Source organism: Paenibacillus anaericanus (genome assembly GCF_003994475.1).
Taxonomy (GTDB): domain Bacteria; phylum Bacillota; class Bacilli; order Paenibacillales; family Paenibacillaceae; genus Fontibacillus; species Fontibacillus anaericanus.
The window spans coordinates 1-57671 of record NZ_RZNY01000024.1 but is presented as its reverse complement, the minus strand read 5'-3'; the positions used below and the strand labels follow the sequence as shown (position 1 = coordinate 57671).

Below are 57671 nucleotides of genomic sequence, written 5' to 3'. Positions count from 1 at the left end.
CGACAAATATGTAATCATTTCTCTACGAGACTCATCACTAGAGAATAAATTCAAATGACTCTGCCCAAACAACAAAGATTGCATTGCTACAAGTCTTATTCCTTTTGATGCCCAATCAGTTTTCACTTTCTCTGCCTCTAATATTGTGTAATCTAGAGGTCGTTCCCAAATTTTCGTAGGAGCGATTTCAATACCTTGAATACCTAATCCACTAAGAAGCAATCTAATCGCATTATCTTCTTCAACGTTCCAAGCAATGTTAGATATAGATAGGTTCATTAACAACCCCTCTTCTCTTCCTCGATAAATGCAGTAATTTCTTGAAGTATAACATCTTTGGACTTCAAATATCCGTCTTCACCATCAAGATTAAATAAATTGGCATGCTTACTTCTCATGTTATAAAATACAGGGTTCTTTTCCGTTTCGTTCAAAAAAGTCGTTCCTAAAGAATATTTTGCAACTTCGAAAGGACTGACCGGTTCAGTAGCAAAATTCACTAGTGAAACTGAGTTATTTAGAGAGGTCTGTATATCGTTCCATAAACTACTCATATTATAAAATTGGAACTTTGATTGGTGATGCGTTAAATGCATTGCATTTGAATGAATTAAATCATAAATAAAGTTCTTCTTTAATCCTTTCCCAAATAAACCAGGAAGTCTAATAATTAGATAATTAGTGAAGTTCTCTTTTACAAACTGCTCCAAGTAGTATCTATGACGACCATAAGGTTCTGCAGTTTCAGGGTCAATATATGAGTCCTCATTCACATCAATAGGATTCATATACACATCAACAGTAGAAATCAGAATAAATCTTTCAGTTCTCACCTTTTTCAAAGAAGTTATTAATCTATTTATATTATCAAGATCTTCTTGAGGAGCCTGATTGGCCTTCCATTTTACTGCAGGTGCTGCTGCACAGACAATAAGTCCATATTCTTTATTTTGTATCGATTCAATATTTGAAGAGTTATATAAATCATCAAAGTCTGTCTGAGTAAGCAACGTAGTACCAACATAACCTGTGTAGCCTACAAGACAACGATTATTCATTAAAATTCCCCCTATTTTATTGATTGGAAGCACTTTCACTGTCTTTAACTAATTCCAACCGCGTTTTTTTTTCTTTGTACATTTCCACCGATTTTGTACTATAAAAAGGACGATTTTGAATTTCAATTAAAATTCGAGATGTATACTCTCCTATGATACCACCTATAAAGAAAAGCCCTGCAAAACCAAGAGAAATTAAAATCATTAAGGTTGTCCATCCTGCAACTACAGACTGATTAAAGAAATAGTTATACAACGCATAGCCACCCATGAACAATGAGAATATAAAAAATACAACAGTGAGTAAATGTGCTGCTCTTAACCCGAAGTGTGAGAATGAGACCAATGCATCCATTGCAAGGGTTATATTCTCACGATTCACCTTTCTTTCTCTTGCCTTATTCACAGCCTCATACTGAATTAAAGTCTTGGAATATCCAGTAAGTTCATAAAGAGCCTTACGATACCTTACCTTCTCCTTAAGATTCTGCATTGCATTCAGTGCACGACGTGTTACTAATCGAACTGTTTCAGTAGAAAGCGACAAGTTCAGATAAGATACTCTATTTAATAGATGATAGAACATCCTAGACTTCCAACCAGCTTGGCCCGATGAAGCTACAACAATATCAAAACCTTTACTAGTTGATGTTTTAAACATTTGGTATAACAGTTCTACATCAAAATCGATTGTAAGTGACTCAATCTCAAACACAAAATCTCCCATGGACTTATTCAATCCCGCCATCATAGCATGCTCGACGCCATGTTTTCTTGATAAGTTGATGATAGTAGTGTCACCATAAATGTTCTTAATGGCACTATGAGCCTTTTCCAAAGTTCCATCCTGACTAAAATCATTTACCAATATAATTTCATAATTTTTAAAATGAATCATCATCGTCTTATCAAGTTGAACTAACCCCTGTTCAATTTCCCGCTCGTTATTATGCGCGTAAAGAACTATCGAAACAAATACCTGTTCTTTCATAGCACTTCCTCCAAATCATAAATTGTATTAAACTTCCCTGAGAAAACAGACAAGAATCGGGGGCTCTCTGAAAACTCTTTAATAACAGTAGGACGGGAATCGTCAAGTTCAGACGCACTGATTAGAGCCTTTACTGCATACAATGAATGTTTCTGAGTAACCTGAATTTCAGGAATCAAATACTTTTTCGCAAGTTGATGCATTCGGCTCCAAGCAGAACCAGGCTTTGCAGAACAAAAGTTGCAATTTGATAATTGCTTAGGAGTACATTCGTTGTTATACTTCTGGCAAGAAAACTCCGGTAGTGCATTGAAAGAAGACTCATGTGGGGTGTGTCCGACAGAAGTTAAGGAATGATAGCCACTTTCACCAAAAGGCATTAAAGAAAAAAATGGACCATCCATTACTGTAATACCAACATCCTTAATATTATTAGTCACTTCGGTCATAATCACTTCGCAAATTTCATATTTGGTTGTAAACAATTCATAATCAAACTTACGAAGAATTTGATTTATACTAGCATAGGTAGCATTTAATATATTTGAGGCATTATTAATCGTTCCATCAGAAAAGTTAAGAATAAATTGATTATTGGACTCACTAACCTTATCTACCACTTTGTTAAAATGAATTTCCACATTGCTGCATTTCCCCAACTCTTCTATATACCAATTACGTATTAAATTTGCATCATAGCTATATTCTAATGTCTCAAATGTTGCCTCAACAGCCCCAGGATTAAAATATGCTCTACTATTGATCTCGATCGCGGGGATGTCAACATAATTACAAAAGTTCAAAAATTGTTCAGCATTAGTTAAAGAGTCATTAGCAGAAATAGCATATATCTTCTTAAATCTATCATTTATAGCAAAAGAAAAATCACGGACAAATCTCTCGTAATAATGGGCTGATTTCGTTGCAGTAGATACGCTTCGAGGATAATGGTATCCATTATGAACTCTTGCTTGGTTGATATAACTTGCCCTTTGTAGAGGTTTATCGTCTATCTCAATTACTGCAACTTTCAAATCTCTCTTTGCTAGTAAATGAGCAGCATATAGACCATAGATCCCTGCGCCGAAGATAACATAATCGTAATTCAAAAAGGTCAATTCCTTTCAAAAAATACAAGAATTATTATATCAATAAAAAATAATGATCGTCCCTACTATCAAAAATATCACACCTACTACTTTAAAAATGGTAAGTTGCTCCTGAAATACCAGGATGGAAACTGTCACAATTCCTAATGTTGTTAATGCTTGTGAGACTGGAGATACTCTGCCTAATTCACCTTTAGTTAAGGCGAAAATATAAAAAATAAAACTGACTCCATACATAACTGCTCCAGACCAAAGAAATGGAGAAGAAATCATTTTGTACACTGTTTGAAGACTCAACCCATCCATACTAATAAGATTTATCCCATGTTTTAATGCAATTTGTGCGATGATGTTAAAAACCATGGCTAGTAGTAGTAATAAAATTAGCATCTAAGTCCCCTAAAGTTCGACATTTGATTTCATCTTAGCACGGTTAAAAGTAAATTGCATTATGCATTCCTTCAATTAAATTGGTCTTAGTAAATCAATCTAAACACTATATCATCAGTTCTAACATTACCGTTCAAAGTGAACTCTCCCTCTAAATAAATGTCTGGCTCACTAATTTGAATAGTAATAGGTGTTTCAACCTCAGTAACCATAGGCATTATTTTAAAGGAATATTTTTGATCTTTAGAACCTTCAATTTCATTAAAGAAAACATCATAAAAATGATTATCCCCAAATCCGTCCATACTTAGAGTAACTTCCCTTATGACTTTTCCATTCTCACTAAACAAAACAAATTGATAAGGGGTTGTAATTTCTTGTCCAAAGGTGGAAAGAAACACCCGAACGCCCTTCAGATTATCTTTTACAGATAAGAAAGATTGACGAATTTCAGTGTCATGTTGAATACCACCAGGTATATAAGTATTATTATAAACCTCTAAGATTTCATAATCAGGACCAAAATGATAATACCTTACAATAATCCGATAGCTAGAAATCAGTAGAATTAAACAAATAATGAAAATCAACAATGATCTTTTTATTTTAATCAAAAAAGGAACCATTAGGTAAATTGAGTAAAAAAAGGAGAGTGAAATCGGTATAAAATATCTGCCTTGAACACCACTAACGGTTCCTGGAGTAGTTTGTGGCCAGTTCAAAAACAACGAAATCTGTATTAATAAAGTACATAGTAACACCGGCAGCAAAGAAATTACAGCTGATAAGAAAGTGTATTTATTTCTCTCATAAGAGTTTTTTCTTCCCTCGTAAAATACGATAAGAAATAACATGACATAATATGCAATTCCCAGTAATAATGGCGACGGAGTATCTAGCCAACCAAATACTCCAAAAAATTGCATGAAAAGATCATCATTATTTGGTGTACTGAGAAGCATCAATTTGATAAATGATAAAGGGTTATCTGAAATCCCCCTCAACTGGACAATAGGGTCGACAGGAAAAGTCATAGTGACAGTTCTTGTTAAAGCTAACCAAATCACAGCCATTAATAAACTTCCAAAGAAAACAATTGAGTTGGTATATATCCAGTGTTTCTTTGATTTATACATTCCTAATGGTATTAATAAAGTTAATATAGCTAATGGAAAATAGGTTATTTTCAGCAACCCAATTGTACATGCTAGAAAAAACAATACACCTATGTTTTTCTTTGTAATGGTTTTATCATTTTGATATTTTATTTTCAGAATATAACAAACAAAATAAACACATATTGATATAGTTATAACATCTGGGCTTAACGAAATGCTTTGTTGTAACGTCATAGGCATAACGAGCAATAAAAGAAGCAGCCCTTTTAACTTTGGTAACGACTTGATTGAACAATAACCAATTAAAATGAATGTCATAAAGTTCAATAATCTTCCTAAGTAAAACATTATAATAAATGGTGCATCAAACAATTTACCTGCTAAAATTCCCATCGTTTGAGAAATATACGGCACTGGACTGTATACACAACTATTTACGTATTCCACCAATACTTTTTCGTCACTAGGATATAATTCTGAGGATCTAATAACATCATGAATATCCTGTTTTGCTAAGTAATTAAATCTAATACTGTCAGCTTTAATTGTCTTAATGAATTCCACTATATTCAAAGGCAAATATGAACCAGCATTACTATTATTAGCATTAATACACATTAGCGATCCTTCTGATATCCCATATGATCTATAAAAGTGTGCATCTTCATCCGGAGTTTGAAACGGGGGTATTATTATCAACCATAGTATTCCGAAGATAATTGCAATAACAAGAAATATATTCTCTTTCTTCCCAAAAAAATTCACCTTGTCCCCTCATTTTCTAAATAATCTGTACTGACACCGAGCTTCTATAGTAATCAAGTTACTAATCCATCATAAATATAACATTCTAGCTAATAGCGCCTTCTTGGTGTTAACATCTTCATAAATAAAAATGCTAAGAGTCCTAATAGTGTACTAGAAAAATGCACAAAGCTATTGTTCATTCATACTCCAATTTAACTTATATTGGGAACCCTCGAACTATAAGATGTTCATCAGTTTCTTTGTTTAATATATTAATTTCTACCGATCAGATTTGTTGCTAACAAGTTAGATCTAGAAGATTCAAATTAGAAATCTATGTCCATCTTTTTTCAAGAAAGCACCGATATTTTTCTATCTCCATAATCCCGATCTAATACATCAGAATCCAGAAATTCTACAGTAGTTACCTTTAAATTATCGTGTCTTGAATATAAGACAAAAATTCGTTCTATTGCATGTGCCAAACTTCCATCTTGCAAGCCGTTTTCTTCTTCAAAATCATTAATGCTTAAATTCAACTTTTTTATATATTTTAATATTTTTGGATTAAACCAAAACATAGTTCCTGCAAAAAAACCTAGTTTAATACTCTTCTCGTCAATTCCAACTTCTAAGGATAACTTTCTTACCCTTTCCCTATTAGCACCCCAAAATTCATCATTGGTCAAATATGAATATTCCGGACCTATTATCCCAACATCCGACTTATTTTCAAAGGTCTCTATTATCGACAAGACTCTACTGGTTGAACCAAGTAGTTCATTATATATACCCTGCCTCCAATTGGCTCCTTGGTTACTATACAAACTCTTCTTTGAATGTATTTTGCATACACAAATGTAATCATCTAATGCCCCAGTATTAACCAACGAAACAAAGGGACCCACATCTCTACCCCGATTTTGCACACAATAAATGTGACTATTTACATTTGTAAAGTGCTCTAATCTTTTTTCCACTTGAATTGCAGCGGATAAACTAACTACTGAAATATACAGATCAAATTTATTTGGTATGTTTTTCAGGCAGGAAATAATTTCATCAAGCAACTCAACGTAGAATAAATGAACTATTACAGCGATATCACTATTTTGTTTCTTTGTTTTCTGTATGTATTCTAACGAAAATTTTGATGCTACTTGATTGTTATCTACTATTAAGTTATCATCTATCCTTTTTTCTGTATAAAATGAGGCCTTTGTAGCTAAATAATTCTCCATCTCCACAATCTCTTCTTTGTTCCCATTTCTTTTAATAAAGTTACTTACCTCAGGATACATCCGCACTACTTCCCACTTACAAATTGCAAATTCATTATATATTTCCTTATATAATATATGACTAGCATTTCCTTCCCTTAAATAATTAAAATTAAAAAAACTAAGAAATAGTAAATTTAGTCTTCCTTTTTTTATACAGTTTAATAATGCACTGAAATAACTTTTAGGCTTCCATTGAAAACAAGCCCCTACCATTAAGGAATGGCTTATCGCGCTTTGCGTCAAACCAATCTCATAGTTAAAAATTATGTCTATCTTAGTATCTAGGATCGTGACATTTTCCCAGAAGTTATTAAACCACACACTCAATAAAGCTTCCTTTTTAAAGACAACAAAAAATGTCTGTACATGATAATGAAATTGATAAGAATCAATAAGTCCACATATTTCGTAGACACTTTTGTCTACACGGTCTAATATATCTGTAATATTAAATTGGGTAGCAACAAAAAAGCTATCATTCAGTAAGATTAACTCGTCATAACTGTACATATTTTTGATTTTACCAATGCCATATTTATAACTATAAAAGTCATATCCTACATTCTCTCTAATAAAACACTCAACTTTCGAAGGCAGCAAATCCATCTCATCTTTATTAAGATTAGTGGAGACCATGATAATCCGTTCACATACCTTTTCAAGATGTCCCAATATGTTTAATGTATTATTGGATAATTCCCCATCTTTATCATAATGTGCAAATACAGCAATTCTTTTCAAGTCATTTCCCCCGAACCTTTAAATAAATAGCCCTGGTAAGTTTGTACATTTTAGGGTAGTTTTTAAGCTTTTCCTTGATACTATTTTTCACAAAATAAGCTCTAGACGTTTTATCATGTAGCTTCAAATTTAAATTTCTATTTTCTTGAGCATATAATACTGATAAAGAAATCGCTTTGTTATACTCTTCTACAAATATCTTCATTTCACTATTTGTCAAGGCAGTATAACTTATGAATTCATTTAGATCAAAATCGAGCTTTTGCAATGCCTTAGCAGTTGCCTCAAGATATGCATTCCCATTTTTCAAATCCGGTTCAAGGTGACAACCCTCTCCCCACTCATTCCAAGCATTAATGAAAACGAACCTGTTTTCCTCCAAATAAGCGTCTTCTGAATATTGAACGATATATCTTAGCCAAAAACGGTATAAGTTTGGAGAAGAATTAATAATTAGATGAGGATTATCTTGTCTTCTTGCAGTATTATCCCACGATGGAACTATTCCCCTATACCAAATATAATCTTTGGACCTTGCCTGAAGTGCTTGTGACACAACTTTAGGATAATCTACTATCCCACCAGAAAAATTAGGATTTGCAATTTGAGGCATATTAACAGGCTTATTCTCGGGATTTATAAATTTATGAGGTGGAAATTCTATTGCTGCATCAAATCCCCATTGGGTAGGATCATCAATTCCATAAAATTGAACTGCACATAAATGAATATCCTCAAATCCCGCCTTTTTAGCCTCCTCTCTCCATATTTTTACGGTCTGTTTTATATCAGGAAACAAGTCAACCCTATAGACTACAAACATTGGTTTACCGTCAACTTTAATGTACCTATCGTCTTTAAAGATTGGAATCAGGTATCTAATTAAATTTAAATCATCTTCCGGATTATGATTTTGCTTCAATAGTATTTCTTTATCCAACCCATCCCAAGTTCGGGTCCAATTTTCATTGGCCCAACAAAAGCAAAATGGAAAATCTATGTTTGATTGAATATAATTATTAAGTGGTGTTTCTAATATTCTTCTCCCATTAAACCAGTAAAAATAAAAACAAAACCCATATAACCCATACAACTCTGCCATTTTCGCTTGTTCTCTCATAACCTCAACATTACTAAGATCATAAAACCCCAAGTCTTTAGGAACATGAGGTTGGTAATGTTCCCAAAAGTTCGGCTTCGCTCTTGCTACATTTGTCCATTCAGTAAACCCCTTACCCCACCACAAAGAATTTTCTTCTACTTGATGGTATTGCGGCAAATAAAAAGCGACCGGCTTTACAGTTTTATTCATTACGTCCTCCGTATTTAAACTTTCTTATTTTTTATTTTCTATTACTATCCTTTTGTCTTTACACTTCAAAATATCGCTTGAATTTATCGAGACAAATATCAAAGGAAAACTCTAGAACTTTAATATCTATATATATTTTTAGGTTTTCCCTTTCTTCTTGAATAACATAATCAAGAATTATCTGAGGATCATTGGACATTGAGACAAAATTAAAAGAATCATCTTCGTCGTTTAAACGAACTATACCTTCAGTATTTAATATTTTGATTTCTTGTAAAGTCGCCCCATTATTATCCTTGAGGATCATTTCCTTTTTAAGCTGTATGATTGCTGGTCTATTACCTATATCCACCCTTAACCTTCCAAAAGTATCTTTCGGAAGTGATATACCTAACGTTTGAAATTCATTTGAGTACTTATAAGCTGCATTCACTGAGTTATACTCAATAAATTCCTTATTGTTATCCCAATAAATTTGCAAATAATCTCCATCCAAAATCGTTTTATTTTCTAGTTCATCCTTCTTTTCGAATAAAGAATTGAGTACATATTTATCCGGAATATCCGTATTAGAACACACCGCTATTATATATTTCCCATATTTATCTGAATCTCCACTATTAATTAGTTTGATATTATCCTTCAATCGTTTGTCATAATTCACAATTAACCCATAATTATCAATAGTTTGATTAAAGAATTCAATATTTTCAAAATTTCTTTTAAGATATTTTTCGAATTCGTTAAAGTAGAATTCCTTTACATGAAACGGATTGATATGGTTTGGTAAATCTGAGTGCAAGTACTTATCTGGAGTTGAAATCACTAAGATCCCATCTGTCTTCAGTACACGAGCAACCTCTTTCAAAAATTGTTCCTGCACAAGTTCATCGACATGTTCTATAGTTTCAAATGAGACTACTATATCGAAATAGTTATCCTCAAACTCTAGTTTTTCTATTGATCCCTGTTTATAGTTTAAGTTGTATCTATGATAATTCTTTTTTGCATAGGATATTGCTTCATCGCTGATGTCAATTCCCCAAACACTTTTAGCTTTCGTTGCTAATAAAGCAGCTCCAAAGCCTTCCCCACACGCAGCATCAAGAATTGTTTTACCGGCCGACATCTCTAATAGGGAATGATATCTATGAAGATGTTCAGTTTCAATCCCTCCACCAGCTTTCCCCAAAATAAACCTTTCACCAGTGAATTCCATAAAGCACCTCCATAATTAATCTAGAATCACAAATTCCTTATCAAATTTATTTAAATTAACGCTAGCTTCCAGTTCAATAAGCGAGAGGTTATAATGCATATTAATCACATGCACCTTTTCAATATTAGATAACCATGTAAGCATAGCATGTTGATCTTGAATCCCTTGTGCTATTGCAGGACTCAGCAAATATTCACCCTTCATTATTTTAGGAAGCTGAAATTTAAATACAATTTCAACTAAATCTCCTTTTAGAACATTAAAATTAGTCTGGTTCATTATATAAGTATTTAAAGCAAATAACGAAACCCCTTTATTATTCTCCCAAACAAATCCCGCTATTAAATTATTCAAATCTGTTTTAATTTCCGCAACTATATGGCAACTATACCAGTTTCCTACCTCTAGTTCTGTGGTTATATTATTATTTGAGTCTGCAAGAAAAAAGGAAACGATCTCCACATCATCCGAAAGCAAGTTATTATCCCCTACTGAAGAAATTTTAGGGAACTTCTTCAATCTATCATTGGAAGTTTTTATTTCGATATTTTCACAATCTAAATCCTTAACTACATTTTGGTTAATGGTGTTATTTTCAATAAATCTCTTGTTTAGATATTGAGAACATACCACCTCTTTATCATCATACATAATTTGTTGAGAGGAATCTAACCATAGGACTCTACTACACATTTGTCTTATACTTCCAATATCATGAGACACAAAGAGTATTGTAGTATTCTTTTCCCTTAACTCGTCAAATTTTTTAAAACATTTATTTTGAAAAAAGATATCACCAACACTTAGTGCTTCATCTACAATTAATATATCTGGTTCAACGTTAATTGCGACTGCAAATGCCAATCGAGCAAACATCCCACTTGAATAGGTTTTCACAGGTTGATGAATAAAATCTCCTATGTCCGCAAATTCAGTTATAGCATCGACTTTACTATCCATCTCTTGTTGAGAATACCCCATCATTGTTCCGTTTAAATAAATATTCTGAATACCTGTAAATTCAAGGTTAAAGCCCGCTCCTAATTCTAATAATGCTGATATCCTCCCATTAACCGTAACTTCACCGTTTGTAGGTGATAAAACACCAGTAATAATTTTCAAAAGCGTGGATTTACCTGATCCATTCTTTCCAATTATACCTACAGTTTCCCCCTTATTTACAGAGAAAGAAACATCGGTTAAAGCATGAAACTCCCTATGATATTGCTTCTTCGATAAATTTAATGATTCCTTCAGTCTATCCATAGGTTTGTTATATAGCTTATATGTCTTATTTAGATATTGAATGTTTATTGCGATATTATCCATATTTCCGCCCCTCACAACACGTCTGAAAAATGTGGCTTCAACTTTTTAAAAATAACAAAACCAACAATAAAATAAATTAATGTTATATCCCAAAACCAAAGAGCTTCATTCCACTTTTCCCAAAACCATACTTGATTAAACATTGCATCTCTAAAACCTTCGACAATATAATACACCGGGTTTATTTTGAATACCCAATGCCAATTATCTGGCAACATCTTATAATTCCACATTATGGGAGTGAACCACATGCCAAATTGCATTGCAATTCCAATAATTTGACCAAGATCTTTCATAAATACAACAATTGATGAAGTTATATAACTAAAAGCAACAGTTATTATTATTAAGCAAACTATATAATAAATCAGTTGCAATGTATAAATAGTCGGATATACTCCATAAAGCGCAAAAACTAATAACATTACTCCAACAAAGAATATATGAACGAAGAATGAAGATATTATTTTAATTAATGGTAAAATGCTAATCTTAAAAAGCACTTTTTTTACTAGATAACTATATTCAAAAAAACAATTTGTTGCACTTGTCAAAGCCTCTGAGAAAAAAAACCAAGGTATTAACCCCGACATAAACCATAAAATAAACGGCACTTTTTCTACTGCTCCAGATCGAAAACCCACCTGAAATACAAACCAATAAACAAGAATAGTAGTTATTGGCTGGATAAACGCCCAAATTATACCCAAATAAGATCCTGCATATTTCATTTTAAAGTCATTTAGAGCCAAAGAGGTAATCAGTTTCCTATTGTTATACATATCCCCACAAAATCCCTTAATCCCTGACATAACTATTCACCTATACTTTCTTTAGACCAATATAAACCCCTTGATTGTCCATTCTTAATATATATACCAATTTGATAATTCCCCTTTTTGATATCGTCTCTACTAATTTTAAAAACAAACCCACTGTGGTCTAAATCTACTTTTCCACCAAAATACTTTGTCACATCATGTCTTATTTGCGACTGTGTGTCATAAATTAAAGTTTCATTATTCCCTTTTAATACGATACTTATTTCATTTCCTTGAGAAGATATACCTTCGAGATATCCCCAGCCCTTAATTTTAATAACTCCATTCTCATTAGATATTTCCTCTATACTAGCTTTTATATTTTCGTTTGCTTTCTCAATTTTAGTACTTTGTTGTTTGTTCATACTTTCTTTAAATGTAATTTCATTGTCAATTTTATTAACTATAATATTTGAAAGAGTTAATTCTCTTTGATTCTTATTTTCAATGAAATAACCAATACGATATGAACCAGACTTCACATTAGTCATATCAATTAATGATGAGAATCCAGCACTCTCCAAATGGTCGTCGGTATTATTGAGCGCAGCAGGCAAATCATTTCGGATCACCTTATTAGTTCCGAAAATATATTGATTACTTTCTGAATATAACACTATATATTTTCTTTGTTCATCTGCATTATAGTTATTAATATAGGCCCAGCCATCTAATTGTATCAATTCTCTAAATTTAATTTTTCTTACCTGCGATTTATCTATTCCGGCATTAATGTTTGACCCATATTTCGGTAATTCGAACTTATACTGATTGGAAGCTCCATATATATGGATCATCTCATAACTTATTAACAATAATAAGCCAACTAGCAGCATCGATAACAGCGATCGAATAATAATTTTGTTTTTCTTCATATTTATTCTTCTCTCTTCTTAAAGTTTAGTATTTAATGACGCAGTTTAAAAGCGTTCAAGCCCTTGTTGAAAAAACAATGTGATTACACAACCCTAGATAGACCAGCATTTTTTAAAACAACTCAACAACAATAACACGTGATCATACTGTGTAGCACGGCAATCCTTTACAAACTTATAAAACAAAATAGAGTTTATGATAAATAATTGACTTAAGCACCAAAGGCCTATTCCTCGTCGTCATTCTTATTTTCATTCTATTATATTGTTAACTAACTTGTTATTTTTTCACCAACTGTTCTCTGTTCTCACATTATGCTAAAATAATTCAAGTATCTACAAGAAAAGGAGATTAAAAACCTTGTCGAATCCAGTATACGGGAAAAAAGCCATAGCGTCGAGAAATGGGCAAAAGTTACCTATCGCTTTATGGTTGTTAATTATCGGATTAATCATTTTCATGGTGTGGGCACCCTTTCAAGCAGGGCTATTTAATGGACTTGTCTCGACCTTTGAAAAGCCTATTTATTGGGCGGTCATTCTCGGGAGCTTATTGCTCTTAGTTGGGATATTCGCCTTCTTCAACAAATTTAAATTGGAAGATCAGCGAGATTGGACTGCGATCGCTGTACTATTGCTTCCTATTACTTATGTTCTTGCTTTGATCACAGCAGCTTCACATTTTTACGCGACCAACGCAGTACTGATTCAATGTCTTTACGCCTTTATCTTTATTATAGGACTCTATTTGCTACAAAATAAACAAGCTAATTCTATCATTGAGACCTCAATGATTACCGTGGGCTATCTCACTATCTTGTTTGGACTATTAAATTGGTTGGGACAAGGGAGGCTGGCTTCAAGCATAGTTGGATGGTTCACACCTACAGTCATTAATGGACAATATAATCAGGCAGTCTGGATTGATTCCAATGGTCCGCGGCTAGCTTCGGTCTTCCAGTATCCGAATACATATGCTGCGTTCTTGATGGCTTTCTTCTTCGTTGCGATATTTGCTATTACTCGCTCGAAGAAATGGTATGGACAAGCCATACACGCTTTTGCGCTTGTGCCAATCGTACTATCGATTCTATTAACATTGTCACGCGGTGGACTAATGTTTCTACCCGTCGTATTTATCGTACTATTATTGTTCCTTAAACCTGCCAAACAAGTTCTGTGGATTCTCTATTGCCTAATTGCGGGAGTAGGAACACTACTAATTGCTAAGCCGGTTACAGAACTTGGACAACAATTTCACCTTGGACAAATCGGTGATCCTGCCAAGGGTTGGTTTTATGTATTAGGCGCATCGCTGATAACAGCCGTATTAGCCTGCTTGATCCAACGTTATGTAGCACCTCGTTTAGAGAGCAGCATGAGTAAGTTGACCGAGAAAAAATTCTCAAATCTGTGGCTGCCCATCGGGTCTGTTGTTGCGGTAGGTTTGCTGATCGCGTTGTTCCTTGGAACAAACCTCAAGCACATTTTACCCGGGAATATCGGTGAACGTCTCGAAAATATCAATTTACAACAACACAGTGTTCTGGAACGTCTGACATTCTATAAAGATGCAGCGAAAGTTGTAAAGGATTATCCTATCATTGGTGCTGGGGGCGGAGCCTGGGCTTCCATATACGAAAAATATCAGAACAATCCGTACACGAGCCGACAGGCACATAGTTTTTTCATGCAGTATCTAGTAGAAGTTGGACTTCTAGGCTTTATCATATTCATGGCCTTCATACTCTTTATTTTCTATAAATACATCCGTGGGTATATGCGATCAGAAGAACACGAGAGAGACTCCTATTTTGTTTATTTCATAGTTGTGTTCTCGATTCTGATCCACAGTATGATGGACTTTAATATGAGCTACGTCTTCATAGGCATACTGGTCTTTCTTGGACTTGGCGGCATGGTTGCCGCAATGGATAATCAACCAGTCAAACGTTTTGCCCTAAAGCCTGGGAATGTACGAGTTATATATAGTGGGGTACTTGTCGTTACCTCGGTAGTTTTGATCTTCACTTCAATCCGGTATATTCAAGCAAATGATGCCGTAATCAAGGGTAGAGAATTAATGACAACCAGTAACGATTTCAATGAAATTAAGGCACCGCTAGATCAGGCACTAGATAAACGCAGCGACCTACCAGACGCTGTACTCAATATGAATGCTCTACTGCAAGCTGGTTATGAGCAAACCCAGGATGAATCGTTCTTCACTGTTGATTACGACCTCCTGATATCAGCTCTAAAGAAGGAACCCTACGATAAGAACTTATACAATCAGCTCATTATTTTGCATCAGAAAAAAGGTTCGAACAACCAAGCATACGAGGTATTGAAGGACAATGCAGATCGATACGCCTGGGATATGGGGTGGTACGAGAAACTGATTGCCCAGTCCTTTGAACTTGGTTATCAATCCCTCGGTGAGCAAGATGCAGAGAAGAAAGTATATTACTTTAAGTCAGGAATGGATGCCTATCAACATGTCGTAGATGGTGTCGAGCATTTGAAAACACTACCAGCGGGTCAGTTTCAAGGGAATCCTTTTTATATCACCACTTCAATGACTCTAAATGCCGGAAAAATACAGTTCATGCTGAATAATCCAGCTGAAGCTGCTGAGATTCTCAAACAAGGGATCACAGAGGATTTATCCGAAGCAACAAACCAAGAAATAATTCGCTGGTATCTGGCTGCCTTACAGAAAACAGGAACTAACGATCAACCGCTTTACGATCAATATATTCAAATAGACCCTACGGCCAAAGATGCGATCGATCAATTAGCACAGATGACATTCTGATAATCAGTATGATAAACATAAGAAAACGACCTCTCAATGAGAGGTCGTTTTCTTATGTCCTGCATTTTCTATAATCTGTGTCATGTAATCTAGTAATTGTTCCCTAAGTTCGATATTCTGCAACGCATAATGAATGCTTGTCTGGATGAATCCAAGCTTCTCTCCGACATCGTGCCGAATACCTGAAAAATTATAGGCAATAACACGCTCAGTCTCCCGCAGGCGGGATATCGCATCCGTTAGTTGGATCTCGCCATTTACGCCTGCATGTTGTTCGCCCAGTATATCGAAAATAGCTGGTGTTAGAATATATCTACCCATAATCGCTAGGTTAGATGGTGCTTTATTCGTCTCAGGTTTCTCTACCAATTGATTAGCTAAATATACCCGGTCTCTAATCTCGGTTCCGTCTACAATACCATAGCGAGAAACTTCATTCCAAGGCACCGGTTGAACACCTACAACTGACGCTTGCTGTTCATCATACACATCAATCATTTGCTTCAGACATGGGTCCTCAGATTCCACGATATCATCACCCAATAAAACGGCAAATGGTTCATCTCCAATAAACTTCCGGGCGCACCAGATCGCATGTCCAAGACCTTTAGGTTCTTTCTGCCGGATATAATGGATATCCGCCATTTCAGATGACTTGCGGACCTCCTCCAGCAGCTTCCACTTGCCCTTCTCGTTGAGGTTATGTTCCAACTCGAAGGAATTATCGAAGTGATCCTCAATCGCACGTTTACCTTTACCAGTGACAATAATAATGTCTTCAATACCTGCAGCTACGGCTTCTTCCACGATATATTGAATGGTTGGCTTGTCCACAATGGGCAGCATTTCCTTCGGCATCGCTTTAGTTGCTGGCAAGAAACGCGTACCTAACCCTGCAGCCGGAATAATGGCTTTACGAATTTTCATATGTACAACTCCTTGTCCTATATACAATCTTAGATATTTACACTATATCATAGTTATTTAGAAGATTAGTAATAAGAAAAAAGGCTCCTCTCTCCGAAATAAATGATTTCGGGAAAGTCGCCTTTTGATTTACTATTGCTGTTGAATCACTAGTTCGTTAACTCCAAAATCTGCGAAACGAGAATCGTTGAGGTGGTTCCTCTTTGCGAATACGGTTGCCTGGTTCAGGTGTATGCAAGAAACGTTCCGTACCGTATTCGAGTTTATGATACGCCTGATCGCCTCCAATTTCTAGCCGTCCTTGAACCCGAGAAACTACCGATTGCATTTCGAGGAATCCTTCAAACATCTCATCCAGCCTCCTAAAAGTTTTGTGAAGCAGAGCCTCCATGTGGTTCTTCGTAACAAAACTACTTCGTAAGCATAATACATTTTGTTGAGCAAATGATTTCTTGTAGAACTTCCTAAGCACATCCGTTTTGTGAAATACAGCCTTCCATCTGATCTTCCACAAACAAATCTACTTCATAAACCTAAACGCTTTTTCGAGCAAGCAATGACTTCTTGTAGAGCTTCGTAACAAAACTTACTTCATTAGCATAATCCGTTTTGCGAATCATCCTTTCCTTTCGATTTTCGTAAAAAAATCACTTGGAAAACTTAATTCACGTTGTAGAACTCTGCCTCCATTTATATTTTGGTTACGCTTTCATTTTATCATATAAACAATTTTTTAGCACTGATAAACTTCTATTATCAATGGAAAATATCCCCTTGTCACAGAAACTTAATAAAGAGATCAGCAGTTTAAAGCGTTGCACCAAACCATTGATACATCTACGATTATGAGAAATCCGGGCTCAAAATTCCCGCTGCACTAAGCACAACTAATATCTAACAAAAAAACAGACTACTCATATTCATATCATGAGTAGCCCGCGAATTTCTTGCTCGGTTAGGGAGCTCGAAGTCCCTTCTCCTGATTCCGATGAAATGACTTCCTCGATCAGATCTCTTTTACGTTCCTGAAGCTCCAGAATCTTCTCTTCAATAGTTCCTTTGGATACTAAACGTATTACCTGCACAACCTGCTTCTGTCCCATCCGGTGAGCTCTGCCCGTTGCCTGCTCCTCTACAGCCGGATTCCACCACAGATCATACAAAATAACTGTATCCGCTCCAGTTAAATTAAGTCCGGTTCCTCCCGCTTTGAGCGAGATAAGAAAGATCTGATTCTCTCCCTCGTTAAAACGGCGGCACAGGTCTACACGCTCTCTTGAAGGTGTGAAGCCATCGAGATAGAATAAATCCACCTCTCGCTGCACGAGCTCCGAACGGATCAAACTTAGTATGCCGGTAAATTGTGAAAAGATAAGCATCCGCTTCCCACTGTCCAGTGCTTCTTCAACCAGCTCTAGTAACTGCTCCAGCTTACCTGAAGAGCCTGTATACGAATCTATGAATAAAGTAGGGTGACAGCACAATTGACGTAGTCTAGTAATGCCCGCTAGTATTTTGATCCGACTTTTCTGAAAGTTACCTTCCTCCAAATCCTTTGCGGTATCCTCCTGCAATTTGGCCAAATAAGCGCTATAGAGTTGTTTCTGCTCCACATGTAGTTCGGACTGCAGTACGGTCTCGATTTTGTCAGGAAGCTCCCTTAATACGTCCTTCTTAAGCCGCCGCAGAATGAAAGGACGCACCTTCTTCGCAATTCGATCCCGTGGCATTTCTATAAACGTCTTGCGTCCACCGAACAGACCTGGGAATACTGCGTCAAAAATCGACCATAACTCCTCTAGCGAATTCTCGATTGGAGTGCCTGTAAGAGCGAAATGGTGGGCTGCAGAAATCTCTTTCACAGCCTGTGCTGTCTGCGACTCCGGGTTCTTAATATACTGCGCCTCATCGATGATCAACGTATCAAATGTGATCTCCCGGTACCACTCCAAATCACGACGCAGTGATGGATAAGTCGTCACGATTACGTCGACCTTTTCAACCTCACTAAGAACTTCGCTACGTTCCTGCTTATCTCCGGCAGCCACTTTAACATGAAGCTGCGGAGCAAACTTGTGGAACTCACTTTCCCAGTTATAGACTAGCGATGCTGGCGCAACAATCAGTACCGGCTTTCGCTCAACGCCTGTGGCGCTGCTCTTTTCATGCTCAGAGACAATATAAGCGATACTCTGCAACGTTTTACCAAGTCCCATATCATCGGCAAGAATACCTCCAAAACGATAATGAGCTAACATCTTCATCCATCTGAAGCCTGTCACTTGATAATCCCGCAGTATAGGGGCAAGTGAGAATGGGACTTCGAAGTCCATGGCCTCCGGGTCCTTTAGATGGTCTAGTAGTCGGCGCAGAGACCTGCCCCACTGAACGCCTTGTAAACCCTCCTCATTCCGGTCCTGAAACTGTAATCCCCGTGCCACCGGAAGTGAAATCAAGCCACCTTTGATATCGTTTGTCTTCATTCCCAGATCACTATACAACCGATTGAACACCTGAAACTCTTCATTCTCCAGGGAAAGAAACGCTCCTTCAGGCAGTCGGTAATATTTCTTCTTCTCTACGATGCTAAGCAATATTCCCCTAAGCTCATCCTCATTCATCGCATCCATTTCAAAAGAAACCTCAAGCCAATTCAGCGAGCTATCCGTATCTATTTTCACCTTAGGGGGACGATTGCTGCTATGGATCATTCGTTTAACAGATGGCGTTGCATATATCTCGGCCACATGCTCAAGTTCCGGGAGCAAATTGAATAACACGTCGTAAAGTTCATCCTCTGCCTCCGCTATCAATCCACCTTCATTGATTCGAAAAGCCGATCTATCAATCATTTCCAAGACAAGTGATTCCCGCTGCGTATCCCGAATTAAGATAACATCGCCGAGTATTGGGGATCCGATAGAATCTACGTCCCAGCCTCCGCTCCCATCCTCACTCTCATTCCTATTCCCCAAAGACAGTGGGTGCAGTTTAATCCCATCATAATGAAATTCCAACGTACCCCGTAATACCTCACCATCCTGCTCCAAGAACAACTTAGCGCGTAACTGCGTTTCAACAAGCCGATCAGCGATTTGTTGCTCCATACTCACATTCCCAAGTCGGCGCAGGCCGGGCACCACATGTTCCATGAAAGAATCTATTTGAATAGGGGGAATGTGCAGCTGATTGCTCTCCTTGTGATACAACAGTTTCCACAATTCACTTGCGATCCGGGTATCTGATTCCTCAAGCAAAATGACTCGCCCTTCCGCCACAACACACCCGTAACGAGGCATTAATGTACATTCCTGCAAACCTTCTATATCCATCAGGTAATTCTCGGTCTCTGGCTCTTTACGCATTTTAAAAGAAACCGGTAGCCTGTCCTCTTCTGCCACAAATGAACGCGTAGCGCCATTATCTTGCTCCATGAGCACGTTCAGACCAGGTTGCATCATGAGTTGGACTAGCGACTTCCAAGCAAGCGGAGGTATGATCAACTGCCGTTTGTCTCCTTTGGAACGGGTACTGGAGTACCTAGGAGAAAGGTGAGTAGCCTCTTTATAGGCATATTCACTATTATGAATATCAATCAACCTCATGATAAGTTCGCGGTCCTCTGGGCTGAACTCATGCAGACTGGGATCATAAGTGAATAACTTGGTAAAAGGATATCGCTCGGCGGCTTCAACGCATCCAAGAAACTCGCCGAGATCATTAACGATATAGAGCCGTTTTTCTCCAACCTTCAGCTCCATAACAAACTTATATTCATCCCTCAAACTATGCACTCTTTTTACCGTAAACTCTACATTCAACAATTCTTTGCGCCCATTTATCGGAATTTTAGTGGCTAGTTCGCTACCATGTTTCCTAGTTACACCGGATTTACGCTGAAAAAGGGAAATAAGACTGCTTGATACTATGTCGTCCCCTTCGTATGCGACTGTGGCATTAGGCTGTGAATCCTGAGGATGTTCATCATGTCCAGTACCAACTGATTCAGCACTCTCAAAAAGTGGAGACAAGGGAACTACCAGTCCACTTCGGATTCCCGGTTCACTATGCACTTGATGTATCGTGATCAGCACTGCAGCAATGTGTTTACAATAACCATAGTAAGGTGTATAGGCCGGGCAATTGCACAGCGCTTTGAGCGTGCCCGATCTGTTCACATCTACCTTCACATCATAAGGCTGCTCCCCGCGAACCTTGGCTTCAAAATGACCTACCCCATCGCTATTCAGCTCAGCCACCAGGCCCTCTTTAACAAGTTGCTCTCCTCGCTTATATGAGATTCTACCGCACAGCGACCTAACTTCACCCAATGTAAAAGGAACCATGCTTCTATCCATTCCCCTCGGTTTTAATCTTTTATCTACAAAATAAGGCTCAAAACCAAATACAGCGGCTGACAGCCCCTATAGTGGGAAGCAGCGTTGCGTTTTGTCATCCACTGATTTTCAGATTGAGCCCAAAATATGGTCTATTCATTCCATTTTCAAAGCTATAATCTGCACACACCTCTACTATAGCAAGCACTCATGATTTGGAGGCATTAATTTATGCCGATCTAGAAGCTGCCAGTACTCGATGGAGTATGAATACCTGGAATTCCTCCTCCTAATTACGATCGCATACAACGAGTGAGCAACTCAACTGGAATTTCTCCATCTAATTCGGCGCTTATAACCAGTTATGACCGATTATCGGTTGATTAACTGGAGTTATTCCAGTTACTAGTGGAAAGATGTGTAATCTCAGCAACTTAACTTGAGTAATTCCCTTTAAATAAAGCCTGGAAGCTGGTCTCCTGCCCAATGTATGTACCAAATCCTCCCTAGTAAAACATTGGTTACAGCGTAGAGCCTATAAAAACACACCTTTTTCGAAAAAAGACTGCCCTCCGTAAATCACACGGAGAAGCAGTCCTATGAACATGATCGAGCGACGCCGATTGGCGCACCCTTGTTATTTCACTAATTGCCCACGCGTAACGCCAAGTTGGTTGGTCGCTTTAAGTGACTTCCATACCTGTGTTCCGCTAATCTCACCGCGTAGCGCACGAGTATACAGATCAATGACCTCATGTACCTGCTCTGGTGTCTCTTCCAGGAATTCTACCCGATATTTTGGCACACCAAGCTCAAGGAAGTGATTCAGATATTCTGCACCTGATTGCTCAATCGCGTTATACACGGTATTGCGACACCCTTCGTCTACTCGAACCGGATGAGACATTCCAATACGATCCTGCAGGGATACGCTGTGATCTTCACATGGACGTCCACAGTTTGTAAAGTCTGTTCCTTCACTAAGGAAGGTACAGTACACACAATGCTCCGTATGGAACATCGGTAAATGCTGATGGATAACGATCTCCACTGCAGAAGTCTGACTCTGACCCAGCAGATCAACCATCTGCTGAATATTGAGGTCATATGACGGTGTGATGAGATCACAGCCCGCTTCTAGGAACAACTCTGCCGCCTTGTGATTGGCGATGTTAAGCGAGAAGTCTCCGATAATTTGCGGATGCTTAGCATCTGGGTTCTCTTGGCGGTGCCGTAGATAGAAGTACAAGGCACCTGTGTTGCGTACTAGCACTGCGTCGGGTTCAAGACGCAGGATGTTGTTATGGTAGCCGTTCTCGCCTGGCATATGAATGCGCGGCGTCGCTAGCGCAATGGACTTGCCAGCTGCCCGTACGGCTTCCACCGCTGCCGGGAACTGCTTAATGAATTCGAAGTCGGCGTAGATCATTTCTACGCCAGCTTCGAGTGCAGCCTGCACCTGCGGCAGGCTGCGGCAGAGCGCGGTGAGCTTCGCCTCACCGCGAGCCACGGGCACGCGGCGCGGCATAGCATCCGCGCCGTCGCCCGCAGGCGCCCCGCTATGCGCGAGGGCGCCATCAAGCCCCTCCGCCCGTTTCACGTAAACGGGCGGTTTAGGCCGCTCGCCCGCCAGCAGTTCCACTGCGCGGCGGCGAATGCCGTTCAGCTCTCGCATCGGTAGGATTACGTCGCCATGCAGCTCCACATCCAGCTTCTCGAGCTGGAACACCGTACCGCCTAGACGGCCAAACTGCTCTTCGAGCAGGGCGTAGTCCATCGGCCGTTTCTGTGCGACTTCGAGCTCAAGCTCCGAGTCGACGCGTACCGTCGTTCCTTTCTGGGCATCAGTCCAGAAAGTCGAGAGCAGCCCACCTGCATGTCCAATTACCCGGACATGCACAGGGAACACCCGGTAAGGCTTGTCAATCTCATACGACTGACGAAGCCGCTTATCCAAAGCAGGGTCATTCGTCTTCCAGATACGATCGCCTACTTGAACACGGCGTAGATCAACATCATTGCGACCTGGCACAATGTCCACGATCCAACTCTCAGCCGCTTCGCCTTCCAGCTTCACACCCTTGCGCCGTAAATCGTAGATGCGGCCCCCTTCTTCCTTCTTCGTCGGGTCCCCCGCATCGAACACAATACCGTCGCCACGCTTCACTGGCGCCTCAATCTTACAGACAACACCATCACGAAGCACCTGTTCTACCACACCTAGATATACTCCACGGCTTTTGGGGAATGTTCCCTCCACCAATTGCTTATTGTTCGTTCCTTCAAGGAATCCGTGCGTAAAACCACGCGAGAAGCTCTGTTGAAGCTCACGAATTTCTTCCTTTGATGGCCGGACTCCATCTCCTTCGAAATAATTATCAATTGCCTTCCGATACTTACTCACGACATTAGCAACATATTCCGGGGTCTTCATCCGTCCTTCGATCTTGAAAGACGTTACTCCCGCTTCAATCAATTCAGGCATAATATCAATAGCGGCGAGGTCTTTAGGAGACAACAGATAAGCTATATCGCCCATCGGCTTCTGCACTCCATCCACCATGAGGTCATATGGAAGACGGCATGCCTGTGCGCATTCGCCGCGGTTCGCCGAACGTCCACCCCACATTTCCGATGTTAGACATTGACCGGAATAAGATACGCATAGAGCACCATGTACGAATACCTCCATCGGCAGCTTCGCCTGCGCTCCAATCTTCTCGATTTGCTTCAGGTTATTTTCACGTCCAAGTACAACCCGCTCCATCCCCCACGGCTTAGTAAACTCAACCGCTTCCGGCGAAGTAATCGTCATTTGCGTCGAACCATGAATCGGAAAGTCTGGTGACAGTTCTCTGATCAGCTTAACCAGACCTAAATCCTGTACAATCACCGCATCTACACCTGCATCGATACATGCTTCAATTAACTCTCCTGCATCTCGTAACTCATTCTCAAAAACGAGAATATTAAAGGTCAAAAACCCTTTCACTCCATAGCTGTGTAAAAAGGCCATAATCTCTGGCAACTCGTCCATCCGGAAATTGTTCGCCCGTGCACGAGCATTAAACTTCTCCACTCCAAAAAATACCGCATCTGCTCCATTGGCTACCGCAGCCCGCATACAATCCCAATCACCTGCGGGTGCAAGCAGTTCCACGTCTTGTCTTGTTAATGCTGTCTTACTCATTTATATCCTCCTAGATAAATCACTTGGATTCATCATTAAATTCTGTATTCATCTCTCTTAGAACTAACAACATCTAAAATCTGAGATTCCTATAACTTATCTATTTTATCAGACATCGGCCTCACACTCTAGCTTTATTCCCACGTATCCAGCGGAAAATATAAGCAAACATGGAATACCACAAAGTTACTCATTACCTTCATACATCTATATACTCTAGAGTTACTTAACAACTTCCATCCACCGCTACACTATTTAGTCACTCAGCAACTTCCAAACCACACATAGTTGTATAAAATACACCAAATTGGCTTCATCGATGAATTCGCTCACTTTAGTTGTACAACATACAGCTATTTCAAGCCAAACTGGAGACTTACTCGAACATGGGAAGTTTAAGTGTACTATTTGCAACTAATACTCGTGCAGCGTAGATTGAACCCATATTAAGTGTAACTAATGCAACTAAATAATTTTGGACACTATCCGGTGCTATCCAATGTACAGTTTCAGTTAGGTTATAAGTTAAACTGTGATCCTAAATACAAAATGGCAGGCCAATTACTTGGGCTGCCACCTTTTTGTTGCGAAATATAATTAATCATTAGTTGTGGCCATCAGATGATTTAACTGAACCAAGCCTTGATCATGATGACATCCGAGACCAAAAAAATGACCAAGCAAAGCATGCCGAATCCGATAGCAAACAGATTCTTCTTGGGACGCTCCATCAGTAGACGTACCACACCAATAAAAATAATCAGCGTAAACAATAACATAAAGATATCAAAGCCGTTATAGGTCGTTGTAGTCTCACCAGCTCCAGCGAGTAACCACATATCGAAGCCCCCTCTTTAATCAGCGGTTTATCACATCTTCTTCCATGTTATCTTCCTTCTGGATCGGATGCAATAGCAAGGACGAAAAAATATTGAAAATGTTGCCATATTGACGATAATTTCATTGTTTTTCTTCTCGAACAGTAATTTTTATCCTTGACATTGTCCAAGTCCATTCTTATCCGTGCTGATATTTGCTAACATTAGAGTGTCGTCGCTATTAAGCCACCGCCGTCTTATTCTTGTTTCTTCGAACTACAATTTCAGACCCAATCCACAATATCATCGGGATAATCACCTGAAAAGGGAAGGCATAGACTTTATAAATATGAAAGGCGAAGTACTGCATCCCCATAATATCTTTGAATATAAATACCGACAAATACACCATGATCAACCCCATCTGTAGGACAACGGAACGATAACTCTTTAGGTTAAATACTTTGGCAATTCCAATGCTGGCTACATATAAACACAAACTAACCTTGATGACCAGCGCTGTTACAAACGCTATCGCCGAGGAGCCTTCGATTCTTGTGAGAAAATCCCCTATATTGATCCGGCTCGTCGCCACATAAGATGGGAAGTACAAAGAGGTTATGATCTCAGGTCCCAGTACTAACATATTACGTAGGTAAACTAGAATAATAACTCCCCCTGAAATCAACACCCCACTTAGCATTACCCGATAGGCTGAGGCTCGATCCGGTAGGGAGTGAAAAGCGCCCAACAGCAATACAGTCTCAGCTAAAGGAAATGAGAATGAACTCATGGCATCGCTCAGTACGGCATTCCAACCGTTATCTAGCAACGGTAATAGATGATGATATTCAAAAAGGGGGAGCGAAAATATTTGTATGATAAAGAGCTCAAATAGCACAAACAGAACTAAGAACTTCGCACTTCTTCCGATCACTTCAATCCCTGCTCTTACTGCCCAAACACAGAGTAGCCCAATGCATAGCATAGGCACAATCATCGGCGTTGCAGTTAACGGGACCGTTTTACTGAATTCGCCAAAATTACGCAGCACAAGGGCTCCTAAATGTAGGGAATACCATATATATGAACAGGCTACTACTCTACCTGCTACCTTGCCAAAAACTGCAATCAACATATCGAAAATATTTTTACCAGGAAACAGAGCATGCAGTCTTGCGTAGATGCACACAAGCGGCACTGCCATTGTAATCGCAAGCAACAAAGAAACCCAAATGCTGTTGCCGGATAGACCTGCACCTCCCATGAACAATGAACTGCTGATCATAAACATGATCGTTATGCTAGTGTACTGGCCACCCGTAATCGTCTCTTTACTCATGAAAGGTCACCTTCTTTCTTGGTATTCATTCATTCTAGTGAAGTTGCTTGACCCAGCCTTCAATTAATGGGGTAGGACTGGGAATATCCCACTTCATCGTCAGTGAAAAGGCGATCACAAACGAAAGCAAGCACAGGGCAGAACATACATAAAAGTCACGTTTCAATCCCTGTTTCAGCAGACCATACGGATCAATCAAAACAATGAAAGCATAAAGAAACACAATTAATACAGCCATTTTTAATCACCTATTCTAATTGATCTTGAAGTTCTAGCGCTGTTATCAATCATAACCTTCGATTGAACCGTAAACTTTAACTTGCTAAATTCATTTTCCCATGTGTCATCCATCTCTTTCCACGTTTTAGGCAACTGTTCATGAATAATCTCTCCAAACCCAAAAATATCGCTACGATACTCCTGCTGTACTTTATAAATTACCTTCAAGATATTTTTTTCGAGTTCTTCCTCAGCACGTTGTTCAATTGCCTTCTGGCTCTGGAAATCTGACAATCCGTTTGAAGACATGACCTCATCCAGACCCGTATGAGTCACGGTGTTAATCTGAATCTGGATCCCCTCATTAGTCAATAAAGGCTTTATTTTAGTCTCATTCGATATAATTTCTAATGAGAAAGTTGGTATACCCGTCTCATCATTCACAGGTAGTACACCTCCCTTTATATCATTTTTGGCAAACAGCATATATTTGCTTTCTTCCTCGCTGAGAGTGCCCACCATTCGATCTTTACTAAAAACAGCGGTTCCGTTGACTCGCTCACTGCTAGTCGTATCATTTTGGTGAATATAAACTAGCGGTGCTATTGCGCACTTCCCACGAGACTCCAACTTATCGATAAAATCCCATATCTCCACAGTCGGAGCTGAGCTAACATACTTCTCATCCCGCATCATTTGCGCCAACTCAAAGGAAGTGATTGACTCCATTGTGCTTTGAAGATCAAGAATCTCCCGGGCTGTTTTCTCCTTGGATACAAAAATAAATACATCAGCTCTCGTTTCCGTATCTCTCGTGTACCAATCAATAAATCTAATCACCCCGTCACTCCGGGCAACCTCCTCGCTGATAATAATCACTTTGGCATGACTCCAGAATAATTTCTTGCCTGTCATTGATATCATGTTTCTGACAATCTCAAACATCGTGTCTCCTGTAAGGCTAATCGTCTTGTAGCCTGCCTGCGTCTGCTTTGTCCCCCCTTTTGTGTCAATCAGTTCTACTGTTAATAACAATTTTCCATCTGCCGGGTTCTTATCAATTGCCACACCTGCCACAATGGACAAATCATCAACTTCAACGTAATTCCAGCAACCTGAAATCGCAACTAGCGAAAACAGTACTATTAGTATCTGCAGCAAACGTTTCACCTGTATCATCGATGATGTCCCTTGTTCTTAGATGACTTTCTCTTCATATTCCTCGCCCCTATGACCACCGGACGCAAGTACATGTCCCACCACGGAACCCGGATCACTGTATCCTTTATATCCTGAGGACGAATCGAACCTACGCCAATCATATAAGACACCCCAAATGAACGAAGACTCATCAAATGAACTACCAAACCAAGCAGCCCTAAGAAATACCCATATATGCCTAATAGAAAGGCCAGTATCAGTAATAAAACCCTGATTATTATTAAAGGACCCGTAATTTTGGGGTTTAGTAGTGTTGTTATCCCCGTAAGACCGACTACAATAACCATAGGAGCACTGACGATTCGAGCATCCACGGCCGCCTGTCCTAGAACTAAAGCACCCACAATACTGACAGCCTGTCCTACGTTGCTTGGTATTCTGGAACCCGCCTCCCGCAGGATCTCGAATACGGTCAACATCAGCAGCGCTTCTACTATTGTTGGAAATGGTACGTCCATCCTCGCCTTCGCAATGCTGAGCAGGAGCTGTGTGGGTACCATTTCCGACTGTAAGTAACCAATGCAACATATACAGCTGGGATACTAAAGGACAAGAATGCCCCAAAGATCCTTAACAACCGGTTAAAAGAGGCAAAATAATAGTTCATGTAATAGTCTTCGCTGGTTTGAAAATTCTCCACAAACACATAAGGGAGAGTTAGGGCAAAAGGACTCCCCTCGATAAGTAGCGCAATTCTACCCTCCATGAGCTTACCAACCACCGTATCAGGGCGCTCTGTGCTTCCAATCGTTTCGAAGGGGGAGTAGGGCTCATCCCGAATTAATTCCGAAATATAACCCGTATCCAGAATATGATCAATTTCAACCCGCTTCAGCCGACCTTGCAGTTCCTTAAGAATATCTGGCGAGGCCAAGCTTTCCATATAGCAGAGGCAGGTTTGTGTTTTACTGCGAGTTCCTACCTCAAGGAATATAAACTTCAAGTCAGAATCATGTATTCTCCGCCTTATAAGCGTCAGGTTAACTTGCATTGATTCGGTAAACCCTTCACGAGATCCCCTGTTCGCTTTTTCCGTCATCGGATCGGTTATAGCCCTAATCTCCCAGCCTTGTGCACTAATGTTAAGTGCGCCGGAATAGCCGTCCAGTAGAAATACGGTTTTCCCCGATATAATCGCAGCGATTATTTCTTCCAGATCCGTAGAGTCAGCTACATCACTAACATTCAAAACTTGCTTTCTGATTTTATCCATCAGCTCAGCTGTACCACTTCGTTCCGATTCATCAAACTGATAGCTAGTTATAGGTTTTATAACACCCTCACTAATCTGGTTCCTATCAATCATTCCGTCAATATAAATTAGGCCACAGCGAATACTGCTACACTGTGCATTCTCAATTATTCTTATTCTAAGTGTGCCATCATTGCTGAATATTTGCCGAAACAGGGCTAACATTTCGTCCAAAGAACTACTAAGAGAATAAGTAGATAATGAGGTCTCGTTGGCCGGACTGGTTCCACCGCTTTCAGTCTCCTGGTTTTTCACTGTGGTCACTCCTACCTAATAGCTTTTGATGAGAGTATCCCCCGTCTCTCTTTCTCCTATTCGCCAAAATTATACTTTGAAGGAAGACTAACTCTGTTGCCCTGTTTAGATTAAATTATCCGCTACATTATTTTCACCTACACAAAAAAAAACGCCCAATGCTGCTTGCTCGCAACATCAGACGTTCATGTTTAATTTAACTGTGTTTCTTCTGTTCTTGGCCAATTAACCTCTAGTCACTTTGACCTTCTAGTCTTCCGTTTCTCTAACCGAGTACCTTCATTTCTTCGGTACGTTTCGTATCCCGCTCCAGAACCGGCGCCAAGTATTGCCCAGTGTACGACTCTGCCACCTTCACAATGTCCTCTGGCGTCCCCGTTGCAAGGATCGTTCCGCCTCTGCTTCCGCCTTCCGGACCCAGATCAATAAGATAATCCGCTGTCTTGATGACATCCAAATTATGCTCGATAACCAGTACCGTTTCGCCAGAATCCACCAAGCGATGTAATACTTTGAGTAGTCTGTCGATATCATCGACATGTAGCCCTGTTGTTGGTTCATCTAGAATATAAATCGTCTTGCCCGTACTGCGACGATACAACTCAGAAGCTAGTTTCACACGCTGTGCTTCCCCGCCAGATAACGTCGTAGCTGGCTGTCCGAGATTAATATAACCAAGCCCTACATCCAATAACGTTTCAAGTTTGCGGTGAATCTTCGGAATGTTCTGGAAGAACTCAGTCGCTGCCTCTACAGTCATCTCTAACACATCGGCGATACTCTTATTCTTATATTTAACCTCTAACGTTTCTCTGTTATATCGTTTACCTTTACAAATTTCACATGGTACGTAGACATCCGGTAGGAAGTGCATCTCAATCTTGAGAATACCATCGCCACGGCAAGCCTCACAACGGCCTCCCTTAATGTTAAAACTGAACCGCCCTTTCTTATAACCACGCACCTTTGCCTCATTTGTATTGGAGAATAGATCACGGATATCATCAAATACTCCAGTATACGTTGCTGGGTTAGAACGTGGTGTACGACCGATCGGCGACTGATCAATATCAACGACCTTCTCGATATGTTCCAAACCTTTGATCTCCCGATATTGTCCTGGACGAACCTTAGCTCGGTTAAGGTCACGTGCTAATGTTTTATATAAAATTTCATTCACTAATGTCGATTTACCTGAGCCAGACACACCTGTTACGGCAGTAAAGACACCAATTGGGAACTTAACGTTGATGTTCTTAAGATTATTCTCCTTGGCTCCCTTGACCTCCAACCAGCGATCATCAGGTTTACGCCGAACATCGCTAACCGGAATGAACTTCTTCCCGCTTAAATATTGTCCAGTTAACGAGTTTGGATTATCCATGACTTCTTGCGGTGTGCCCTGTGCAACTACATACCCACCATGTATACCAGCTCCCGGCCCTATATCGATGATATAGTCGGCAGCTAACATCGTATCCTCATCATGTTCAACAACAATTAGAGTGTTACCAATGTCACGCATATGCCCCAGCGTTTCAATCAATCGATCGTTATCCCGCTGGTGCAGACCGATACTTGGCTCATCCAAGATATACAAGACGCCCATCAAACTGGAACCTATTTGCGTCGCTAGACGAATCCGTTGGGCTTCCCCCCCAGACAACGAGCCCGCAGCACGACTTAACGTTAAATAATCTAGCCCGACATTAACAAGAAAACCTAGCCGGCTATTTATTTCCTTAAGAATCATATTGGCGATTGTCATTTCTTTGTCGCTCAATCGTAGACCATTAAAGAAATCCCTCGCTTCCCCAATGGACAGAGAAGTCACATACGCTATGTTCTCGTTGTTAATAGTGACAGCTAGAACTTCTTTCTTCAAGCGATTTCCTTTGCAGCTACTACAAGGTTTAGAACCCATAAACCCCTCAATAAATTCCCTTATACCATCTGAACTCGTCTCACGATAACGCCGTTCTAGGTTAGGGATAATTCCTTCAAAGGTAACATAAGCATCTTTGCTCATTCCAAAATCATTCTGATAACGAAAGCGTACCTTAGTGCTTCCTGTACCATGCAGCAACTTGTCCATCTGCTCTTTGGTAAGCTCAGATACCGGAACATCCTGCGGTATATCAAAATGCTCACAAACCGATCTCAAAAATTGTGGATAGTAATTGGAGGTGCTACCTGCCCAAGCTTCAAATGCTCCTTGTTCAATACTCTTATCTGGATTCGGGATTAACAGGTCAGGGTCAATAACCATCTTCGCCCCTAATCCATCGCATTCCTGGCAGGCTCCAAATGGGCTATTAAAGGAGAACATCCGTGGGGACAATTCATCCATGCTAAAGCCGCAAATCGGACAAGCAAAGTTAGAACTGAAGCGCAGCTCTTCTTGACCTATAATGTCGACAAGTAATTGACCACCTGACATCTTCAGAGCTGTTTCGATGGAATCGGAAAGCCGACTCCGAACATCCTCTTTCACTACAATGCGATCAACTATAACTTCAATCGAATGTTTCTTATTCTTCTCTAGTTCAATATTCTCCGAAAGATCACGTTGCTCCCCATTTACACGAACACGAACGAAACCCTGTTTGGAGATTTCGTTAAAAAGGCTCTTATGCTCACCCTTTTTCCCCGATATAACAGGAGCTAATATTTGCAGTCTGGTTTTCTCAGGATATTGCATAATACGGTCGGCCATCTGCTCAACTGTCTGAGAGGTAATTTCAACACCATGCTCTGGACAGTGAGGATGCCCCACCCGGGCAAACAACAACCGTAAATAATCATAGATTTCCGTAACGGTCCCGACCGTAGATCGTGGATTACGGCTTGTCGTCTTCTGGTCAATGGAAATTGCCGGGGACAATCCTTCAATAGAATCCACGTCCGGCTTTTCCATTTGTCCTAGAAACTGGCGAGCATATGCGGAGAGTGATTCCACATAACGCCGTTGCCCCTCAGCATAAATCGTATCAAAGGCGAGTGACGATTTACCTGAGCCACTAAGCCCTGTTAGCACAACAAATCGATCGCGGGGAATGGTGATATCAATATTCTTCAAATTATGCGCTCTTGCGCCCTTTATGACGATATTCTCAATGGCCACTTCGGTTTCATCTCCTTGAAACTATATAAATTGAACTATCGATTGTGATAGGTTGCGATATCGAAATGTTCTTACGATCACTGTTGTCCCCGAATTTCTTCATTGAACTTTATACAAGGGTGAAATTCGGGGACAAAGGTGAACGCTTCGCTTCTTCAGAATCATTTCGTTCTCTCCACATTTTCACTTTCTTTATTTCAATTTATATATCTCTCTTATTATAAAATTAGTCGTAAATATCATTCTGCCTTGAGCTCCATGATCGCGTCACGCAGTTCGGCGGCGCGCTCAAATTGCAAGTTCTTGGCTGCTTCTTTCATATCGGCTTCCATACGCTTGATGACGGTCTCGCGATCTCGCTTAGACATTTTACCTTTAGCCGCACCTGTCAGATAATCGCTCTTGCTTTCAGCAACCTTAGTAGCCTCAATAACATCACGTATCTTCTTGCGGATCGTTTGTGGCGTAATCCCATGGCGTTCGTTATAAGCCATTTGCGTGTTACGACGGCGTTCCGTTTCATTAATGGCTTTGGCCATGGAATCGGTTATCTTATCGCCATAGAGGAGTACACGTCCATCCGAGTTTCGAGCCGCCCGACCGATCGTCTGGATCAGTGAACGTTCTGAACGGAGAAATCCTTCCTTATCCGCATCCAGAATCGCCACGAGTGATACCTCCGGAAGATCCAGACCCTCTCGCAGTAGATTGATCCCGATAAGAACATGAAAGGTTCCAAGTCGTAGATCACGTAAAATACTCATCCGTTCCAGCGTCTTGATATCCGAGTGAAGGTAGCGCACCTTAATGCCAATCTCCTTCAGATAATCAGTGAGATCTTCGGACATTTTCTTCGTCAACGTTGTAACGAGAACCCGCTCGTCCTTCTCAATCCTATCGCGAATTTCTCCGATTAAATCGTCGATTTGTCCCTTTGTCGGACGGACCTCAATGATCGGATCCAGCAATCCTGTAGGCCGGATGATCTGCTGGACCATCGTATCACAATGTTCGATTTCATAAGGGCCAGGCGTAGCCGAAACAAAAATCAACTGATCTGCCTTCTCCTCAAATTCCTCGAACTTAAGCGGACGATTATCAAGTGCGGATGGTAGACGGAAGCCATGCTCTACAAGCATGGTCTTCCGCGCTTGGTCACCGTTATACATCGCCCGGATTTGCGGTAACGTTACATGCGACTCATCGATGACAATCAAGAAATCATCAGGGAAGTAATCCATCAAGGTATAAGGTGTTGCACCCCGTTCACGGAATGTTAAAGGTCCGGAATAATTCTCAATCCCTGAGCAGAAGCCAACTTCCTTCATCATTTCAATATCATAACGTGTGCGTTGCTCTAAACGCTGGGCTTCAAGTAGCTTACCTTTGGACCGAAATACTTCTAACTGTTCTTCTAATTCTCGCTCAATATTGACCAATGCCATCCGCATCGTCTCTTCCTGCGTTACAAAGTGAGATGCTGGGAAAATAGCCACATGTTCACGTTCCCCAACCAATTCACCAGTCAATACATCAATCTCGGTTATTCGTTCAATCTCGTCGCCGAAAAATTCCACTCTGATTGCTTGCTCCCCTTTGGAAGCCGGGAAAATTTCCAATACATCGCCACGTACACGGAATGTACCCCGTACAAAGTTTAGATCGTTACGCTGATATTGAATTTCGACAAGACGGGCCAAAATCTGATTCCGCGGCTTCTCCATACCTACTCTCAGGGACAAGACCATATTACCGTATTCAGTAGGAGAACCTAGGCCGTAAATACACGATACACTCGCTACAATGATGACATCCCGTCGCTCGAACAGAGAACTTGTCGCGGAGTGTCGCAGTTTATCTATTTCTTCATTAATGCTGGAATCTTTCTCGATGTACGTGTCAGAAGAAGGGATATAGGCTTCCGGTTGATAGTAATCGTAGTAACTGACAAAATAATCAACCGAATTATTAGGAAAGAAGTCCTTGAACTCGCTCGCAAGTTGCGCGGCCAGTGTCTTATTATGAGCAATAACGAGGGTAGGTCTGCCAAGCCTGGCAATGGTTTGAGCAATCGTGAACGTCTTCCCGGTGCCTGTAGCACCTAGCAAGGTTTGATTCCTCTTTCCTGCCTTCACGCCTTCCACCAACTGTTCTATCGCTGTCGGCTGATCACCTTGAGGTGTGAAATCTGAGACTAGTTCAAATTTATTATCACTATAGACAATTTCGCTCATTGTCCAACATCACCCTTATCGTCTAAAATGAAATACTAGAGAGTTACTTTGAAAAAAGAAGACTACTACCTTACATATATACTAAGTAGTTCTCTCATCTATATTAACCTGATTCCAGGTAGTTAATTACTTGCCACAACCTACATTCATTCCTTAAACTGTAAAACGAGAATGAGTGTTCCCATCAATTATACTGTTTTCATTCCATGGATGCAAATGGTAAGTAAAGAATAGGAGTTGTACATAATTATGGACATATCGACAATACTCGGCTTAATTATTGGTTTGGTCGCACTCATAGGCGGATTTCTTTGGGATGGCGGCGAAGTAGGTGGACTTATGCAGATAACGGCTGCCTTAATCGTATTCGGCGGAACAACCGCCGCAGTCATGATCAGCTTCCCAATGTCCAGACTAAAGAAGATTCCTCAAGCCTTGGTGTTAGCATTTACATCTAACGACAAGAATTCTAACGGCTTAATTGAAGACATTCTTAGTATGTCCAACATTGCACGACGGGAAGGCGTACTGTCTCTGGAGAAAAAGTCAGCACTTCATCAAGATGCATTTCTCCGCGATGGCATTCAACTTGTCGTGGATGGAACCGATCAGGACATGGTGAAACAAATTATGGAGTATGAAGTATTCGCAGTTGAGAATAAATATGAGAACTACGCTAAAATATTTGAATCGGCCGGAGGATATGCCCCGACGATGGGAATCATCGGCACGGTTATGGGTCTTATCCACGTCCTAGGTAGTTTGACTGAGCCTACGGGGCTTGGGCCATCCATTGCACTGGCTTTTACGGCGACATTGTATGGGGTTGCTAGTGCCAATCTTATTTTCCTTCCGATTGCCTCCAAAATAAAAGCACGTGGTGAAGATGAAATAAATCGAATGGAGATGATGATAGAAGGTGTCCTTTCGATCCAGAATGGGGATCATCCGATATTAATTCGCCGAAAATTGGAATCCTTTATCATAGATAACTCTAGAAAACTCCCAGCAACTGAGGAGAACGAGGCATGAGATCGCGGAACCGGCAGCGCAGACAGAACAAACCTGATACAAGGGACCGCTGGATGATAACCTATGCCGACCTTATAACGTTGTTGCTCATCTTCTTCGTTATTATGTTTGCCATGAGCCGGCTGGATATCGAGAAATATGAGACGATTACACAATCACTTCAGCTCACCTTCAAGAGTGGAGATTCTTTGCTAGAGAAGGGCAACGGTATTCTAGGGACCGCTGATCCATATACTCAAGTGAATCCACCTGCAACATCCGGGAAGGACGATGAAGGCGATAAGAGTAGCGATGTAAAAGCTGATACACCCGCTCCGATGACCGAGCGAGAGTTAGCCTTCCGGGAACAGGAAGAAGAACTCCTTAATTTAATGAATATGATCCAACAATATATTAAGGACAATAAACTAGAGGATCAAATTCATGTGTCTGATCTTCCAAAGGGTATCTCCATCACGTTAAGCGATCGTTTTCTATTCGATGTCGGTAGGGCTGACTTGAAGGAAGACTCCGCTAAGACCTTGGCCAAGCTTGCTAGTCTATTCCGCACGCTAGATACCATCGTTAGTATTGAGGGACACACAGATAGTGTTCCCGTTGGCGAAGCTTCCAAGTTCAAAGACAATTGGGAGCTATCCGGTGCAAGAGCACTTTCTGTTCTCCGCTACTTCATTGATCAAGAGGACCTCGATCCTGCTGGATTCCAGTATGCAGGATACGCCGATACCCGACCGACTGGGGACAACGACACCGCTGATGGCAGACAGAAAAACCGGCGTGTAGAAATCACGGTACTAAGACAGCTTCAGCAGTAGCGTATAACAAACAAAGCTGCATTCTCAACTGGGAGATGCAGCTTTGTTATATATCTTGAGCTATATAATAACTTCCGGAGCACGTAGCTTTAAGGTAAGCTCCTTGCCATTCATCACTTCTTTGGACTCTGCGACAATCCAGTTTGCGGCCAAACGCTGATGGATCACCTCGGCTTGTTGTTCATTAACTAACAATCCCTCAATAATCCCTTCCCCGACTTGAAAATCACGTTCACTATCTTGTCCCAAAAATTTTTCTAGCCAAATCTTAAGTCCGTTTCTCGTATTAAACGTGATTCGGTATCCCCCAGCAATAGCCTCAGCTAGTTTCTCTCCGTGCTCTACTGAGTAAGTAAAGAGGTCCGTGTAATTGTAATGCTCCTCTTTCACTTGTTCAAAAGCGGATATGTCATTCGATTGGACCGCATGAAGGAGGCTTTGCTCCGACATTCCGGCTCGTTTGGCATGCTCTATTAAGATAGCCGTATGCTGTGATAATCTGATTTCAGTACTCATGCTTCTCAGCTCCCTCATGTATGCTCTCTATATATTGTTCTACAACTTGCTCTTGAGATTTCGTACTAGTAGAAGCACGATATCCTCCACTACTGCCACTAACACCACGCTTAGGATTTAGCAGTTGTAGCAGTGATAGCGGCCGCAACTTCACGGCAGATATCGTCTTCTCATCCGGTGCCAAAATTGCGCCGAGCAGATGATGCTCACCGGCATAAATGGCACGCTGGAGGTATTTACTCTCGCCAGCAAGATTCAGCACCTCTAGCTTACAGAATGCCGGATTAATCCGCAACGCTGCATGTAGCTCTTCCTGCGATGGAACCGGAACGCCGTTTACTTTGATGATTGTTTCACCTATTATGATGCCGAGTTCTTCAGCAGGACTCCCTGGCAGAACAGCGAGTACCTTCAGCCCACCCTTCGGATTAACAAACAGTGGACTATGCTGTTGTTCCTCTATACGACTCAGCCATGTAAGTCCCTCATGAAGTATAATGGCAACTAGTGCAGTTAGGAGTATCAGCGGATTCCACCAAGCAGACAATATGGCCAATACAAGTATAATCAAACCATACCCGAGAATGCGACCCGAAGTTATCCGAGATTTTGTCTCGGGTAACAACCCCGTTGTCATTTCCGAGAATCCGATCATAATTGGCAACGCGAGGACGCTGAATCCACCTTGCCAAGCATCGCCGCCAAAGAGTGGTGCCCATGGCAGGATATCCCCAGCAGTTTGTGCCGGTATGAACATGAACAAGGGAATAGCCCAGAGATTCTGCATCTGATAACCGCCCACCATTCTTCCCCGCTTACCTTCAAAAAATAGCGGTCCGGCAGACTTAGCCCCCTGCCATCTGATGAGTAGTCCTTCAGCTAAATGTACTATTGCAACCAGACATAATAATACTGGCATGTTCAATTCGCGAACAATTCGAACGATCTCTCCAATCCACTGCGCACCCTCGAATGAAGGAAATAAGTTCAGGATAAATTGAGCGACCCCAAGTAGACCAACGGAATAAGCCAAACATAAATATCGAACACGAATGAGAAGTAACACTAAGGTTACGGCCCAAATACAAATGATACCTTCCATAGTAAGCGTCATGCCCACGAACGCAAATACGACGGATACCCCTATCCCTGCCAGCAAGCCACCAATAACCGTACGCCATGTTTGACCTAACCAGCTTTGCAGACGTACATGGAATAACTTCCGCTCTAGGAGAAACTGCCTTCGATACATCAGCATAATCAGAATAATTGAAATATAATAAAACGGCTGCAAGAAAAGCTGCCCAACTGCCTCCGCTAAATTCCATAACCCTTCTAAAAGAATACTCAAAAGGTCCTTCACTCCCCATCTTGAAATTCTCACGACCGAAATCATGTGTCAGGAACCAATATTAATATTTTACTCAGATTCACACCGTATGAATATAGAAAAAAAGAAGGCTAGAATCAGCCTCCTTTATTTATTCGACACCGGCGAAGCGATTTCCTTCCGGATCTCTTCGATCGCCGTATTCATTTGCTTGTCATTCTTCACATCACGAATTTTCTCAATCAAGCTGCTTTCCAGCGCTTTTATCGTTTCAACTTCAAGGACGCCGGTTGCCTTCATGTTCACACTAGTTTGGAATTTCTTAAGCGCATTTTCCGTTCCCTTGTCAAAATATCCATCCTCACGGCCAGGTGCAAAGCCCAAACTACTGAGCATCACTTGCGCACTCTTGATATCATCACCCAACATATCATACTTGAAAGTTGTTTCCTTATTAATCGGTGCTACCGTGAAATAAGAAGGTTGAGATACCTTGATGTCTGGCTGGATACCCTTTTTATGAATCCACTCACCATTTGGTGTGAGCCATTTGGCAATTGTAACTTTCAACAGACTACCATCGCCCATTTCCTCACTAAAACTTGTTTGAACCGTTCCCTTACCATAAGTCGCTTCACCAATCAACTTAGCACCCGCTGACTCTTGTAATGCTCCGGCCAAAATCTCAGATGCACTTGCACTACCTTTATTCGTCACTACTGCGATGGGATACCCCTTGCCCGACCCCTTCGACAATGTCTGACTACGTTGCTTGTTTCTATCTTCAACCTGAACAATACCTTTGCCCTTCGGCACGAATTGTTGCGCCATATCGATTACAATGGAGAGCACACCACCTGGATTATTACGGACGTCGATGACAAGCCCCTTCATCCCTTTGGCCTCTAAATCAGCCAATTCCTTCTTAAACCGTTCCGCCGTATTCAACGAGAATTCGGTAATCTCTATAACACCAACGTTGCCCTCTTCCATCCGCGCGTAGACTGTTTCGAGCGCGATATCATCACGTACAATGGTATATTCTAGTTCGGCGGAAGTATCCGCACGTTTCACCTTCACCTTAGCTTCGGTTCCTTTCGGACCACGAATCTTGGAGACCGCTTCGTTAAGACTAAGTCCCTCAAAAGATATCCCATTCACGGATAACAAGATATCCTTTGGTTGGATACCCGCCTTTTCCGCGGGCGAACCTTTAATAGGAGATACCACTACCACACTGCCATTCTCCATCGATACCTCAGCACCGATTCCGGTAAATGAGCCTTCGATTTGTTCCGAAAATTGTTGTGCTGTATCCGGTCCCATATAAGAAGAGAATGGATCGCCAAGTGCATTCATCATTCCATCAATAGCGCCATCAACCAGTTTACTCTGATCAACATCTTCTAAATAATTTTTCTTAATCAATTGAATTGCCTTTTCGATCTTCTGAATATCACTCTTAGAGCTCCCGCTACCTATATCGGCAAATACACCGCTGCGAAGTGGGCCCGATCCTGCAAAACTCAGTTGGTCTGTTAGGGTCAATGTGAGCACGCTACTGAGCAGCATGGCTAACAGAACAATGAGAGCTACTGTACGTTTTTTAAACAAAAAATCACCGCCTCTGGATTGATCAACTTGGAAGCTACCTTAATAACCATCATAGTATATGTTTAGCTTGTTCGGAATATTTATCTAGTCCATCCATTCCTGCGAGAGAAAGAAGGAAAAACGGATAGCCCGTCCCATGTAGAGACGTTATCCGTTTCATTAGACTTGCAACTATTCTATTACAAATAAGGCATCGGGTCTACAGGATTACCATTTATACGGACTTCAAAGTGACAGTGGGGTCCTGTCGAATTACCTGTACTACCGACTTCAGCGATTTTTTGGCCCTTTTTCACTTGCTGACCTTTTTCAACCACGATACCATTGTTCCGAATATGACCATATAGCGTCCATACATTATCACCATGATCGATAATGACGGTATTGCCATAACCACTCCACCATTCAGCAACGATAACGACACCACCTGCAGCTGCGTGAATATCTGTCCCTTGTGCAGCCGCCAGGTCAATACCTGTGTGCGTCTTCACCTTACCTGTTATTGGATGCACCCGCGTACCATAACCTGACGACAACCGCGCACCTGTAACAGCAAGTCCCATGGATCCGCCATTCCCTTTAAAAGTTCCTGAACTCGAAACACCGGAGCTACTGCTCGATTTAGTACTCTTCTTATACGTATATACTTGAGCAGCTTTGATCTTATTTTTCTCTTTCTCTAAGGCTGAACGCTTGGTTGCGAATTCGACTAACAAAGCTTCCTGCTCTTCGCTGATATCATCGGATTCTTCAATTTCATGGCTATACTTAGCAATTAATTGTTGCTTCTCGTTCTCTTTTTCTTCTAAAGTACTCTTACGAGACTCCGCTTCTGCATATAGATTCTTAACCGTCGCATAATCCTGTTCTAAGTCAAGCTTTTGCTGTTCGAAAAGTTCCTTATCTTTCTTATGTTCTTCCAACAGCATTTGATCCTGGTTAGCGATCGCTTGTAATGAGTCAGCGCGTTCAAGGAAATCTGTAAAGCTCGTTGATGACAAAAGAACATCTAAATACGAAACCGTTCCATCCGTATACATCAAACGTACTCGTGAATCGAGCCAATCTGAGCGTTCCTGAATTCGCACCTCTGTCTCATCCAGCAAGGCTCCAGTAGCCCGCAAATTTTCTTCTGTTGCGTCAATCTTCATAGAAATCTGAACAAGTTCATTACTTACCGTATCAATTTCCTGCATAACTAACTTCAAATAATTAGTATTCTTATTAACGTAATGCTGAGCTTCCTTCTTCTGATCGGCCGCCTTCTCCTGTTGCTCTTTGGCCTGCTTAGCCTGCTCTTGCAGCTGTTTCAATTCTTTGTCGATCTGACTGATCGTCTTGCTCTTGGCATAACCTTCTGTAGGTTGGAAGATCATAACGGCTAAAGTGACAACGGCAATCATGGATATCCATTTTTTCAACTTTGCTTTCCCCGTCCTTTTTGTTTAATCTATCTCTTCGAACTACTACATCTAATTACACTTTCAAAAATTTACGAATTGACATGGTGCTTCCCCAAATTCCGATAACAAGACCAAATCCAATTAATAGTCCACCTAACTTTAGACTAATATCTTTAATTGGTACTAGCCGAAAAGCCATCGAAATATCGCCCTGAATAGCTTCTACCAATTGGTTATATCCAAGAAATAGAACAACTACGGTAATAACTGAACCTATCAGACCGATTAGCGCACCCTCTACGAAAAATGGCCACCTGATAAACATATTCGTGGCTCCTACCAACTTCATAATGCCAATTTCACGTCGGCGGGCCAGAATGGTAACTCGAATTGTGTTAGAGATAAGGAACATCGCCATCAACCCCAAACCCGCAACGAAGGCGAAACCAATATTGCGTACCGCTCGTGTGACTTTGAAAAGTTTCTCAACCGTACCTTGTCCATATCTAACTTTATAAATCGGATTATCCGGATATTTCTTATTTAATTCCTCAATTTTAGTTGCTAGATAAGGAGCCGTAGTTGGCTCAACAACCTCTATCTTAAGCGTGTCTGGGATTGGATTGGTCTCTTCGGTATAGCCCTCTAGTAAATCCTTGCCCTCTTCGCCCAATTTCTCCTTGAAGTCTTTGAGACCTTCAGACTTCGATATCACAGTGATACGGCTGACCTCATCCATCGATCCGATCTCGGCTTTTATTTTATCTAATGTAGCCTGATCTACCTTTGTCCCCATATAAACATTAATCTCTACCTGATTATCGACATCATCCGCAAACGAGTTCACGTTCAAAACTAATAAAGTAAACACACCCAGGATAAATAATGAGACTATAATCGATGTAATCGAAGCCACGGACATCCAACCGTTACGAAATACATTCTTCGCGCCTTCGCTAAGATGTCGAATGGGGGTGTTAAAATTCATACCCATATTCCCCTCTCAACTGATCTCGCACAATGTTACCATGCTCGATAGCGATTACACGCTTGCGCATCTTGTTAACGATCTCTTTGTTATGTGTTGCCATTACAATGGTGGTACCCCGGAAATTAATATCATCTAGAAGTTGCATAATACCCCATGAGGTCTCCGGATCTAAGTTCCCTGTAGGCTCGTCCGCGATAATAACAGAAGGGTTATTGACGATCGCTCTAGCAATCGCAACCCGTTGCTGTTCTCCCCCTGATAACTGTGAGGGGTCACGCCCAGCTTTATTCTTAAGTCCGACCAAGTCTAGCACCTCAAGTACACGCTTCTTGACCACCTTCTTCGGCGCTTCAATAACTTCCAATGCGAAGGCAACATTCTCATAGGCAGTCAGTTTAGGTAGCAACCTGAAATCTTGAAAAATTACGCCGATATTGCGGCGAACATATGGAATTTTGCGAGGTTTGAGCTTACCAATATTAAAACCATTGACTGAAATTTGTCCTTTGGTTGGTACTTCTTCCCGATATATTAGCTTCATAAAAGTCGATTTCCCTGCTCCTGAGGGACCGACTAGATATACAAATTCATTACGATCGATTTTGACTGATATCCCTTTTAGGGCATGGGTGCCATTGGGATATGTCTTCCAAATATCCTGCATTTCTATCAAATTTATCACGTCCTAAATCTTAATTCCCAGCGCTAAGTCATCTGCATCTAAATTCGACACTTTCCCGTCAATTCCTTTAAAAGATGAGTAAATATTCACCAGTCCGTTATTTATTGTAACAAATATGTTACCTTTTGAGTACTCGAAAGTTTTCAGAACTTGAACATATACATGGTTGTACATGAGCTTTTCCAAATTGGAAAGGAGTACAACATGCGAAAAATCCATCCTATTATTATTTCGGTTGTATCTGTCTTATTGCTGTGTATCCTTTTACTGATAGTAGCTCAGCTATACGTGGGGCAAAATACTGTTCCCAAAGGAACTACCGTTGCTGGCATGAAAGTCGGTGGATTAAAAAAGGATACCGCACTCCAAAAATTAGCAAATGAATTTAAGGTGATGGAAACGCATCCCATTGTATTTGTAATCGAGAATATTGAGGTTAACCTCACTTGGGGGGAAAGCGGGGTATCTTATCATGCAGGGGATTTCAGAGCGTCTCTGTCAGAACTTTCTGAGGGAAGCTTGTGGAATCGTGTCCTAGCACGAAAAAACTTCCCTAAAGTATGGAAACTCCATGCTTCATACGACGCCAAACCTCTGAAGGCAGTCTTTAACTCCGAATGGGAGGAGGCACAGTTCGGTGCACTTGTGAATGCAGTGCGAACTATTGATAAGGATGATCGTATTAGCTATTTACCTGGACGGACAGCACAGCGCATTCACTGGGAGTCCTTTCCATCTACCATACTATCAGCTTTGCCTACCTCCATCCCCGATGGGGACAACAAGTCTCAAGATCCTACCGTGATCACCATCCCCCTACATGTCGTTCAACCCACAGTAACGATAGAGACGCTTCAGGATGAAGGGATTCGGCGTAGAATTGCAGAATTCTCAACCGGCCTTCAAAGTAGCGGTGAAGGGCGCTTGTACAATGTGGATGCGGTAGCACAGACGATAGATGGGATGACGTTACCACCTGGTGGCATATTTGACTACGCCACAGTGATTGAGTCCGCTGAGCAAACGTACGGCTTCCGTGAGGCCCCCGTCATCTTTGGTGGGAAGCTCGTGCCTGGAGTGGGTGGCGGAATATGCCAAGTGTCTAGCACCCTCTATAATGCCGCTCTCCGCGCGGGATTAACTATTGTCGAGCGCCGCAACCACTCCCTGCCGGTCAGTTATGTACCCAAGGGGCAGGACGCCACCTTTGCGAAGGGCTACATTAATTTTCGTTTCAAAAATACATCAGAACATCACATACTGATCCGAGCCCAAACCCAGAACCATGTGCTGACGGTCAAGCTATTCGGAGATATCCCGCAGAATGTGACTTATGAGATTCAATCCCGAACATCTAAAGTTCTTCCGATGAAAAATAAATATGTAGTGAATAAGACGCTACCTGTTGGAGGCTGGGAAGTCCTCGTCCAAGGCAAAGAGGGGTTTGTTGTCGAAACGTACCGGATCAAAAAAATAGATGGGCAAGTTGTAGAGACTCGTAAACTCTCCAAAGATACCTATCCATCGCAACCCACGGTCATAGCAATGCACGATGAAGGTTCATATAGAGAGAATCCTTCTGCCGAAACAAATCCAAAAAGCATTGTAGAGGACGGTGTGGAAGGACCTACATTTAGATAGATCTGTGACATCCAGACGACAGAGAACAGACAATGACATAAATGTATTGATTGTAAAAGTTTTCATATGATAAGGTTAGTGTTCACTCCTGACATTAAGGTAGGAGGCTTCTCAACCTCAGAACAATTTGCTAGAAGCGGTTGAAGATCATAGGAGGATTTCAAACATCATGAATAAAGATACAGCTCACTCTCTTAGCTCCCCACGTGGCACCTCCATCACGCTACTGGTTCTTGCTATTCTTCTGACCTCCGCCACCTTGCGGGCCCCTATTACGGGCGTCGGATCTCTTATAGGTCAGATCCAAGCTGACACCGGACTTTCCCACACCATGACCGGGATGCTGACTACTTTACCACTGATCGCATTTGCTATATTCGCTCTGGTTGCTCCTAAGCTATCACGGCGGTTCGGTATGGAATGGACGCTAATATATTGTATGGTTGCATTAACAGCCGGAATTGCCATTCGTTATTTCCCGAATACCCTAGCATTATTCGCTGGCACAGCGCTGATCGGTAGTGCAATTGCCGTATGTAACGTGCTTATTCCTGGATTAATCAAACGCGAATTCCCACATAAAGTCGGCCTGATGACAAGTTTATATACTTCATCTATGAATATGTGGGCGGCAATTGCTTCAGGAATCAGCATTCCGCTTTCCAACAGTTTTTTGGGTTGGCGAGGATCACTAAGTAGTTGGGTCATTCTTTCCATAGTGACCACATTGATATGGCTACCACAACTTCGCCGCAAGCCCGCAAAGATAAGTTCAAATGGATCCGTAACATCCCGCAAATCTGGATCTGTATGGCGCTCTTCCGTTGCTTGGAAGGTTACTATATTTATGGGGCTTCAATCCGTCATGTTCTATGTAGGTATCACCTGGCTCCCAGAAATCCTTCATGAACAAGGTATGAGTCCGGGAAAGGCAGGCTGGATGCTGTCCCTTATGCAAATTATGAGCATGGCAGGGTCATTCATTATGCCGCTGATCGCGTCGCGGATGCGAAGCCAGAAATTGCTTGCAGCCTCTTCAGCTGCACTGTTTCTAATTGGATTCGGCGGAATTTGGTTAGGCCTCCCTTCATTCGCACCACTGTTCATTATGTTGATTGGGCTTGGCTGCGGTACAACCTTTAGTCTTGTCATTTTATTCTTTTCACTTCGCACTCGGACTGCTGAACAAGCGGCTGAGTTATCAGGTATGGCCCAGTCTATCGGATATCTATTGGCCTCGATTGGCCCGACACTATTCGGCTTCCTTCACGACAGAAGCGGAAACTGGGACACCCCGCTTGCCACGATGGTCTTCATTTCCCTTTTTGCTATTGCTTTCGGGTTCCTAGCTGGACGGAAAGGTTATATCCATCCCGAGTGATCACTTTCGAACAGTCAAAGCCCCCTTATCGTTTCTGGTAAGGGGGCTTTGACTGTTCCTATACTATTGCATGGAAATTGCTCTACCAACTCAACCCACGTTCCGACTCTCAGCGATATCGGATTGCTTATCTTGTTGAAAAGTTCCCCGATACTCGACAAGACCAATTCGGCAGCCCGGTCCAATTGTTACATCTCCGCCGCGCACCACATCTGCTACCGTGTGCTCAAGCCATATCACATCACCTTCGATAACCTCAACCTTAAGCTCTGGAGCTCCAGAATTTTTTAACAAGGACATCCATCTCCACGAAGAATGCGGCTGGATCCGAATATGACCTCCAACGATCTCCTTGCACGGCTTAAGCCTAATAATTTCATTTCTACTCGCTCTGCATTTAACATCCCATCGACTTGAGCGGCACCTTTCAATCGAAAATGCTCCACCTGACAATCACCTTTGACCGTACAATTTCCATATATCCCTATTTCATCCCCGGCAATGCCTTCCTCGATCTGAATTTCCCCGTTGAGTTGGGCTTTTGTAACCGTTAAACTTCCTCGAATATTTAGATTGCCTGTCAGGTTTACCTCACCACCCCGTAAGGATCCCTTCGTTATCACATCTCCAGTAGTTTTAAAGACATTGCTGGTGAGGCTACCGTCAATCTCAGCCGTTCCGGTACATTTAAAAGTCAGGCAATCGATGTCACCGTTAATTTCCGCATTGCCAACAATATTCACCTTATTAAAGACTCCGCCATTAGATCCACTATCACCAACAATCTTCAAGTCAGAGTGTTTCAAGTTCTTATCATAATCAGCCATTTTATTTCTCACCGTCCTCATTTATACTTGTTCAGCTATCCCTACTGAGGCTTTGGAATCCGCTTCATAGTGGTGTTTATATTCAACGCGTCCGATTTCGCAACCTGAACCAATCCGTACCGAATTACCACGAACAACCTTTGCCGTTGTATCCTCTAACACGATTTCATCGCCTTCAATAACTTCGGCAGTCAAGCGGGTAGCTAAAGATGGGGATAGCAGTGCCAAGAAGAATCTTGAGCCTGTTTTTTTGCGAACTTGAATGCGTCCTCCACCGATTTCTTTGGCACGGCAGGGTCCTGCCATTAAAATTTCCATTTCACCCGCATTGATCATCCCGTCGACTTGGATCTGACCATGGACTTTCAGATATTCGTACTCAGCGCTACCTCCCAGATTTAATCCTCCGTCGATGTCTGCACGTTCCCCTACCGCACTTCCTTCGGCTTTCAGCATTCCATTGATATTTATCTCTTCGAATTGTACATTCCCATCGACTTTAAACATCCCGTCTACACGGAACTTTCCTCCACCGATCGTAGCCGCCGTTGAACCATTACCATTCAGCCGAAATTGCCCCGCTTGAATGGAATCTTTCAACTTCAGTGTTCCGTTAGCTGTCAAGGACGAGCAAAGGACCTCCCCGTTCACTGTCGCAATCCCGTCTGTAGTAATTTTTCCATAGGTGCCACCTGATACTTTCCCTATACCATTAATTTTTAAATCCTTTGCTGCTTGTTCCATCCTCTATCCCTCACTTCCGCCTATTTTCAATTTAAGCTCTTCCGTGCATTGCGCCATGAACAGTGTCGTTACTAACTTTACTCCCTGATCGAAACAAATCGTGCTACCCGGGGTCAACAGGATAAACGCAGCCACTCCCATCTTCCGAATCAGCATAAGTTGGCCGTCCTTCCCGGCAAAAGAAGGGAAATGCTCTTCTAGCGTGCCTACAAGCAACTGGCCTTCGTCCAGCGATATATCTCCACTCTGTAACAGCTTGTCGAGCATATATAGAGTTAGAACTTTATCAAATGCAAAGTGTTCACTGTGTCCGGTCACTTGTATATATAAATTCAAAGCGCTAGATGAAACAATGTTGCGATCAAGTATCTCTCCTGCGCTGAGATAAATCTCTCCCAAACTGGGAGAAAATACATCCGCAAGTTCATCTAGCGATAGGCCATCCTTCATATTGAGTATTTTATCGATACGCGGCATAATCTTATGTCTTGGAAAAAAGGTTTCCTGACCCGTATAAGAAGACTTACGGATAAACCAATCCTCCGGAATTAAGTTCTTCCGCTTCCACCGGTATAACTGTCCATAGGATATTCCTGTCATATCCAGCAGTTCCTTCTTAGAAATTAAATCCTCACTCATGTTCATCCACCTCTTAAAAAGCAGTGTAACATAACATTGTTACGCTGTAAATAATGTGATTGCGATAAACATAAATAGACACGGCATCGCTGTCCTTGTTGGGATAGCGATGCCGTGTCTGCGAGAAATATGTGTAAGGAATGAGGTGAAATTATGGATCTAAACCGTAATCAGTGCTTGCTAATAACAGAAGTATGTGCAGATCATATCTTCGATACCGGAATTGTCCTGAAGAAGCGGAGCGTTCGCCTAAAAGCTTTCCAAAGGAAAGCTACTTCGAAAGCATACNTTTTACCGCTATAGCGATATAATCAAATAAATTCGGAGGCAACAGCGATCGTAAGGATAATCCGTCCGCGGAGCGGTCATCGATCTACGCTATACATCTTTTCAAACACTGATTTTGGTGTTGAGCCACAATTACAGCTTGAAATGTTCTATCTTAACTTGCATGTCTGCGGCCATGCGGGCTAAACCTTCGGATGCCGAAGAAATTTCCTCCATAGATGCAAGCTGCTCCTCAGTCGCAGCAGTGACACTTTGAAATGCATCAAGGCTCTTCGAAGATGTATCCGCCATTTGCTGAACGGACGCTGCAATCTGCTCCGAGCTAGCTGACATCTGCTCAGTAATAGCAGAGACATCATGAATCTGTTCCGTGATAAGCTTCGTCGATTGCTCTATTTGTTGGAAAGCACTATGTGCTTCCGATGTTACAGCAACACCTCGCTCTACGCTCGCCGTCACTTCACTACTCATCACTGCATAGACTCTTTCAGTCAAGTCCACCATCTGTCCGATGTTCTGCCGGATCATCTCTGCCGTACCCTTTGATTGCTCAGCTAGCTTACCAACCTCACCGGCAACAACGGAGAATCCTCGTCCGTGTTCACCAGCCCTTGCGGCTTCAATCGACGCATTCAGCGCCAATAAGTTTGTCTGTACTGCAATATCGGAAATCGAGTTGCTCATGGCTGCGACTTGAGTGCTGAGCTCGTTCATTTGGTGTATCAATTCCGCAGATTCACGGGTGGAGCGATGGATTTCTTCCATCTGCACACTAACCAAATTTACCTTCTCACTGCCATAACGTACGTCCTCTACGGTTTGGGCTGACGACTCAACAATGCTGCCAGAAGCTTCTGCAATTTTCCGAATACCTAACGACATTTCTACCATCGTCTTGGCACTCTCCGCAGAGGCCATCGCCTGATTCTCTGCATCGGATGAGGACTCCTGTACAAGCTCTACTATATATTCAACTGCCTTAGCATTTTGCTCCGTGCCAGCCGTCAATTCCTCACTAGAAGCGGCCAATTGACTCGATGTTTCTGACATATCCTGAACCATATGACGGATGGATGTTACCATCTCATTATAACTATCTGCCAATTGCCCAATTTCATCTCTTCTAGAAGTGGTCACTTCCTCATTCAAATTACCCTCAGCAACCCGTCTCGCAGATTTGTTCAGTTGCTCTATCGGCTTAGTAACTGCCCGTATAGTTATAAACAATAGGATACCCGCGATAAGCAGGGAAACGCCCAGAACAACTAGGGAATTCCATAAAATAGGTAGGGATGCTGTGCTAAATTCATTCAATTCTAGCACAGCTACTAATTTAAAACCCGTAAGATCATTCGTTGTAAAATGCCCACGCTGTGGGTTTCCAGTTATTGGGCTGTTATAATCTACGTACCCTGTATCTTTACTGTGTATAACTTGTAGTTGATCTCCGGTCACACTATCCCCCACCGCAAGCGTGGGATGTGAGATGAGTTTATCATTCTGATCAATCACATAGATATATCCGTTTTCCCCTATTTTTATTTTATTTATCATTTCATTAATGTGGGCCATGTTCAACGAGACAGTAATTGCCCCCTGCCCATCAGACAGTGCTCTTGCTATGAACAGATTGTAGTTTCCCGTTGTGGCCGACTTAAACGGATCAGGGATGATCGTCTTATTCGGATTTTCCAGCGCTTCGATATACCACTCTCTCTTTCTCGGGTCATAATCCTGTTTCCCTGGATCAGGAGCTTTCATCCAAGCGCCCTTGTTGTTACCAACGGTAATTAATTCAAGTTCAGGGTGCTTCTCCATAAACAGATCCATCAACTTCCTCAACTCAGGTGAATTACTATCGATCTGCTTGGCGTTTATCTCCATCACCAACTGCTCCACATTCCGAACCTCGGCGCTTACGATTTGGTTCAACGATTGGTTCAGTATGTTGACACTTAGTTTACTACTCTCTTCCATCTTCGACTCTAGCTGTCCTTTAGCACTGCTATAATTGAATGTAGTAATCAGCAGATTAGGTATAATCAGTAACAAAGAAAACATAATAAGTAGCCGACTGCGTAGTGATATAATCTCAAATCTTAATCTGATCCTGGTAAATAATGACTTCATTCATGTTGCCCCCTTATATTTGTGGTACATTGCCTATCGCATTTCTATATTGTCTGTGATGTATATATCTATCTTCGACATAATTCGAGTTATTTTTTACGAATTTCTGAAAATAAATAAATGACCGCTACGCGATTGAAAAAATACGAAAAAGAAGAAGCCCTCTGCTGGGCTTCTCCCTCCATACCATTGCTATATCGATTATTGTTGTCCGTCCTCCACTTGGAAGATGGAATCTACTATGATGGGTAGATTATCTCGTACAGAGACGGCGCCAAATACGGAACGTGCATGTAAGCCTTGGTCAGCAAATACCTCCATCATCAGATCCGAGAATCCATTTAACACTTTATGATGTTCATCAAAGTCCGCCGTGGCGTTAACAAACCCTTGGACTTTCACCACTCGCTTCACCTTATCTAGTGACCCGAGCGCTTCCCTCAAGACGGCCAGCACTTGAATCCCTGCTTCTCTAGCATATTGATATCCTTGTTCGGTTGTAAACTCTGCCCCTAGTTTCCCCTTGGGATTTCCGAATGGCCCCTTACCGGATACATACATCAGTCCTCCTACGATTACGTAGTTGGCATACTTAGCGGCAGGACCACTAGCCGTAGGTAGTTCCAGCCCCAACACATTCAGTCTGCTTTCGGCATTCTCAGACATGCTCATTTTCTTTCCCCCAATCTCATCATATGATCTACTTCTCCATTAACACGGCTCTTTGAGCTGGAGTAAGCTTTTCAAGCGCATACCGGAAAGCCACCCTTGGCATCTGTGATTTATTCTTGAGTAAATAATGGAACACTTCCTCTGGCTTAGCCATAGAGAGGATTTTGAGCATCCATCCATAACCTTATTGCACCAGATCATGCGAATCATCCATTAACCTATCCGATATGATGTATGGATCCATCCCCTGAAGCATTCCTTTTTTAATTGGATAGATGAGAATCACTGCCGAAGCTCGTCTTACCCAGAAGTCAGAATGATGAGTCCAGTCCACCACTTTAGGAAGAAGATGTGGGTACTGACCGAGTAGTTCGCCAAATGCATGCGTGCAAAAATCATCACAGTCGCCCCATCCTGAAACATACTCCTTAAGCCAACGCTCAAAAATATATAATGTATCTTCCCTATATAACTTTCTCACCTTATACGCCCAATCATAAGCGATTACGCCAAGTTCCCACTTTCTTTCGGCAAGCAATTGTTCACAATAGTTCAGGACGGTGTTTAGACTCCGATCCTCCAGGGTACTAAATAGACTAGAAGAAATAGACCTTACTCTCCCCGTTGTTAAGCCCGATTGCTTAGAAGCATTGCCTAGGCGGTTTTGCACCTCTTGAATGATATTCATTTCGATTTTTGTAGGGAGATTATTCACTACGGCTTGCCTCCTTATTTTCGGCATGAGTTCTGCAAAACAACAACAAACCCAGCCTAGGATCATCCTAGTCTCGGGGCTGGGTCATGTGTGGGTATGAAGCTTCTTCTATGATTATACAACTGAACAACAATAGGAGTAAGTCCTATTCAGAGCAGGGGCAGAACGCTCGCTTCATGACTAAATGATCTACCCGTTCCGTAGAATTTAACATCCCATTTACAAATCTACGGTTCGGCTCTAATTTACACGAATTATGATAAAGCTGTACTCTTGTTATGCTAATACAACTTTTAGGAGGTAAGGTCAAAATGACAACTATTTTTCGCACCGATTTTTTAGCGGGACCCATGAATGCTCACCAACTTTCAACCGATCCTACGCCTCACCTAAGTGAGGTATTACAATTTGCTCCTTCTATCCGCTCCTCTCAAACCTGCCGTGAAACCATCCGTGTCATGTTCAGTTATCCAGATTCGCCTTGCATTGTCGTATGCGACAAGAAAGAACAACCCATCGGCCTTGTTATGTGCGAGCGGTTCTACTTGAGAGTATGTAGCCGCATCGGAAGAGATTCATTTTACAATGACCCGATCTCTAAGCTAATGAGCCAACATTTCCTAACTGCAGATATTAACGACTCCTTCGCAAAGATTGCTGCTGCCGCAAATAACCGCCCCCCAGGTATGCGTAATGATTGTGTGATTCTAACTAACAACGGTAGATTCACGGGCATCATTCAAGCTTCTGATCTAAATCGCATGCTATAGTCCTCAGGGTGTATTCCCCTTCTTATTTCTTCACACACACAGCAAATGGCCAAACCCAGCCGAGGTTGGCTTTTTTGCATTTCTCACAGTTATCACCCCCCTCCCCATGGTAAACTTTAGGAAGATACAATTTTTATCACTAAGAAGCTTAGCAATATCAAACCTCAAATGGGAGCAAAGCAAATTACCATGGACAAAATACTAGTTATTGAAGACGATGTCAAATTGCAAAAGTATATCAAAGAATACTTGCAAGCCTACGACTTTGCCGTAGAGACGATTACGGATTTCGATCATGTTATCGAACAGGTAGAGGAAGCCAAACCTCAACTTATTCTCTTGGATATCAATTTACCGTCATTCGATGGATTTTATTATCTAAAGCTTTTACGGAAAAGGCACAATACCCCCATCATTATTCTTTCAGCGCATAGCGATGAAGGAGAACAAATCCGCGGCATGGAGTTTGGTGCAGATGATTATGTGACCAAGCCTTTTAGTGTGGGTATTTTAGTAGCTAAGATCAATGCCGTATTGAGAAGATCCTATGCCCGGGATGAAGAAAATGATTATACCCTAGGTGGACTAACCTTACATAATGAAAGTATGAAACTCCAATACGAACATAAGACCATGGAATTAAGCAAAAATGAATACCGTCTCCTAAAGATTTTCATGAAAAATGCAGGTGAGATTGTAACCCGTGAGGAACTGCTCGAAGCGCTATGGGATGACCATGTGTTTGTGGATGATAATACTTTAACCGTCAACATAACTAGGGTGAAAAGGAAACTGAGTGATTTTGGGCTAGAAGATATCATTACGACAAAACGGGGAGTTGGCTATGTCTTTGATCCAGTGGGTTGCTAAACTGCTTCATTTAAACAAAGGGTTCCTTATGATCTATTTCATCAACACATTTGTCCTAATCTTAATATCTTATCTGTTACATGGAGTACAGGAACTCTGGTACCCACTGACCGTAAGCCTGTTTATTTTACTTGTCTACCTCACATTTGCTGGTGTTCGTTTGTATATATTCACTACGAAGTTGGAGGAATCCATAACAAGTCCACAGATTGATGTGAATGTCTTAGACCATAACGATCTGCTGATCTTTGGCACAATCAATGAAATACATGATCAATATAATCATAAAATCTATCAAATGAACAACTCGTTTAAAGAGCGAAACTCTTTGTTTTCCCAGTGGATACATAACATGAAAGTGTCGATCTCCATCATTGGTCTGGCTGCAGACAAAGGCTCCAGCGATGCCATAGAGGACATTAAAGCAGAGAACCAAAAATTAAGACAAAATCTTGAGGAGTGTCTAAACGTGCTCAGGCTCGATGACTTCTCCCGGGACTATTTGCCGGAAAAGACTAATTTACATCAGCTTGTTACTCAAGTTATCAACGATAAGAAGCGCGACTTTATATACCAAGAAATCTATCCAAAAGTTTCTATTGATGAGCAGCTAGAGGTTTATACCGATTCCAAATGGTGCAGCTATATGCTCGAACAAATACTGTCGAATGCCATTAAATATAGTGCAAAAAAACAGCATATTACCATTAAGAGTGTAATGGATCTTGGTGCAATATCGTTGGTCATTCAAGATAACGGAGTCGGTATTGATCCCGAAGATCTGCCGCGAATTTTTGATCCCTTTTTCACCGGAAAGAATGGAAGAAATGATAGTTCAGCCACAGGAATCGGCCTTTATATGGTGAAATACATTTCCAACAAATTGGGACATGACATTAGCGTGAGTTCACAAAAGGAAATCGGGACCGAAGTAACCCTTGCTTTCCTTACAAAAGTGTAAGGTTACGTAAGGGAAATCCATTCGAGCAAATGAGATTCCCTTTTATACTTCTCATATAAGCTGAAGAGGAGGAAACGAAGTGGACATCATCACCATCAATCAATTAGTTAAAGTATATAACTCCTATAAAGGTGCCAAAGAAGTCACAGCGGTTAATGGAATCAACCTGGCAATAGAACAAGGGGATTTTGTCGGTATCATGGGCCCAAGCGGTAGTGGTAAAACAACCCTCCTGAATATTTTATCCGGTGTAGATAAGGCGACATCAGGTGAGGTTACCATTGACGGCAAAGAGATCACGAAATTATCGAAGGATCAGATGGCACTTTTTCGCAGAGAGAGAATTGGTTATATTTTTCAAGACTTTAATCTATTGGACAGTTTGACCCTACAAGAGAACATTGCCTTACCCCTTATATTGGACAAGCTCAGTCCGCAGGAAATTGATAACAAGATAACACCACTTATGAACTTTTTGGGAATCTATGATCTGAAAGATAAATATCCCTACCATATCTCTGGTGGTCAGAAACAAAGAGTGTCAGCCGCACGGGCGATCGCGAATGATCCCGCAGTCATATTTGCAGATGAACCAACCGGAAACTTGGATTCCAAATCTGCCCACAATGTAATGACCACTCTCACTACTTTAAATACACAATTAAACAGTACTATCCTCATGGTGACTCACGACCCCTTTGCTGCATCCTTTTGCAAAAGAATTATTTTCTTTAAAGACGGTAACATCGAAATGGAAATGAGATCTCCAGGGGACCACAAAGCATTTTTCGATAAAATATTGGAGGTACAAAGTGTGATCGGAGGGGAGAGATCATGACCTTCTCCTCTATCGTGCGGAAGAACTTTATTTACAACGTGCGAAAATATATGTCGCTTTATTTTGTAAATACACTGATCGTGGCTATTCTGTTCATGTTCGGGAGTTTGCTATTTAATTCAGATGTATACAGACAAGTGGGAACGACCACTCTATATGAAGTTATCAAATCCGCTCTAATGGGTGTCGTGTTATTTTCAATTGTCTTCATCACCTACAGTAATATCTCTTTCATGAAATACAGAGGAAAAGAATTCGGGATGTATATTACACTGGGAATGACGACAAAAGACTTAACGAGATTATTATTTCTTGAACAAGCAGGAATCCTGATCATTTCGTTAGTTACAGGACTGGTCTCCGGTGGCGTTTTCTCGAAACTATTTTATATGGGTCTTAATCAAATGTTGATTATAAACCCGATCCGGTTTGAATTTAGTGTTAATAGCCTCTTACTAAGTAGCGGTATATTTTTGCTTATTTTTATTTGCAATTTCATCTTTAATATCCTCTATATCCGCAAAACCTCCATTATAGATGTACTGAATGCTTCAAGTAAAAAGGGTGTTGGGGAAAGTAACTTCATACTCGGCATGATTACCATGGTCATCTTTGTCGTATCCGCGTATTTACTGCCTAAAATATTACTTGAGCAAGTTTTTCAGAACCAATCCTATCTGTTTATCCTATTCTTGGTCTTAACGTTAATTTGCCCTTATATTATATTTGGGACCTTGATCGTGGTAATCAAATCCATCATGAAAATATTCAAAAAAACGTATAACAACAATCTAATCGTGCTGTCCAATTTATCGCATCGATTTCTATCTTATAAGAGTACCCTGTATATCGTTTCGATCTTAATCGCCGGAGCTATTTTCTTTATCGGGATGTTCTACTCGATGTACGCCACAAGCCGTGATAATAATGACATGGAGAATCCATTTGATATTATGTTCGTTGAGACGAACCAATTGAATATGATGAATGCTGGCGAAGTGGAGCAAATTCTGAAGGAACAAGGTAATACGATAGAGCAAAATAGCACATTGGAATTTATAGAACTACCGCAATTCCGCGATTATAAGGGTGCCATGGTACTTTGGGTTGATCGAACATGCATCATCAGTGAAAGCCATTTTAATCAGCATATGGGTACACAATATGAACTTAAAGTTGATCAAGCGCTGGAGTCTAGGTTGCACGCGGAGAATATGAAGTATGAAATACCCACGGCATTTATCTCAGTCATGAATACCGAACAACTAGATACCCAGTTTCAGGAAAGCATGAGCAAAGAAGACTTGCTACAAGCCCTGGCCCAATATCCCTATGTAGAATATCCAAGTCAGCATATAACAAGTATCAATCTTCCATTCATTAATTTCAGTGAATTAGCGGGTGGTTATTACGGTACAGCCCTTGTTGTAGACGATCAGGTGTATGATCAATGGAAAGCCGAAATTAGACAAGAACAGATCAAGAAATTTCACTTGATAAAAGGTGATATCAATGAACAAGGCTATCAATCTTTAGTGAATGCCTTACGCGAACGAAATGGATCCGAAATGGACGACCTAAAGCCTATTTATAAAGAAGCAGAATTCAAGCGTAAGCTTGAATCCAACGGTACCATATTCTTTATCGTCCTCTTCCTCGGGGCGTTGTTTGCGATTGCTTCAGGCGTCGTCCTATTCCATAAAGTATTATCAGATATTGAGGATCAGAAGGAGAGCTTGTACTCACTCCAAAGAATGGGTGTCACTTCAAAAGAGCTAAAGAATATAATCTCTAAAGAACTGGCGATTACTTTCTTCTTCCCTACTCTCTTTGGTTTAGGACTGGGGTTATACTATTTCTACGTCCTGTTCAGCAATCGGCCTAATGTGCTGCAAATTGTCGAAAAAGCCTGTATGGTGGCCCTCATCTTCTTAGTTCTGCAGATCATATTCTACTTTGTTAGCAGAAGGAAATACTTCTCTGAACTAGGTAAGTCCCTGTAGGGATTCATCGTATCGTAATACAGAACAGCCTCCATCCCTGAACTGTGACCCGTAAGATGGAAACTTTGAAAAAAGTGAC

The 57671-nt window shown here is 41.3% G+C and carries 44 protein-coding genes and 2 pseudogenes (1 of these 46 running past the window's edge); 10 read left to right on the top strand and 36 right to left on the bottom strand.

Annotation, left to right across the window (positions count from 1 at the left end):
• The 12 genes from EJP82_RS21825 to EJP82_RS21770 form a co-directional block, all read right to left on the bottom strand.
• Nucleotides 1-279, bottom strand: the beginning of a protein-coding gene (locus EJP82_RS21825) for a sugar phosphate isomerase/epimerase family protein (protein WP_127194188.1). 534 nt of this gene lie to the left of the window's left edge; 279 of the gene's 813 nt are visible here — the first part of the coding sequence; the start codon lies at nucleotides 277-279; its stop codon lies off the left edge, out of view.
• Nucleotides 279-1058: an NAD-dependent epimerase/dehydratase family protein gene (locus EJP82_RS21820; RefSeq protein ID WP_127194187.1), complete on the bottom strand. Its 780-nt coding sequence runs from the start codon at nucleotides 1056-1058 to the stop codon at nucleotides 279-281. The genes EJP82_RS21825 and EJP82_RS21820 overlap by 1 nt, the downstream gene beginning before the upstream one ends.
• Before the next feature lie 16 nt (nucleotides 1059-1074).
• Nucleotides 1075-2049, bottom strand: a complete 975-nt coding sequence (locus EJP82_RS21815) for a glycosyltransferase (protein WP_127194186.1) — start codon at nucleotides 2047-2049, stop codon at nucleotides 1075-1077.
• On the bottom strand, nucleotides 2046-3158 hold the full coding sequence (locus EJP82_RS21810) for an FAD-dependent oxidoreductase (RefSeq protein ID WP_127194185.1): 1113 nt from the start codon (nucleotides 3156-3158) through the stop codon (nucleotides 2046-2048). Before EJP82_RS21810 ends, EJP82_RS21815 begins: the two co-directional genes overlap by 4 nt.
• 39 nt (nucleotides 3159-3197) lie before the next feature.
• Nucleotides 3198-3548: a hypothetical protein gene (locus EJP82_RS21805; RefSeq protein ID WP_127194184.1), complete on the bottom strand. Its 351-nt coding sequence runs from the start codon at nucleotides 3546-3548 to the stop codon at nucleotides 3198-3200.
• 86 nt (nucleotides 3549-3634) lie between these two features.
• Complete coding sequence (locus tag EJP82_RS21800) at nucleotides 3635-5431, bottom strand: DUF2142 domain-containing protein (protein WP_127194183.1); 1797 nt, start codon at nucleotides 5429-5431, stop codon at nucleotides 3635-3637.
• 332 nt (nucleotides 5432-5763) lie between these two features.
• On the bottom strand, nucleotides 5764-7437 hold the full coding sequence (locus EJP82_RS21795) for a rhamnan synthesis F family protein (RefSeq protein ID WP_127194182.1): 1674 nt from the start codon (nucleotides 7435-7437) through the stop codon (nucleotides 5764-5766).
• Between the two features lies 1 nt (nucleotide 7438).
• Nucleotides 7439-8749: a glycosyltransferase WbsX family protein gene (locus tag EJP82_RS21790; protein ID WP_127194181.1), complete on the bottom strand. Its 1311-nt coding sequence runs from the start codon at nucleotides 8747-8749 to the stop codon at nucleotides 7439-7441.
• 58 nt (nucleotides 8750-8807) lie between these two features.
• Nucleotides 8808-9968 carry a class I SAM-dependent methyltransferase gene (locus tag EJP82_RS21785; RefSeq protein ID WP_127194180.1) on the bottom strand — a complete coding sequence of 387 codons (1161 nt, stop codon included), beginning with the start codon at nucleotides 9966-9968 and terminating at the stop codon, nucleotides 8808-8810.
• Nucleotides 9969-9983: 15 nt separating this feature from the next.
• A complete protein-coding gene (locus EJP82_RS21780; RefSeq protein WP_127194179.1) occupies nucleotides 9984-11297 on the bottom strand; it encodes an ABC transporter ATP-binding protein in 1314 nt (437 codons plus the stop codon).
• 11 nt (nucleotides 11298-11308) lie between these two features.
• Nucleotides 11309-12109 carry an ABC transporter permease gene (locus EJP82_RS21775; protein WP_127194178.1) on the bottom strand — a complete coding sequence of 267 codons (801 nt, stop codon included), beginning with the start codon at nucleotides 12107-12109 and terminating at the stop codon, nucleotides 11309-11311.
• Nucleotides 12110-12111: 2 nt separating this feature from the next.
• A complete protein-coding gene (locus EJP82_RS21770; RefSeq protein WP_127194177.1) occupies nucleotides 12112-12993 on the bottom strand; it encodes a hypothetical protein in 882 nt (293 codons plus the stop codon).
• 361 nt (nucleotides 12994-13354) lie between these two features.
• On the opposite strand from EJP82_RS21770, the gene EJP82_RS21765 reads away from it, so the two are divergent.
• Nucleotides 13355-15811 (top strand): O-antigen ligase family protein, encoded by a 2457-nt coding sequence (locus EJP82_RS21765; RefSeq protein ID WP_127194176.1) that lies wholly within the window; start codon nucleotides 13355-13357, stop codon nucleotides 15809-15811.
• A gap of 33 nt (nucleotides 15812-15844) precedes the next feature.
• On the opposite strand, the gene galU is transcribed toward EJP82_RS21765, so the two are convergent.
• The 11 genes and pseudogenes from galU to uvrB form a co-directional block, all read right to left on the bottom strand.
• Nucleotides 15845-16738, bottom strand: coding sequence for a UTP--glucose-1-phosphate uridylyltransferase GalU (galU, locus tag EJP82_RS21760; RefSeq protein WP_127194175.1), 894 nt, complete (start codon nucleotides 16736-16738; stop codon nucleotides 15845-15847).
• 157 nt (nucleotides 16739-16895) lie between these two features.
• The gene (locus tag EJP82_RS21755) at nucleotides 16896-17087 is read right to left on the bottom strand and encodes a hypothetical protein (RefSeq protein ID WP_127194174.1); all 192 of its coding nucleotides are present in this window, start codon (nucleotides 17085-17087) and stop codon (nucleotides 16896-16898) included.
• A gap of 571 nt (nucleotides 17088-17658) precedes the next feature.
• Complete coding sequence (locus tag EJP82_RS21750) at nucleotides 17659-21096, bottom strand: DEAD/DEAH box helicase (protein WP_127194173.1); 3438 nt, start codon at nucleotides 21094-21096, stop codon at nucleotides 17659-17661.
• 616 nt (nucleotides 21097-21712) lie between these two features.
• Nucleotides 21713-24265 carry a U32 family peptidase gene (locus EJP82_RS21745; protein WP_127194172.1) on the bottom strand — a complete coding sequence of 851 codons (2553 nt, stop codon included), beginning with the start codon at nucleotides 24263-24265 and terminating at the stop codon, nucleotides 21713-21715.
• Between the two features lie 626 nt (nucleotides 24266-24891).
• Entirely contained in the window at nucleotides 24892-25104 is a 213-nt protein-coding gene (locus tag EJP82_RS21740) for a hypothetical protein (RefSeq protein WP_127194171.1), read from the bottom strand.
• 220 nt (nucleotides 25105-25324) lie between these two features.
• Nucleotides 25325-26425: a GerAB/ArcD/ProY family transporter gene (locus EJP82_RS21735; protein WP_127194170.1), complete on the bottom strand. Its 1101-nt coding sequence runs from the start codon at nucleotides 26423-26425 to the stop codon at nucleotides 25325-25327.
• A gap of 34 nt (nucleotides 26426-26459) precedes the next feature.
• Complete coding sequence (locus tag EJP82_RS21730; RefSeq protein WP_127194169.1) at nucleotides 26460-26663, bottom strand: hypothetical protein; 204 nt, start codon at nucleotides 26661-26663, stop codon at nucleotides 26460-26462.
• A gap of 2 nt (nucleotides 26664-26665) precedes the next feature.
• Nucleotides 26666-27823, bottom strand: a complete 1158-nt coding sequence (locus EJP82_RS21725) for a Ger(x)C family spore germination protein (protein ID WP_127194168.1) — start codon at nucleotides 27821-27823, stop codon at nucleotides 26666-26668.
• A pseudogene (locus EJP82_RS28515) lies at nucleotides 27820-29282 on the bottom strand (spore germination protein). The gene EJP82_RS21725 and the pseudogene EJP82_RS28515 overlap by 4 nt, the downstream one beginning before the upstream one ends.
• Nucleotides 29283-29637: 355 nt before the next feature.
• Complete coding sequence (gene uvrA, locus EJP82_RS21715) at nucleotides 29638-32496, bottom strand: excinuclease ABC subunit UvrA (RefSeq protein WP_127194167.1); 2859 nt, start codon at nucleotides 32494-32496, stop codon at nucleotides 29638-29640.
• Between the two features lie 239 nt (nucleotides 32497-32735).
• Nucleotides 32736-34730 carry an excinuclease ABC subunit UvrB gene (gene uvrB / locus EJP82_RS21710; protein WP_127194166.1) on the bottom strand — a complete coding sequence of 665 codons (1995 nt, stop codon included), beginning with the start codon at nucleotides 34728-34730 and terminating at the stop codon, nucleotides 32736-32738.
• Between the two features lie 249 nt (nucleotides 34731-34979).
• Here uvrB and EJP82_RS21705 point away from each other — a divergent pair, with 249 nt between their 5' ends.
• Entirely contained in the window at nucleotides 34980-35762 is a 783-nt protein-coding gene (locus EJP82_RS21705; protein ID WP_127194165.1) for a flagellar motor protein, read from the top strand.
• Nucleotides 35759-36577, top strand: coding sequence for a flagellar motor protein MotB (locus EJP82_RS21700; RefSeq protein ID WP_127194164.1), 819 nt, complete (start codon nucleotides 35759-35761; stop codon nucleotides 36575-36577). The genes EJP82_RS21705 and EJP82_RS21700 overlap by 4 nt, the downstream gene beginning before the upstream one ends.
• A 60-nt stretch (nucleotides 36578-36637) precedes the next feature.
• Here the strand turns inward: EJP82_RS21700 and EJP82_RS21695 are convergent, their stop codons facing one another.
• The 6 genes from EJP82_RS21695 to ftsE all read right to left on the bottom strand — a co-directional run bounded on the left by EJP82_RS21695 (nucleotide 36638) and on the right by ftsE (nucleotide 43104).
• Nucleotides 36638-37093 carry a hypothetical protein gene (locus EJP82_RS21695; protein ID WP_127194163.1) on the bottom strand — a complete coding sequence of 152 codons (456 nt, stop codon included), beginning with the start codon at nucleotides 37091-37093 and terminating at the stop codon, nucleotides 36638-36640.
• On the bottom strand, nucleotides 37083-38444 hold the full coding sequence (locus EJP82_RS21690) for a PDZ domain-containing protein (protein ID WP_170220270.1): 1362 nt from the start codon (nucleotides 38442-38444) through the stop codon (nucleotides 37083-37085). Before EJP82_RS21690 ends, EJP82_RS21695 begins: the two co-directional genes overlap by 11 nt.
• A 126-nt stretch (nucleotides 38445-38570) precedes the next feature.
• Nucleotides 38571-40037: a S41 family peptidase gene (locus EJP82_RS21685; protein WP_127194162.1), complete on the bottom strand. Its 1467-nt coding sequence runs from the start codon at nucleotides 40035-40037 to the stop codon at nucleotides 38571-38573.
• Nucleotides 40038-40216: 179 nt separating this feature from the next.
• Entirely contained in the window at nucleotides 40217-41458 is a 1242-nt protein-coding gene (locus EJP82_RS21680) for a murein hydrolase activator EnvC family protein (RefSeq protein WP_127194161.1), read from the bottom strand.
• Nucleotides 41459-41513: 55 nt separating this feature from the next.
• Complete coding sequence (gene ftsX, locus EJP82_RS21675; RefSeq protein WP_127194160.1) at nucleotides 41514-42428, bottom strand: permease-like cell division protein FtsX; 915 nt, start codon at nucleotides 42426-42428, stop codon at nucleotides 41514-41516.
• Nucleotides 42418-43104, bottom strand: coding sequence for a cell division ATP-binding protein FtsE (gene ftsE / locus EJP82_RS21670; RefSeq protein WP_127194159.1), 687 nt, complete (start codon nucleotides 43102-43104; stop codon nucleotides 42418-42420). The genes ftsX and ftsE overlap by 11 nt, the downstream gene beginning before the upstream one ends.
• A 213-nt stretch (nucleotides 43105-43317) precedes the next feature.
• On the opposite strand from ftsE, the gene EJP82_RS21665 reads away from it, so the two are divergent.
• Both EJP82_RS21665 and EJP82_RS21660 read left to right on the top strand, forming a co-directional pair.
• Nucleotides 43318-44754, top strand: coding sequence for a VanW family protein (locus tag EJP82_RS21665; protein WP_170220269.1), 1437 nt, complete (start codon nucleotides 43318-43320; stop codon nucleotides 44752-44754).
• Nucleotides 44755-44923: 169 nt separating this feature from the next.
• A complete protein-coding gene (locus EJP82_RS21660; protein WP_127194157.1) occupies nucleotides 44924-46135 on the top strand; it encodes a CynX/NimT family MFS transporter in 1212 nt (403 codons plus the stop codon).
• 90 nt (nucleotides 46136-46225) lie between these two features.
• Here EJP82_RS21660 and EJP82_RS21655 read toward each other — a convergent pair whose 3' ends face one another.
• The 7 genes and pseudogenes from EJP82_RS21655 to EJP82_RS21625 form a co-directional block, all read right to left on the bottom strand.
• A complete protein-coding gene (locus EJP82_RS21655; protein WP_127194156.1) occupies nucleotides 46226-46429 on the bottom strand; it encodes a hypothetical protein in 204 nt (67 codons plus the stop codon).
• Nucleotides 46423-46962 (bottom strand): bactofilin family protein, encoded by a 540-nt coding sequence (locus EJP82_RS21650; RefSeq protein ID WP_127194155.1) that lies wholly within the window; start codon nucleotides 46960-46962, stop codon nucleotides 46423-46425. The genes EJP82_RS21655 and EJP82_RS21650 overlap by 7 nt, the downstream gene beginning before the upstream one ends.
• Before the next feature lie 21 nt (nucleotides 46963-46983).
• The gene (locus EJP82_RS21645) at nucleotides 46984-47706 is read right to left on the bottom strand and encodes a polymer-forming cytoskeletal protein (RefSeq protein ID WP_127194154.1); all 723 of its coding nucleotides are present in this window, start codon (nucleotides 47704-47706) and stop codon (nucleotides 46984-46986) included.
• 3 nt (nucleotides 47707-47709) lie between these two features.
• Nucleotides 47710-48345, bottom strand: a complete 636-nt coding sequence (locus EJP82_RS21640; protein ID WP_127194153.1) for a YhbD family protein — start codon at nucleotides 48343-48345, stop codon at nucleotides 47710-47712.
• Nucleotides 48346-48765: 420 nt separating this feature from the next.
• On the bottom strand, nucleotides 48766-50763 hold the full coding sequence (locus tag EJP82_RS21635; protein ID WP_127194152.1) for a methyl-accepting chemotaxis protein: 1998 nt from the start codon (nucleotides 50761-50763) through the stop codon (nucleotides 48766-48768).
• Nucleotides 50764-50964: 201 nt separating this feature from the next.
• Nucleotides 50965-51429 carry a RidA family protein gene (locus tag EJP82_RS21630; protein ID WP_127194197.1) on the bottom strand — a complete coding sequence of 155 codons (465 nt, stop codon included), beginning with the start codon at nucleotides 51427-51429 and terminating at the stop codon, nucleotides 50965-50967.
• Nucleotides 51430-51463: 34 nt separating this feature from the next.
• Nucleotides 51464-52123, bottom strand: a pseudogene (locus EJP82_RS21625) (DNA alkylation repair protein).
• Between the two features lie 338 nt (nucleotides 52124-52461).
• On the opposite strand from EJP82_RS21625, the gene EJP82_RS21620 reads away from it, so the two are divergent.
• From EJP82_RS21620 to EJP82_RS21600, 5 genes are all read left to right on the top strand, one after another.
• Nucleotides 52462-52920 (top strand): CBS domain-containing protein, encoded by a 459-nt coding sequence (locus EJP82_RS21620; protein ID WP_127194151.1) that lies wholly within the window; start codon nucleotides 52462-52464, stop codon nucleotides 52918-52920.
• A gap of 189 nt (nucleotides 52921-53109) precedes the next feature.
• Nucleotides 53110-53790, top strand: coding sequence for a response regulator transcription factor (locus EJP82_RS21615; RefSeq protein ID WP_127194150.1), 681 nt, complete (start codon nucleotides 53110-53112; stop codon nucleotides 53788-53790).
• Complete coding sequence (locus EJP82_RS21610; RefSeq protein WP_127194149.1) at nucleotides 53765-54751, top strand: sensor histidine kinase; 987 nt, start codon at nucleotides 53765-53767, stop codon at nucleotides 54749-54751. Before EJP82_RS21615 ends, EJP82_RS21610 begins: the two co-directional genes overlap by 26 nt.
• 79 nt (nucleotides 54752-54830) lie before the next feature.
• The gene (locus EJP82_RS21605; protein ID WP_127194148.1) at nucleotides 54831-55589 is read left to right on the top strand and encodes an ABC transporter ATP-binding protein; all 759 of its coding nucleotides are present in this window, start codon (nucleotides 54831-54833) and stop codon (nucleotides 55587-55589) included.
• A complete protein-coding gene (locus EJP82_RS21600; RefSeq protein ID WP_127194147.1) occupies nucleotides 55586-57592 on the top strand; it encodes an ABC transporter permease in 2007 nt (668 codons plus the stop codon). The genes EJP82_RS21605 and EJP82_RS21600 overlap by 4 nt, the downstream gene beginning before the upstream one ends.
• The last annotated feature ends 79 nt before the right edge of the window (nucleotides 57593-57671 follow it).

Excerpts from the sequence above, each read along its gene's own strand:
- EJP82_RS21755 (WP_127194174.1), bottom strand. The coding sequence starts at position 17,087 with ATGTTTGAAGGATTCCTCGAAATGCAATCGGTAGTTTCTCGGGTTCAA.
- EJP82_RS21700 (WP_127194164.1), top strand. The coding sequence starts at position 35,759 with ATGAGATCGCGGAACCGGCAGCGCAGACAGAACAAACCTGATACAAGG.
- EJP82_RS21610 (WP_127194149.1), top strand. The coding sequence starts at position 53,765 with ATGTCTTTGATCCAGTGGGTTGCTAAACTGCTTCATTTAAACAAAGGG.
- EJP82_RS21820 (WP_127194187.1), bottom strand. The coding sequence starts at position 1,058 with ATGAATAATCGTTGTCTTGTAGGCTACACAGGTTATGTTGGTACTACG.
- EJP82_RS21705 (WP_127194165.1), top strand. The coding sequence starts at position 34,980 with ATGGACATATCGACAATACTCGGCTTAATTATTGGTTTGGTCGCACTC.
- EJP82_RS21665 (WP_170220269.1), top strand. The coding sequence starts at position 43,318 with ATGCGAAAAATCCATCCTATTATTATTTCGGTTGTATCTGTCTTATTG.
- EJP82_RS21805 (WP_127194184.1), bottom strand. The coding sequence starts at position 3,548 with ATGCTAATTTTATTACTACTACTAGCCATGGTTTTTAACATCATCGCA.
- EJP82_RS21735 (WP_127194170.1), bottom strand. The coding sequence starts at position 26,425 with ATGAGTAAAGAGACGATTACGGGTGGCCAGTACACTAGCATAACGATC.
- EJP82_RS21775 (WP_127194178.1), bottom strand. The coding sequence starts at position 12,109 with ATGTCAGGGATTAAGGGATTTTGTGGGGATATGTATAACAATAGGAAA.
- EJP82_RS21640 (WP_127194153.1), bottom strand. The coding sequence starts at position 48,345 with ATGAGTGAGGATTTAATTTCTAAGAAGGAACTGCTGGATATGACAGGA.
- EJP82_RS21645 (WP_127194154.1), bottom strand. The coding sequence starts at position 47,706 with ATGGAACAAGCAGCAAAGGATTTAAAAATTAATGGTATAGGGAAAGTA.
- EJP82_RS21635 (WP_127194152.1), bottom strand. The coding sequence starts at position 50,763 with ATGAAGTCATTATTTACCAGGATCAGATTAAGATTTGAGATTATATCA.
- EJP82_RS21745 (WP_127194172.1), bottom strand. The coding sequence starts at position 24,265 with ATGAGTAAGACAGCATTAACAAGACAAGACGTGGAACTGCTTGCACCC.
- EJP82_RS21785 (WP_127194180.1), bottom strand. The coding sequence starts at position 9,968 with ATGGAATTCACTGGTGAAAGGTTTATTTTGGGGAAAGCTGGTGGAGGG.
- ftsX (WP_127194160.1), bottom strand. The coding sequence starts at position 42,428 with ATGAATTTTAACACCCCCATTCGACATCTTAGCGAAGGCGCGAAGAAT.
- EJP82_RS21620 (WP_127194151.1), top strand. The coding sequence starts at position 52,462 with ATGACAACTATTTTTCGCACCGATTTTTTAGCGGGACCCATGAATGCT.
- EJP82_RS21615 (WP_127194150.1), top strand. The coding sequence starts at position 53,110 with ATGGACAAAATACTAGTTATTGAAGACGATGTCAAATTGCAAAAGTAT.
- EJP82_RS21650 (WP_127194155.1), bottom strand. The coding sequence starts at position 46,962 with ATGGCTGATTATGATAAGAACTTGAAACACTCTGACTTGAAGATTGTT.
- EJP82_RS21600 (WP_127194147.1), top strand. The coding sequence starts at position 55,586 with ATGACCTTCTCCTCTATCGTGCGGAAGAACTTTATTTACAACGTGCGA.
- EJP82_RS21815 (WP_127194186.1), bottom strand. The coding sequence starts at position 2,049 with ATGAAAGAACAGGTATTTGTTTCGATAGTTCTTTACGCGCATAATAAC.
- uvrB (WP_127194166.1), bottom strand. The coding sequence starts at position 34,730 with ATGAGCGAAATTGTCTATAGTGATAATAAATTTGAACTAGTCTCAGAT.
- EJP82_RS21630 (WP_127194197.1), bottom strand. The coding sequence starts at position 51,429 with ATGTCTGAGAATGCCGAAAGCAGACTGAATGTGTTGGGGCTGGAACTA.
- EJP82_RS21730 (WP_127194169.1), bottom strand. The coding sequence starts at position 26,663 with ATGGCTGTATTAATTGTGTTTCTTTATGCTTTCATTGTTTTGATTGAT.
- EJP82_RS21750 (WP_127194173.1), bottom strand. The coding sequence starts at position 21,096 with ATGGATAGAAGCATGGTTCCTTTTACATTGGGTGAAGTTAGGTCGCTG.
- EJP82_RS21695 (WP_127194163.1), bottom strand. The coding sequence starts at position 37,093 with ATGAGTACTGAAATCAGATTATCACAGCATACGGCTATCTTAATAGAG.
- galU (WP_127194175.1), bottom strand. The coding sequence starts at position 16,738 with ATGAAAATTCGTAAAGCCATTATTCCGGCTGCAGGGTTAGGTACGCGT.
- EJP82_RS21770 (WP_127194177.1), bottom strand. The coding sequence starts at position 12,993 with ATGAAGAAAAACAAAATTATTATTCGATCGCTGTTATCGATGCTGCTA.
- EJP82_RS21725 (WP_127194168.1), bottom strand. The coding sequence starts at position 27,823 with ATGATACAGGTGAAACGTTTGCTGCAGATACTAATAGTACTGTTTTCG.
- EJP82_RS21740 (WP_127194171.1), bottom strand. The coding sequence starts at position 25,104 with ATGTGGTTACTCGCTGGAGCTGGTGAGACTACAACGACCTATAACGGC.
- EJP82_RS21780 (WP_127194179.1), bottom strand. The coding sequence starts at position 11,297 with ATGGATAATATCGCAATAAACATTCAATATCTAAATAAGACATATAAG.
- EJP82_RS21660 (WP_127194157.1), top strand. The coding sequence starts at position 44,924 with ATGAATAAAGATACAGCTCACTCTCTTAGCTCCCCACGTGGCACCTCC.
- EJP82_RS21790 (WP_127194181.1), bottom strand. The coding sequence starts at position 8,749 with ATGAATAAAACTGTAAAGCCGGTCGCTTTTTATTTGCCGCAATACCAT.